This is a genomic window from Burkholderia sp. FL-7-2-10-S1-D7, assembly GCF_001524185.1.
Taxonomy (GTDB): Bacteria; Pseudomonadota; Gammaproteobacteria; order Burkholderiales; family Burkholderiaceae; genus Burkholderia; species Burkholderia diffusa.
The window spans coordinates 1-51,238 of record NZ_LOWY01000066.1 but is presented as its reverse complement, the minus strand read 5'-3'; the positions used below and the strand labels follow the sequence as shown (position 1 = coordinate 51,238).

Genomic DNA, 51,238 nt, shown 5'->3' with positions numbered 1-51,238 from the left:
GCGCCCGTCACTTGATTGACGACGCCTTGAACCGGCGCCAGCGGGTTCGCACCGCCACCCACGTTACCCAGCGCACCCGTCACCGTGCCCAGAGCACCGGTCAACGCACCTGCCGGATTGCCACCGCCGAGCGCGCCCGTCACTTGATTGACGACGCCTTGAACCGGGGCCAGCGGATTCGCACCGCCACCCACGTTACCCAGCGCACCCGTCACCGTGCCGAGCGCACCGGTCAACGCACCGGCCGGATTGCCACCGCCGAGCGCACCCGTCACTTGATTGACGACACCTTGAACCGGCGCCAGCGGGTTTGCACCGGCACCCACGTTACCCAGTGCACCCGTCACCGTGCCGAGGGCACCGGTCAACGCACCTGCCGGGTTGCCGCCGCCGAGCGCGCCCGTCACTTGATTCACGACACCTTGAACCGGCGCCAGCGGATTCGCACCGCCACCCACGTTACCCAGCGCACCCGTCACCGTGCCGAGGGCACCGGTCAACGCACCTGCCGGGTTGCCGCCGCCGAGCGCGCCCGTCACTTGATTCACGACACCTTGAACCGGCGCCAGCGGATTCGCACCGCCACCCACGTTACCCAGCGCACCCGTCACCGTGCCGAGGGCACCGGTCAACGCACCTGCCGGGTTGCCGCCGCCGAGCGCGCCCGTCACTTGATTGACGACGCCTTGAACCGGCGCCAGCGGATTTGCACCGCCACCCACGTTACCCAGCGCACCCGTGACCGTGCCGAGGGCACCGGTCAATGCACCAGCCGGATTGCCACCGCCGAGCGCGCCCGTCACTTGATTTACGACGCCTTGAACCGGCGCCAGCGGGTTTGCACCGCCGCCAACGTTACCGAGCGCACCCGTCACCGTACCAACCGCATTGCTCAACGTCCCCGTCGCCGTGCCCAGCGCACCGGTCAACGCACCTGCCGGATTGCCGCCGGTGAGCGCCCCCGTCACCTGATTCACCACGCCCTGCACCGGCGCGAGCGGCGTCACCGTGCCGCCGGCGCCGCCGAGCGCGCCTTGCAGCGCGTTCACCGCGCCCGACAATGCCTGCGCCGGATCGCCCAGCGACGTCTGAATCGCGCCCGACCCGCCCGCCGCCACGGTGACCGAACCCAGCGGCGACGTGCCGGTCGCGGCCAGCCCGATCGAGACGCTGTTCGTCGGCGGATTCACGATTACCTGCGGAAGCGGCAGCGCATCGAGCGTCCCCGCGATTGCCGAACCGGAAGCCAGTACCCCGAACACCGTCGCGACCGACAGCGCCACACCCGTCAATTCAAACTTTTGTCCCATCTTTACCCCATCTCGGTTGGCACTACGTTGATAAAGCATGGGGACGGATTGCACGAACTGTGCCACCCGGATAAGACGAATTGATTCGTTGATCTATTGCAAGTCAATAACGGTTTTATATGGATTTCCGGGCGAATAAATGTGTTGCACTGCCGCAATCATCTGACGAATCAGACGTCCGGCGCACGGATGTAACGTAACGTTTGCGAGGCCCGAAGTAACGTGTTCCGGTACATTCCGCGCCAGGTCGGGACGTCCGTTGTAAAAGCGTCGCCGGATTGCCCGAGCGGATCGCCTGCTTCGCATTTCAATTTCATGAAAATGCATTAATAAATCACGCGTTTATCGTTTTTCTTATTTCGCGATTTCTTTCCGATCAATTACGCAGATCATTTCCATTTGCGCGACTGCGGATAATACGGATAACCAAATGAAAAAATGTGACGGCCGCACTGCGGCGGCCGTCTATCGAAACGCGCTCAGCCGAAGCGCGCGGGTCGGTACGGATGGGGATCGATGTAGGTCGGCTCGCCCGTCATCATCTCGGCGAGCAGACGCCCGGTCGCGGGGCCGAGCGTCAGCCCGTGGTGGCAATGGCCGAACGCGAACCACAGATGACGATGGCCCGGCGCAGGCCCGATCACCGGCCGCATGTCGGGCGTGCACGGCCGCATCCCGAGCCACGGCGCCGGATCGAGCCGCTCGCCGATGCCGAACGCGTCGCGCGCCAGCGGCTCGGCGCGCGCGAGCTGCACGCCGGTCGGCGGCGCGCCGCGCAACGCGATCTCGACGCCGGTCGTGAGCCGCAGGCGGCCGCCCTCCATCGGTGCGACGACGAAACCCTCCTCGGTATCGCACACGGGCACGTTCAGCGGCGCGCGGGTCGGCCGGTAATGCATGTGATAGCCGCGCTTGGCGCGCAGCGGAATCCGGTAGCCGAGCGGCGCGAACACGTGATCGGACCACGGCCCGAGCGCGACCACGGCCGAGCGGGCCGCGATCGGCCCATGCTCGGTATTGACCCGCCAGCCGCCGTCCACCTGCGCGAGCGTCGCCGCGTCGCCGCGCACGAACGTGCCGCCGTCACGCTCGAACAGCCGCGCGTACGCCTTCGTCAGGCCTCCGGGGCTCGACACGGTCTTCGGGTCCTGCCAGTGGAATGCGCCGCAGAATGCGTCGCCGATGCCGGGCTCGCGCTCGCGCAACGCGCGCGCGTCGAGGACGCTCATCCGCAACCCGTGCGCGTCGGCCACCCGCTGCTGCGCACGCGTTTCCGCGTCGAACAGCGCCGGTGAACGGAACGCCTCGATCCACCCGCCGTCATGCACGAGCGGCTGCGCGTCGGTGCGCGCGAGCAGCGCGTCGTGCTCGACGACGCTCGCCGCGACGAGCGGCAGCATGTCGCGCGCGGCGGCCGCGAGCCGCTGCGGCGACGATTCGCGCCAGAAGCGCGCGAGCCAGCCCGCATACGCGGGCAATGCCTTGTAGTCCCAATAGAGATCGACCGAGCGGTTGCGTGCGTAGCGCAGCAGCGTGCCGAGACGGCGGGGGAACGCGTACGGCACGACCGACGAGCGCTCGATCAGCCCGGCATTGCCGTGGCTCGTTTCCTCGCCGGGCGCGCGCCGGTCGACGAGCGCAACGCGCAGCCCGCGATCCTGCAAATGCAGCGCCGACGACACGCCGACGATGCCGGCCCCCAGAACGATGACGTCGAAATCCATGCTTCCCCGTACTGCGTCGAGATTCGATGCGACGCGCGCCGGCACCGCGGCCGGCGCGCGGCCAGGCTTACTTCGCGACGATGTCGCGCTTGAAGTACTTCTGCGACAGCGCACTCAGCGTGCCGTCCTTCTTCAGCGCGTCGAGCGCGCCGACGATCTTCGCCTGCAGCGCCTTGTCGCCCTTGCGCATCCCGAAGCCGGTGCCTTCGCCGAGCGTCGCGGGATCCTTCAGCGCGTCGCCGACGATCTGGTAGTCGCGGCCGGCCGGCTTGTCGAGGAAACCGTCCTGCGCGGTCTGCGCTTCCTGCACGGCCGCGTCGAGACGTCCGGCGACGAGATCGGCATAGATCTGGTCCTGGTCCTGATACGACACGACGGCCACGCCCGCATTCGCCCAGTGCGCCTTCAGGAAATCCTCCTGCGACGAGCCCTGCAGCACGCCGACGTGCTTGCCGCGCAGGCTCGCGGCATCGGGCCGCAGCGGCGAGCCGCGGTGCGCGACCATCACGATCGGCACCACGTAGATCGCCGGCGTGAAGTCGATGCTCTGCTTGCGCTTCGCGGTGATGTTCATCGCCGAATTGATCGCGTCGAACTTGCGCGCCTGCAGCGCCGGGATCAGCCCGTCGAACGCATTCTCGACCCACACGCACTTCATGTTCAGCTTCGCGCACACCGCGTTGCCGATGTCGACATCGAACCCCTGCAGCTGGCCGGCCGGCGTCTTGCTCTCGAACGGCGGATACGCGGCTTCGATCCCGAAGCGCAGCGTGGTCTGTTCCGCGTGGGCCGAGACGGCCGCGCACGCAAGCGCCGCGACGGCGCAGAGGGAAAGCTTCCAGTTCATGACGGATGTCCTTCGATTCCGGATTGAGGCGATGAAGACCGATCATCGTGCGACGGCACGCCGGTCTGCACGCAAAATATAGACTCTAAGTCTACTATAGACTATAGGGGATACGATAATCGCAAGCGCGATGCAGTGATCGGATCGCCACCGCCCGCGCTACATACCATTGATTTAGCGACGTTTTTACCGTGACGCATGGCGCAACCCGGTCCGAAAAAGAAAAACTCGCCAGAATTCTTTTGTCTATATTAGACTTTTAGTCCACCACGAACACCGCCGGACACGCTATGTCGAGACTCTCCTGTCCGGCCCCGACCGGAGAAGCCCCATGACGCAAACCGCCCCGACCCTGCCGCTGGTCGTCGACGAAGCCGCGGTGCGCGCGGCGCTGCCGTCGCTCGACGTGCTCGGCACGCTGCGCCGCATGTTCGCGTCGCTCGCGTCGGCCCGCGCGGTGCAGCCGCCGCAGACCCTCACGCTGTTCCCCGAGCAGGCCGGCGATTTCATCACGTATCTCGGCGCGCTCGCCGACGAGCAGGTGTTCGGCGCGAAGCTGTCTCCGTACGTCGTGACGGGCGGCACACCCGACGGGAAACCGATCGTCACCGCATGGACCGCGCTGATGTCGATGCGCACCGGCCAGCCGCTGATGTGGTGCGACGCGGGGCTGCTGACGGTCGAGCGCACGGCCGGCACGACGGCGCTCGCGGTCGACTGCCTCGCACCGCGCGACGCGCGCCGGCTCGCCGTGATCGGCACGGGCGCGGTCGGCCTCGCGCATCTGCGCCACACCGCGGCGTTGCGCGACTGGGCATCGATCAGCGTCCATTCGCCCGCGCTCGCCGGCGACCCGGCGCTACAGGCGACGCTTGCGCGGATCGATCCGCGGGCCCGTGCGGCCGCCAGCGTCGAGGCGTGCGTGCGCGACGCGGACGTCGTGATGCTGTGCACGTCGTCGGGCACGCCGGTGCTCGCGGACGGCATGCTCACGCGCCCCGCGCTCGTCACGTCGATCAGCACCAACGTCGCGCGCGCGCACGAGATCCCGCCCGCGTGGTTGCCCGACATGGACGTGTACTGCGACTACCGGCACACGACGCCCGCGAGCGCGGGCGAGATGCAGATCGCGGCGGCCGGGCACGGCTGGACGCCCGAGCGGATCGTCGGCGACCTGCCCGCGCTCGTCGCCGGCACGTGCGCGGCGCCCTCGCGCGCGCGTCATGCGTTCTTCCGCTCGATCGGCCTTGGGCTCGAGGACATCGCGATCGCACACGCGCTGTACACGCATCTGACGCGCGCATGAGCAGCACGCGCGCGTGGGGCCGATACAATGGCGCAACCGCCGCGGCGGCAGCGCGCGGGCGCACGGACCAGCCGGTCGACGGCACGCCGGCGCGCCGTACCGACGCACCGCCCGGCCCCCGCTCACCCGAGATGACGATTCCGATGCGCAAGAAGCAATCCCCCGTCAAAGACCTGCTGCTCACCCGCTATGCACCGATCGCCGACGGCATCGCGGCGCTGTTCTTCCCGTATGCGGAAGTCGTGATCCACGACCTGCACGACCAGACCGTGCTGTATCTCGCGAACAACCTGTCGAAGCGCGAGGTCGGCGACGACTCCGCGCTCGAGGAAATCGATCATTCGGCGCGCGAGCGCGTGATCGGTCCGTACGAAAAGCTGAACTGGGACGGCCGGCGGATGCGTTGCGTGAGCAACGTGCTGTTCGACGACGAAGGTCGTCCGGCCGGGATGATGTGCATCAACTTCAACATCGCGGTGTTCGACGACGTCCGCGCGACGCTCGACGTCTTCATCAAGGGCGCGGGCATCGTCGCGCAACCGGACGAGCTGTTCCGCGACGACTGGCAGGAGCGCATCAACACGTTCCTGCACGGCTGGCTGCGCGAGCGGCAGGTCGGCTTGAACGGGCTCACGCGCGAGCACCGGCGCGAGCTCGTCGAAGCGCTGTACGCGGAAGGCGCGTTCCGTGGCAAGAGCGCCGCGAACTACGTCGCGAACGTGCTCGGGATGGGGCGCGCGACCGTCTACAAGCACCTGAAGCATCTGAAGGAAACGCAGGGCGACGCGTAAGCGGCGCGGGCGGCGGGCGGCGGCGCCGGGCATGCCGCCATCGACGATCGCTGCCGCTATACACCATGTGTGTCCATGCTCGGTGAAGCGTCCGGGCCGGCCCGTTTCGCCCGGGCGAGACCCCGACGAAGCCCCGAAGCATAAAGTGATATAGTCGCGGTTACATTTATTTGCCGCCCCGAACCACCCATGACGACCACCCCTGCCCCGACTGCCCGCCCGACCCTGACCGTCGAAATCTGGTCCGACCTGATCTGCCCATGGTGCTGGATCGGCAAGCGCCGCTTCGACGAGGCGCTCGCCGCGTTTGCGCACGCCGAGCACGTCGACGTCGCGCTGCGCGCGTACCGGCTGATGCCGGGCCAGCCGGTCGAACCGGTCGAGGCGATGCTCGCCGGCAAGTACCGGATGTCGCCCGCGCAGGTCGACCAGATGCTGCGCCAGGTGACCGATGCGGCCGCGAGCGTCGGGCTCCGCTACGACCTGCCCGGCACGTTAGCCGGCGACACGCTCGACGGTCACCGGCTCGTGAAGCTCGCGGAAGCGACCGGCCATGCGCATGCGCTGACCGAGCGGCTGTACCGCGCGTATTTCTGCGAGCACGGCTCGCTGTTCGACCACGCGGCGCTGATCGACTTCGCGGTCGAAGCGGGGCTCGAGCGCTCGGCCGTCGAAGCCGTGCTGCGCAGCGACGCATACCGTGACGAAGTCGAGGCCGACATCGCGCGCGCGGCGCAGATCGGCGGACGCGGCGTGCCGCTGTTCGTGTTCGGCGGCCGTTACGCGGTATCGGGCGCGCAGCCGACCGACGTGTTCGCGCAGGCACTCGAGCAGGCGTGGCGCGATAGCGCCATCGTCGAATTCGCCGGCGACGCCGCCGCGTGCGGCCCCGACGGCTGCGAACTGCCGCCGCGCGGATAACCGCCCGGCGCCGCGCGACGCGCGCCGCCGCTACGCGTCGCTCCTGCCATAAACCGGCAGGAAGCGCGCGCGAATGACGTCTACAATGCAGCCTTTCAAATAACTATCTGAGAGAAGGCGGCCAGCCCATGACCCACGGGATCCACGGCGAGAAGCGCTGGTACGCGCTGATCGTCCTCTGCCTCGGCGTGCTGATGATCGTGCTCGACAGCACGATCGTCAACGTTGCGCTGCCGTCGATCAGCACCGACCTCCATTTCACCGAGACGGCCCTCGTGTGGGTCGTCAACGCATACCTGTTGACGTTCGGCGGCTGCCTGCTGCTCGGCGGCCGGCTCGGCGACCTGTACGGCCAGCGGCGCATGTTCCTCGCCGGCCTCGTCGTGTTCACGCTCGCATCGCTCGCCTGCGGCCTCGCGCAGTCGCAGACGATGCTGATCGCCGCGCGTGCGGTGCAGGGCTTCGGCGGCGCGATCGTGTCGGCCGTGTCGCTGTCGCTGATCATGAACCTCTTCACCGAACCAGGCGAACGGGCGCGCGCGATGGGCGTCTACGGCTTCGTCTGCGCGGGCGGCGGCAGCATCGGCGTGCTGCTCGGCGGGCTCTTGACGAGCACGCTGTCGTGGCACTGGATCTTCCTCGTCAACCTGCCGATCGGCATCGCGGTCTATGCGATGTGCGTCGCGCTGCTGCCGCGCATGCGCGCGCCGTCCGGCGCCGCGCGGCTCGACGTCGCGGGCGCGATCACCGTGACCGCGTCGCTGATGCTCGCAGTCTACGGAATCGTCGGCGGCAACGAGGCCGGCTGGCTGTCGACGCAGACCGTCGTGCTGATCGGCGCGGCCGTCGTGCTGCTCGCGCTGTTCATCGCGATCGAGGCGCGCGTCGCGCATCCGCTGATGCCGCTCACGCTGTTCGCCGCGCGCAACGTCGCGCTCGCGAACGTGATCGGCGTGCTGTGGGCGGCGGCCATGTTCGCGTGGTTTTTCCTGTCCGCGCTCTACATGCAGCGCGTGCTCGGCTACGGGCCGCTGCAGGTCGGGCTCGCGTTCCTGCCGGCAAACCTGATCATGGCCGCGTTCTCGCTCGGGCTGTCGGCGCGGATCGTGATGCGCTTCGGAATCCGCGGCCCGATCGCGGCCGGCCTGCTCATCGCGGCGTGCGGCCTCGCGCTGTTCTCGCGCGCGCCGGCGGACGGCAGCTTCGTCTGGCACGTGCTGCCGGGCATGACGCTGCTCGGCATCGGCGCCGGCGTCGCGTTCAATCCGGTGCTGCTCGCCGCGATGAGCGACGTCGACCCGGCCGATTCGGGGCTCGCGTCAGGCATCGTCAACACCGCGTTCATGATGGGCGGCGCACTCGGCCTCGCCGTGCTCGCGAGCCTTGCGGCCGCCCGCACCGATGCGCTCGCGGCCGCGCACGCCGCGCCGCTCGACGCGCTGAACGGCGGCTACCACGCAGCCTTCGCGTTCGGCGCGGTGTTCGCCGCCGCGGCCGCGCTGATCGGCCTTGCGCTGCGCATCCGGCCGCAGAACGGCGTCGAAGGCGTCGGCCCCGCGATGCACTGACCGTCGGCGGGCGGCACCGGTCGCCGGCATCGTAACGGGGCGCGCACTGTCGCGCCCTTTTTTGCGCGCGCCGGGGCACGGCACGCATGCCCGATTCGTCATACCCTTCGGGCCGATCGCGTAATCGGCCTCGCCGTCGATCGAACGCCCGTTTCACGCCCCGCCAGCCGCCCGCCGCACGGGCCTTCGCGGCCGATTTTTAACGCAGTCGTACATCGAACCGCCACATTTGCGACAATGGCGGACTTTGACGCGCGCGCAGCGGCCGCGCGCCGCCGCCGAACGCCGCATAACCGCCTGCTTCCGATGTCGCTTCCCCATATCGATCTGCTGTACTCCCTGTCCGGCCTGTTCGTCGGCATCCTCGTCGGCCTGACGGGCGTCGGCGGCGGTTCGCTGATGACGCCGATCCTCGTGCTGCTGTTCGGGGTCCACCCCGCGACGGCGGTCGGCACCGACCTGCTGTACGCGGCCGCGACCAAGGCGACCGGCACGCTCGTCCATGGCCTGAAGGGGTCGATCGACTGGCGTATCACGGGCCGGCTCGCGGCCGGCAGCGTCCCGGCCGCGGCGCTCACGCTGTGGTGGCTGCACACGCACGGGATGAACACGCCGGGCACCGCGCGCATGATCCAGCTCGTGCTCGGCATCGCGCTGCTGCTCACGTCGCTTGCGCTGATCTTCCGTCCGCAATTGACCGCGCTCGCCGCGCGCAACCCGCTCGCGCCGAGCCCCGCGCGCACGCTGTGGTCGACCGTGCTGACGGGCGCCGTGCTCGGCGTGCTCGTGTCGATGACGTCGGTCGGCGCCGGCGCGATCGGCGTCACCGTGCTGCTACTGCTGTACCCGATGCTCGCGACCACGCGCATCGTCGGCTCCGACATCGCGCACGCGGTGCCGCTCACGCTCATCGCGGGCATGGGCCACTGGCTGCTCGGCTCGGTCGACTGGTCGATGCTGCTGTCGCTGCTGCTCGGCTCGCTGCCCGGCATCGTTCTCGGCAGCCTGCTGTCGGCGCGCGCGCCCGAACGGCTGCTGCGCAACCTGCTCGCCGCGACGCTCGTCGCGGTCGGCGTGCGGCTCGTGCTCGCGTAGGCGCCGCCACCGGGCGCCTGCTTCAGCCGCCGGCATCGCCATGCTCTGAAAAAACAGCCCGACCGGCCTGCGCCGATCGGGCTGTCGTCCATCCGGGGCCTCGCGAACCCGCACCGCCCGGCGCAAGGCCGAACCGCGCGGGCCGCAACGCGATGCTTACTGCCCCTGCTGCTTCAACTGTTGCTGCTTGAGCTGCTGCGTGCGCGCCTGCAGCTTCAGCACGCGCTGCAGTGCGGTGCGGTTCGCGAGGATGCCGTCGTAGAAGTTGGCGAGATCGCCCTTCAGCGCGGTCCGCGACGCGTCGTTCAGGTAGATCATGTGCCCCGACGGGTAGTTCTTGATCGTCAGGTTCTGCGCCTTGAGCGTCGGGTCGAGCGGCATCTGCGCGAGCGTCAGCTCCGTCTGGTGGAACGGCGTGACCGCGTCGAAATAGCCGTTCGCCGACAGCACCTTCAGGTCCGGGTTCACGCTCATCGTCGACGCCAGGTCGCCGGCCGTGTACAGCGTATTGCCGCCGCCCTTGTTCGCGCCGGTCGGGTCCGTGTGGCTGAAGTCCCAGTTGTTGAACACCTGGTCGTTCAGGTCCACGAACGACGACGTCGACGTGTACTTGAGGTCGGTGTTGATGTAGCTGTTCCACAGCACCGTATACGCGCCGCCGACGTTCGTGATCGACGGATCGTTGCTGCCCGAGTTCGGCAGGATGTACGGCGCGATGCCCTTGCCCGTGAAGTTCGCGCGACCGTCGTACTGGCCGATCTGCGTGCCCGGCACGAGCGTCAGGAAGAACGTGTACGGCGGGTTGTCGTCCGACGACGGCACGTTGCCGAGCGCGGCCGGGTTGCCGAACGTCTGGATCAGCGACGTCGGATCCGTGCCGATGTACGAGCCCATCTGCTGCGCGGTCTGCAGGTTCAGGTTCAGCCGCACGTTCACGAAGCCGCCGTCCTGCGGATTCGGCTTCTGCGCAAGCGGCGCGAGCGTGTTGTCCGCATAGTTGCGGGCCTGCACCATGTACGCGTCGAGATCGGTCGGCGTCGGGTTGAGCGTCGTCTTCTTCCAGTAGAACGCGTCGGCCGCGAGCGTCGGGAAGGTGCCCGGCGCGGACAGCGCGTTCGCGTAGTCGAGAATCGACGATTGCAGCGTGATCCCGTTCAGGTCGATGCCGTCCTCGTGCAGCACCCACGATACGACCGCGCTGCGCGCCGTGCCGTACGACTCGCCATACAGGAACTTCGGCGAGTTCCAGCGCGAGTACTTGGTCAGGTAGCGCTGGATGAAGCGGTCGATCGAGCGCGCGTCCTGGTCAGTGCCCCAGAAGTCCTTGTTCTTCGCCGGGGCGATCGCCGCCGAGTAGCCGGTGCCGACCGGGTTGATGAACACGAGGTCGGTGCGGTCGAGCAGGCTGTCCGGGTTGTCGAGCAGCTTGTACGGAGCCGGCGGCGTGAAGTTCGGGAACGACGACTGCAGGCGCTTCGGCCCGTACGAGCCGAGCAGCAGGTAGACCGACGACGAGCCGGGGCCGCCGTTGTAGAAGAACGTGACCGGGCGCGGCTTCGACGGGTCCGGGTTGTCCTGCGTGTACGCGACGTAGAACATCTTCGCGTTCGGCGCCGACGTGATCGGATCGATCGTGGTCAGGTGGCCCGTGGTGGCCGTGTACTGGACGGTCTTGCCGCCGATCGTGACCTGGCGGTGCACGACCGCGGCCCCTTCGGTCGAATCCGTGACCGCGTCGTTCGGCCCGGTGCCGTACACGTCGTTGTCGACGTAAGGCTGGTCGGCCGGGACGGCGGCCGTTGCATTGGTGGAGGCCGCCGTGCTGCCGTTCGACGTCGTCGCGGCCGCCGCGGTGGCGGCGGTCGGGCCGGACCCGTCGTCGCCGCCGCACCCCGTGACGAGCAGCGCCGCGGCAGCGGCTGCGGCGAGCGGCACGCTCAGTGTCGTTCCAAATAGCGCGAAACCGTCTTTCAAGGACTTCAGTGTCGTCATTATTGCCTCTCGAACAGAACGATAAATACCGCCGGTCGCAAAGGATCATTTGCGCCGACGCTCCGCACCGGGAGCGCATTCGTTTTGCGATGCACTCCGAGTTTTTTACCGGATCGGCGAATACCGATCGGCACGATTTACCCCACCCATATTCTTCTACACACAATGGAATCAATTCCATTGCAAACGACGATTCAATAATGCGCGGCAATGCGGATTCCGCCCTGGCATCCGCATGCGCGAGAAACGACAAGCAAAAGCATTCCCCGCGAAGCCCGCCAGAAAAGGCGCCTTCGCTTCCAACAGACGAACGATCCCCCTCGGCGAAATGCCGATCAATCGCAAAACGGCGACCAATCGCAGCTCGAGCCGATTTAATAAAATCGAAAGGATCGATTAACTATACGGAAAGGAATATTGTCTTTGCGGTAATTTATTAAATTAAGTGAAAATCTCGGCGCATAATAGATTCCGGGTTTTACGTCGTAAAGTAATAATTTGTTACAGCGCGCGCCATTCCGATAAAGGCCAGTGCGGGACCGATTCCAGGCGTCGAAAAGAAAAAAGCCGGACGACTGCCCGGCTTCGGTATCGCGGCGCGACGGGCGCCGTCAGAGCGGCACGTCGATCGCGCCAGCGCCGGTCGTGATCGTGTTCGCGCCGGGGGACGCCGAGATCGGCGGCAAGTTCGCGCTCGTCAGCGCCGGCGCGGCGCCCGGCGAGCCGCCGCGCGGCACCGTGCGGATCACCTGCGACGGCGGCAGCGCGGCGCCGCTCTTCAGGTGCCGCCACATCAGGTTCAGCGCCTGCAGGTTGTAGTAATGGACCGGCACGAAGCGCGTGTCGAAGCCCGCGACGGGCAGGAATGCATCGAAGTGCTGTCCGTTCGTCACCTCGTAGAACACGAGCTGGCTGCTGCCGCCTTCGCTGATGCCGTTCTGCGCGACGTATGCGCGCGACGCGTGATTCACGGGCACGAGCGCGTCGCTGCGGCCCTGCACGATGATCGCAGGCTTGCCCTGCAGGTTCGCGTTCACGCGCACCGCGTCGACGTTCGCCGGCATGTCGAGCATCCCGTTGGTCCACAGCTGCCGCAGGCACAGCGCGCCCGCGAAACTCGCGTCGGGCGTCGCGAGCCGGTGGTCGACACCCGCGCCGGTGTTGAACACGAGACTGACGCCGGCGGTCGGCGGTACGCCGTTGCCGAGACCGAACACGGCCGGCATCGGCGACGTAGCGGGCGGCGCGACCGCGCCCGTCGCCGCGCTGGTGGTCGCGAAGCTGAAATTGCACAGATTGTCGGTCACGCGCGAGCGCGTGTACGCGTTCGCATAGGTGACCGCGATCGCCGGAATCGCCTGCGAGTCCCACATCGGCGCCTGCAGCAGGTCGGAATCGGCGAGATAGCCTGCCGCATGCAGTTGCGCAAGCGCGTCGGCGGCCTGGCTTTGCGTATCGGCGCCCGACACGAGCCCCGCCGCGGCGAGCGTCGCGCAGCGCTGCGTGCGGATCGACTGCGTGGTGGCGGCCGGCAGCGCGCTCAGGTACGGCGCGCCCGCGAGCGACGCCGATGCGGCCGCGCACGGCTCCAGCAGGTTCGCGAGCGTCGCGTAGTCGGCCAGCGGCCGGCCGAACGACGGCACCGGCTGGCCGCCCTCGCGCACGACCGCGTTCGGCGCCATCCGCACGTTGACCTGCGGCTCGCCGACCACGACCGCGGTGATCCAGCGCCGCGTGTCCTGCTCGGCCGCCGCGAGCGCCGCGCCGCCGCCGTTGCTGATGGACGCGGCGATCGTCGTGATGTCGCCCGGGTGGTAGCGCACGCCGTGATGCGAGCTGTCGAGCAGCGGCCCGAACTGCTCGTTGAGCGCCCAGTACGCGAATTCGACCGCCTGCAGCGTCACGTGCCCCCAGTCCTGCTCGGGATTCTGCTGCGAATGCGCGTGCTTGAACGCGTAGCGGTTCGGGAAGCGGCTGTTGAAGGCGGCCAGGTCGCCGCTCGTCACGTTGGCGGTAAAGAGACTGGCGTTGCCGGCGAGCACGGCGTCGGCGAGCGTGCCGTCGATCAGCGTGATCGTGTCGGAGCCGAGTTCGTGCGCGCCGTTGCCGCCGCCCTTGTCGTTGTATGCGACCGCGCAGCCGCGCTTGAGGCCCCACTCGCCGGCCGCCGAAATCGCGCCGTACACGCCGCGCGAACCGGACGACGTCGCCGTGACGATGCACGGCTGCGCGGGATCGAAACTCGCGGGCACCTGCACGAGCAGCGTCACGTTCTTGCGGCCGCTGCCGTCGTCGACATACGCGAGATATTCGGTGCCGGGAATCTTGCCTTCGCCGAGCGTGTCGTTGCCGTCGAGATCGACGTTCGGCCCCCAGAAACGGCCATAGCCGCCATTGGCGCTCATGTCGACGAGCGCGCGGTAGTTCGACCAGATCGCGACCCGGCGCAGCTCGGCGCTCGTCGGCCGGGACGGATTCGCGAACGCGGGCGCGGTGGCGGCGGCGAGCCCGGTCTTGCCGAGGCCGGCCGTCAGCAGATCGTCGCTCGTGCCGTCATAGGCGGTCGTGCGCACGCTGCCGGACACGAAACCCGGCAACCGGTTGCGCTCGCCCGAATCGTCACCGTTGCAGGCACCGAGCATCGCGACCGCGACCAGCGCCGCGCCCAAGAGAATCCGACTGCCCCAACCGTGCGTCGTCATTGCCGCCCTCTCGATATCGTTATTGGTCCGCCGCTGCGTCGTGCGCGGCTCACGGCCTCTGAAGAAAGCCGGGCCGTCCAGGCTTTCCGTCCAGAAGGAGGTCCCTTGGGAACACCCGTTCGGGGAGCCTGGCGCAAAGCGGCAGGCCCGAGGCATTCTAAAGCGCGAACGGGCCCCGGTACGCCGGGGCCCGTCGCAAGCGGGCGCGCGGCGCTGGCGCGCCGCCGCCCGGCATCATTGCTGCTGGACCGTCAGCTTGTTCGTGACCGACGTCACGCCCTTCACGCTCTTCGCTGCCTCTTCCGCCTTGTCGATCTGTGCCTGGTCGGGCACCGTGCCCTCCAGCGAGATCGCGCCGCCCTTCGAGCGCACGACGATGTTCGCGACGTCGATGCCGCCTGCCTTCGTAATTGCCTTGCGCACCGCGTAGCCGAGCTTGCGGTTCGCCTTCTTCACGGCCTTGGCCGCGGCCTTCGGCGAGCTCGCTGCCGCAGCCGGCGCCTCGGTTGCCGCCGTATCGCTCGACTGCGCATAGACGCTGCCCGACAGACAGGCAGCCACGGCCGCAACACCCAACGCTCTCAACACGATCGACTTCATGCTATCTCCTTGTGACTTCGGAACGGCCGCGCACAGTACGGCCGGATACCCCCAAAGGCAGCCGGCCCGCGCGCGAACGGGCGGGACGGCCGATGATTTCCACGGCGATGCGAGAGAGGCGACACGGGCCGGCGACCGGCGCACGCGAATGCGGGCCGGCCGGGCCGGACAGCCGCCGGCCGGACGCGCCCGGTCTCATTGCGTGCCGGGTCGCGCGCGAATCGGTCGCGGCTGCGACGCACAATGTAATCCAGCGCCCGCCGAAGCGCAAAGCTTTTGACGCGCGACCGCCCGGCGGCCGCGGGCTCGCGCGCGGGTGTCCGCCGCCGCGCCACGGCGCCGGACTCGCGCATGCCGGGCGAAACCGGGTACCATCGCCGCCAGAACCTGCATCGCGTACATCGTCCGTGACGCACGTCATCGATGCGTCACGCCCGTGTCATCCGTCAACTCCATGAAGCCAGCCCGCCCTCGCCCGCCCCGCCGCATCCTCGCCCGCTTCGTCGCGGTGTCGTGGCGCGACCTCGCGCTGTCGATCGGCCCCACCGTCCTGCTCGCGGTCGCGGCGGTCTGGCTTGCGGTCAAGCTGATCCAGCCGGCGCCGCCATCCACGCTCGTGATTTCGTCCGGCCCGCCCGGCAGCACCTACTGGAACGCCGCGCAGAAATACAAGGCGATTCTCGCGAAGAACGGCGTCACGCTCGACGTCCAGTCATCCGAAGGATCCGCGCAGAACCTCGCCCGGCTGTCGAACCCGAACGCGCCGGTCGACGTCGGCTTCGTGCAGAGCGGCATCGGCCCGAAGGAGCGCGACGAGCACCTGGTATCGCTCGGCAGCATCGGCTACGTGCCGCTCGCGATCATGTACCGCGGCCCGGTGGTCGCGCGCCTGTCCGACTTCAAGGGCAAGCGGCTTGCGCTCGGCGCCGAAGGCAGCGGCGCGCGCGAGTTGAGCCTCGCGCTGCTGAAGATGAACGGCATCGTGCCGGGCGGCTCGACCGAGCTGCTGCCGACGGCCGGCGAGGACGCGGCGACCGCGCTGCTCGACGGCAGGATCGACGCCGCATTCCTGTCCGGCGACTCGACGCAGATCCCGGTGATGGCGAAGCTATTCCGCGCGCCCGGCGTGCACGTGTACTCGTTCACGCAGGCCGAGGCGTACGCGCGGCGCTTTCCGTACCTGACCGCGATCACGCTGCCGATGGGCGTCTACGATCTCGGCCAGAACCTGCCGCCCGCCGACATCCATACGGTCGCGCCGACGATCGAGCTGGTCGCGCGCGACTCGCTGCACCCCGCGTTGTCCGACCTGCTGATCGAGGCCGCGCGCGAGGTGCACGGCCACGCGACAATCCTGCAGCACGCGGGCGAATTCCCGTCGGCCGTCACGCGCGGCTTCCCGCTGTCCGACGACGCGGCGCGCTATTACAAGTCGGGCAAGACCTTCCTGTACCGGCGGCTGCCGTTCTGGGTCGCGAGTCTCGTCGACCGGCTGCTGGTCGTGGTGGTGCCGCTGATCGTCGTGCTGATCCCCGGGCTGCGGCTGGTGCCGTCGCTGTACGGCTGGCGCGTGCGTTCGCGCATCTACCGCTGGTACGGCGCGCTGATCGCGCTCGAGCGCCGCGCGCTCGGCGAGCATACGGCCGAGGAGCGCGTCCATCTGCTCGACGAACTCGACGACATCGAGGAAGCCGTGAACCGGATGAAGATGCCGCTCGCGTATGCGGGGCAGTTCTACGTGCTGCGCGAGCACATCGGCTTCGTGCGCGAGCGGCTCACCGCGCAAGACCACGACGCCGCGTCGGGCACATCCGGCGCCGGCGGCTTCGCGGCGACACACGGCGGCGCGGCCGCGGCGCCGGCCGGCGAGCCCCCTCGGGCGACTCCCGGTTCCGCATGAGCGGCCGATCCGCGATCATTGCTGCATCCGCGCGGCTGCATGCGCGCGTCGCCGCATAACATGAAGGTCGCCGCGAGGCGCACACGCCCCATTCTCTGGAGATCGCCATGACAACCGGCCTCGACACTGCCCAGCCCGCCTGGTTCTTCGACTTCGTGTCGCCGTTCTCCTACCTGCTGCTCGAACAGCACGACAAATGGCCGGACGTGCCGTTCGATCCCGTCGCCGTGTCGCTGCCCGACCTGCAGCGCCACTGGGGACAGCGCCCGACCGCCGACGTGCCGGCCAAGCGCATGTTCACGTACCGCCATGCGCTGTTTCGGGCCGAACAGCTCGGCATCCGCTTCAAGATGCCGCCCGCGCATCCGTTCGACACCGACAAGGTGCTGCGCCTCGCGATCGCGCTGCGCGCCGACATCGCGACCGTGCTGGAAATGTTCCGCTTCATCTGGCACGACGGCAACGATCCGTCGACGCCGAACGGGTTCGCCGCGCTGTGCGAGCGCGTCGGCGTCGGGCACGGCGACGAGCTGATCGAATTCGAGGAAACGAGCGCGCAGTTGCGCCGCAACACCGACGACGCGATCGCGCTCGGCGTGTTCGGCGTGCCGACGTTCTGGATGAACCAGCAGCTGTTCTGGGGCGAGGACGCGCTGCCAATGGTGCTGTACTGCGCGCGCACGCCGAACTGGCTCGAGTCGCGCGAGGTCAAGCGGATCAGCACGCTGCCGAAGGGGCGCGCGTGATGGCCGGTATCACGCACCGCGACGCGTAGCTGCGGTAAGGTTACGCTTCTCCCGAATCACCGCGCACCGATGGAAGACGACGACCGTACCGCCTCGCTCGATATCTGGCTCGTGCGCGTATTGCGCACGCTGCTGCTCGAGCGCAGCGTCACACAGGCCGCACTGCGGCTGAACCAGACCCAGCCCGCGATCAGCACCGCGCTGCGCAAGCTGCGCGAGACGCTGAACGATCCGATTCTCGTGCGCGGCAAGTCCGGGATGGTGCCGACCGAGTACGGCGCGTCGCTGCTCGGCGCGGCGTCGCGCGCGCTGCGCGAAGTCGACTTCATCGCGACGCCGCACGGCGACTTCGACCCGTCGTCGGCACGGCGCACGTTCCGCGTCGCCGCGCCCGACTACCTGAACGATTTCTTCATGCCGACGCTGATCGAACGCTTTCGCGACGCGGCGCCGCATGCGCATCTGGAAATCGACTCGCTGAATCCCGCGCTCGATCACGCGGAGGCGCTCGAGTCGGGCGCGCTCGATCTCGTGATCGGCAACTGGCCGAAGCCCGACCCGCGGTTCGCGCGCCAGGATCTGTTCTCCGACACGATCGTGTGCCTGATGCGCGACGCGCATCCGCTCGCCCATGCACCGCTGACGCGCGAAGCGTACGCGTCGGCCGCGCACGTCGCGCCGACGCCGTACACCGGCGACAAGCGCAACGCGATCGAGATCGGCCTCGCACGCGCGCGCCTCACGCGGCGGATCGTGACGACGCTGCCGTACTTCGGAATCGTGCCGCAGGTGCTGCTGCAGTCGGACCTGATCTTCACGACGACGCGCCGCTTCGCGACGCACTATGCGCAGTTGCTACCGCTCGTCGTCGTCACGCCGCCCGTGCCGTTCCCGCGCATCAAGAGCTACCTGCTCACGCAACCGCACCCCGATCGCCCGACCGACATCGCGTGGCTGTGCGCGCTTATGCAGAGCGTGTCCGACGAGCTGACGGCCGCACGCGGCCGCAAGCGGTGACGCCGCGCGGCACGGCCTGCGCGCGATGACGCAGCGCCGCCGCTCAGGCCGTGCAGAAGGTTTCCTGCAGATGCGTCCAGCGCACGATGCCGGCCGCGTCGCGTGCGAACACGGCGGTCGCGCGACGCGCGGGCAGTTCGCCCGATGCCGCATGCTGCGCTTCGAGATAGGTGAGCACCGCATGCGTTGCGTCGGCCGCGAGCACGCGGATGTCCGACAGCGCGATGCGCAGCCCCGGCTTCGCGCCGCCGAGCTTCGCGAACAGCGCGCGTGTGGCGTCGCGGTCGAGCGCGCGGCCGTCGGTCATGATCATCGTGAAATCGGCGGAAAAAGGCGCGATCAGCGCCTCGAGCGCCGCGGGTGAAGTATCGGTGCCGGACAGCCAGCGCTCGATGTCGACGACGCTTGCATCGAGTGCGTCGAGATAGACCTGGGGATCGGACATGGTGCCTGCACGAAAAGACGCGCGGCCCGATGCCGCGCGATCCGTGAAGTGTAGGCAAAAACCGGCGGACGTGCGTCGGGCGTGCCGGCCCGCGTCGTTACCGCGCGCAGCTCACGTCGTCGCGCACGCGCCCCGCCGCGGCCGCCTTCGCATCGGCCACCGGCATGCCCGAGCGGGCCTGCAGCAGTTCCGCGCAGACGGCCACCGCGATCGCGCCGGGCGCCTTGTCGACGATGCCCGCGATGCCGATCGGGCACACCATCTCCGTGAGCCGCGCCGGATCGACGCCGCGCGCCGCGAGCCGGCGCTCGAACTTCACGCGCTTGGTGCGCGAACCGATCATCCCGAAGTACGCGAAGTCGCGCCGCCGCATGATCTGCGCGGCGAGCGAGAAATCGAGCGCGTGATTGTGCGTCATCACGAGAAAGTACGCGCCGGGCGGCGCGGCGTCGACAACGGCCTCCGGCGTGTCGGTCGACTCCGGCTGCACGTTCGGCGGACATTCGTCCGGGAACAGCTCGTCGCGCGTGTCGACCCACTGCACGACGCACGGCAGTGCGCCGAGCAGCGTGACGAGCGCATGACCGACGTGCCCCGCGCCGAACAGCACGATGTGCATCGGCGGCTGCGCCGCGCTCGCGCGGTTGCGCCGGCCGGTGCCCGGCGCGAACGTCCCGATCGAAGGCGCGTTGCCGCACGCGCCGTCGCAACCGGCGGCGGGCGCATGCGACGCGGCATGCAGCGAGCGCAGTGAGCCTGGGGGCCGGTTCATGTCAGCCTGCCCGCGCGGCGCCCGCCGCGCGCACTGCATTCACCGCACGCAGGATCGACTCGCCGGTGGCCGGCGCGTCGAGCGGCGGATTCACCCGGTAGTCGCCGACCGCGGCAATCGCGTCGCGCACGGCGAAGAACACCGAGAACGGCAGCAGCAGCGGCGGCTCGCCGACGGCCTTCGACCGGTGGATGCTGTCCTCGACGTTGCGGTTCTGGAACAGCCGCACGTTGAACTCGGGCGGCGTGTCGTTGACGGTCGGAATCTTGTACGTGGACGGCGCGTGCGTCATCAGCTTGCCGCCCGCGTTCCACCACAGCTCCTCGGTCGTGAGCCAGCCCATCCCCTGGATGAACGCGCCTTCGACCTGGCCGATGTCGAGCGCCGGGTTCAGCGACGCGCCCACGTCGTGCAGCGCATCGACGCGCAGCGTGCGCATCTCGCCCGTCAGCGTGTCGATCACGACTTCCGACACGGCCGCGCCGTACGAGTAGTAGTAAAACGGCCGGCCCTGCAGCTTCGACTGATCCCAGTACAGCTTCGGCGTCGCGTAGAAGCCGTCGGACCACAACTGCACACGTGCAAGGTAGGCCTTCGCGATCACTTCGCCGAACGGCACACCGTGGCCGCCGACCCACACGACATCGTTGCCGAACTTCACGTCGGCCGCATCGATCTTGCCGTCGCCGAACTGCTTCGCCGCGAACGCCGCGAGGCGCTCGCGCAGTTGACGCGCCGCATCCTGCGCGGCCTTGCCGTTCAGGTCGGAGCCCGTCGACGCGGCCGTCGCGGACGTGTTCGCGACCTTGCTCGTGTCGGTCGCCGTCACGCGGATCCGGCCGAAGCGGATGCCGAGCTCGTGCGCGACCACTTGCGCGACCTTCGTGTTGAGCCCCTGCCCCATCTCCGTGCCGCCGTGGTTCACGAGCACCGAGCCGTCGGTGTAGATGTGCACCAGCGCGCCGGCCTGGTTGAAGTGCGTGACGTTGAACGCGATGCCGAACTTCACCGGCGTGAGCGCGATGCCCTTCTTCAGCACCGTGTTGCGTGCGTTGAATTCGCGCACGCCCGCGCGCCGTGCGCGGTAGTCGCTCGTCGTCTCGAGTTCGCCGAGCAGTTCGTGCAGCACGTTGTCCTCGACCGTCTGCCCGTAAGGCGTCACGTTGCGTTCGGTCTTGCCGTACAGGTTCGCGTAGCGCACGTCGAGCGGATCGCGGCCGAGCGAGCGCGCGATGTCGTCGAGGATGTATTCGATCGCGAACGCGCCCTGCGGGCCGCCGAAACCGCGGAACGCGGTGTTCGACTGCGTGTTGGTCTTGCCGCAGTAGCCGGCGATGTCGACGTCGCCGAGCCAGTATGCGTTGTCGAAGTGGCACACCGCGCGCGTCATCACCGGGCCCGACAGGTCCGCCGAGAAGCCGCAGCGCGACGTCATGTCGAGGGCGACGCCGTCGAGGCGGCCGTCGTCGTCGTAGCCGACGTCGAAGCGGTAGTGGAAATCGTGCCGCTTGCCGGTGATCATCATGTCGTCGTCGCGGTCCGGACGCAGCTTCACCGGGCACAACAGCTTCCAGGCGGCGAGCGCCGCGCAGCACGCGAACAGGCCCGACTGCGATTCCTTGCCGCCGAACCCGCCGCCCATCCGGCGGCATTCGACCAGCACGTTGTGCGACGCGACGCCGAGCACGTGCGCGACGAGATGCTGCATCTCGCTCGGGTGCTGCGTCGAGCAGTACACGTGCATCCCGTCGTCGTCCTTCGGCACCGCGTAGGCGATCTGACCTTCCAGGTAGAACTGCTCCTGGCCGCCGAGCAGCATCTCGCCCGACGCGCGATGCGACGCGGCGGCCAGTCGCGCGGCCGCGTCGCCGCGCGCGAGCTTCAGCGGCGGGATCACGTAGGTTTCGGCCTTGCGCGCATCCTGCGCGGTCAGGATCGCGGGCAGCTCCTCGTAGTCGACCTGCGCGCGGCGCGCGGCGAGCCGCGCGATTTCGTGCGACGTCGCGACGACGATGAACATCGGCTGGCCGACGAACTGCACGATGCCCTTGGCGAGCACCGGGTCGTCGTGGATGATCGGGCCGCAGTCGTTCACGCCCGGGATGTCGTCGGCCGTGAACACGGCGACCACGCCGGGCGTCGCGCGCACCGCGTCGAAGTTCATCGACACGATCTTCGCGTGCGGCTTCGCGGACAACCCGAGCGCCGCGTGCAGCGTGCCCGCGACGAGCGGGATGTCGTCGGTGTAGGTCGCGCGCCCGCTCACGTGCAGGTGGGCCGATTCGTGCGCGCGCGAGACGTGCACCTGCGCGGCGTCGGCCTGCGGGTCGAGGGTGTTCAGGAACGGTTCTGCTTGCTGGTTCATCTTCGGTATTCTCCGTCTTCAGACGCGCGCCGCGTCGATGCCGACTTCCGCGGCCACTTCACGCACATTCAGGGCTTGCGGCGGCAGCGGGTCGTGCGGACGCGTCTCCAGCCAGAATCGGTACATCAGGTTCTTCGCGGTATCGAGGCGATACGCGCTCGTCGCACGCATGTCGGTGAGCGGCTGGTAGTCGCGCTCGAGCGCCTGCATCGCGGCCTGCGCGGTGGCTTCGTGCCATTGCGCGCCGTCGAGCAGGCTTTCCGTGTGCGTCGCGCGCTTCGGCGTCGCGGCCATCCCGCCGAACGCGATGCGCGGCTCGCGGATCAGATCGCCGTCCGCGATGAACGCGAAGGCCGCGCACACCGCCGAAATGTCGGAGTCGAACCGCTTCGACAGCTTGTACGTCCGGAACTGCAGCTTCGCGCGCGCGCCGGTGCGGGTCGGCACCTTCAGGCCGACGACGAATTCGTGCGGCGCCATGTCCTTTTGCTGATAGCCCGTGTAGAGCGCCTCGAGCGGCAGCTCGCGCACCGTGTCGCCGCCGCGCAGCACGACCCGCGCGCCGAGCGCGATCAGGCCCGGCATCGAGTCGCCGATCGGCGAACCGTTCGCGACGTTGCCGCCGATCGTCCCTGCGTTGCGGATCGGCAGCGACGCGAAGCGCTTCCACATTTCCGTCAGTTCCGGATACGTGACGGCGAGCGCCGCATACCCGTTCTCGACCGTCACGCCCGCGCCGATCTCGATCCAGTCGTCGCCGTGTACGACGTTCTGCAGTTCGGCGATCTGGCCGACGTAGATCAGGTCGTCCAGACGGCGCATCTGCTTGGTGACCCACAGGCCGATGTCGGTGCTGCCGGCGAGGATCCGCGCAGCGGGACGCTCGGCCTTCAGCGCGGCCAGCGCGTCGAGCGTGCGCGGCGCCGCGAAGCGCGCGCCGTCGGGCGTCGTGTAGTCGAACGTGTCGTCGCGCTTGAGCGATGCGAGCGTGCGGGCGAGCGTGGCCGTGTCGACCGGCGCGGTAGACGCCGGCGCACCGTCGCCGGTCGCGTCGAACATCCGCACGGTCGCGTCGACGATCGGGCGATAGCCGGTGCAGCGGCACAGGTTGCCGGTCAGCGCATCGGCGATCTCGGTGCGCGTCGGCACGTCCTTCGCCTTTGCACACGCACTGCCGCAGCCTTCGTGGCCATGCTTCTCGTAAAGCGCCCACATCGACATCACGAAACCGGGAGTGCAGAACCCGCATTGCGACCCGTGGCAATCGACCATCGCCTGCTGCACCGGGTGCAGCGAACCGTCCGGCTGACGCAGGTCTTCCACCGTGAGCAGCGCCTTGCCATCGAGCGTCGGCAGGAACTGGATGCAGGCGTTGACGGCCTTGAACGCGACGGTGCCCGCGTCGGTCAGCTCGCCGACGACGACTGTGCACGCGCCGCAGTCGCCTTCCGCGCAGCCTTCCTTGGTGCCGGTGCAGTGCGCGTCCTCGCGCAGGTATTGCAGCACGGTGCGGGTGACGTCCGCGCCGCTGACTTCGCGGACCGCGTGACGATGGTAGAAGCGGATCAGCTCACTCATGTCTCTATCGTTCTTCAAGTGGGGGCAAGGCGGCCTGCGCGGGGCGCTCGACCGACGTTTCTCTGACAGTTTGCACGCTATCACCATCAAATTCCGCAACCCATAGCCCATCACGCATGGGGCCCATATAACTGCCGCGATATGGGCGCCGAGGCCGCACGACGGGCGTCGCGCACCTTGCCCCATCTGGGTTCCAGGCTTGCCGGCACTGTTCCGTCAGCGATTCTTCGGCAACGGAAACGGGTCCCGATTAACTAAATGGTACCTGCGAGAAAACCGGTTCCATGGGAAAATCCCGATTCCCTTTTTCGCCGTCTTCCGCCCGTTTCGTCCATTCGTTCCGACCCCATGTCAACCGATTCCGCCACACCGTCGCGCAGCGGGTTCGCGGTCACGCTGCAAATCGTGTCCGTCGTCTGCTTCACGTTCATCTGCTACCTGACCATCGGCCTGCCGCTCGCGGTGCTGCCGGGCTTCGTCCACGACGACCTCGGCTTTTCCGCGATCGTCGCGGGCGGCGCGATCAGCGTCCAGTATTTCGCGACACTCGCGTCGCGCCCGCTCGCCGGGCGCTTCGCCGACACGCTCGGGCCGAAGCAGACGGTGCTGCGCGGGCTGATCGGCTGCGGCGTGTCGGGCGTGCTGCTGCTCGTCGCGCTGCTGCTGGCCCACTGGCCGGTCGCGAGCCTCGTGCTGCTGGTCGCGAGCCGGCTCGTGCTCGGCGTCGGCGAGAGCCTGTGCGGCACCGGCGCGATCCTGTGGGGCATCGGGCGGGTCGGCGTCGCGCACAACGCGAAAGTGATTTCGTGGAACGGCATCGCGACCTACGGCGCGCTCGCGCTCGGCGCGCCCGTCGGGGTCGCGATCGCGCATACGTTGAATCCGGCGCTGATCGGCGTGATCGTGATCGCGCTCGCCGCGACCGGCTTTTACCTTGCACGCCTGATCGATGCCGTGCCGCTCGTGCACGGCGAACGGATGTCGTATGCGAGCGTGTTCACGCGCGTGCTGCCGCACGGCCTCGGTCTCGCGCTCGGCTCCGCCGGCTTCGGCTCGATCGCGACCTTCGTCACGCTGTACTACGCGGCACGCCACTGGCCGAACGCTGCGCTGTCGCTGACCGTGTTCGGCACGCTGTTCATCGGCGCGCGCCTGCTGTTCGCGAACACGATCAAGACTTACGGCGGCTTCCGCGTCGCGATCGTGTCGTTCGCGTTCGAATGCTCGGGCCTCGTGCTGCTGTGGCTCGCGCCCGTGCCGCACGTCGCGCTCGTCGGCGCCGCGCTGACCGGCTTCGGCTTCGCGCTGATCTTCCCGGCGCTCGGCGTCGAGGCCGTCGGGCTCGTGCCGCCGGCAAGCCGCGGCGCGGCGCTGTCCGCGTATTCGGTGTTCCTCGACCTATCGCTCGGCATCACGGGCCCGCTCGCGGGCTATGTGGCCGGTGAGTTCGGCTATCCGCAGGTGTTCCTCTTCGCGGCGGTGGCCGCGGCGGCAGGCGTCGCGCTGTCGATGGTGCTGTATCAGCGGCAGGCGCGGGTCGCGGGGAGCGGCGCGGCGGCTTGAGCGAGCCGCTCGCCGGACGGCCAGGCGGCCGCTGCCCTGGTGCCCAAACGAAAACGCCCGCATCGCGCGGGCGTTTTTTTGTTTCCGGCGGCCATCGCGACGGCCGCCCCGGTCAGGCCGCGCGCAGGAACAACCGTCGCGTCAGATCGAACGCGACGAGATTTCCGGCCACCACGAGCAACAGCCCGACCACCGCGAGCGGCGACCACTGGTAGCCCTCGAAGACCGTCGACACGGCAAGCGCCACGATCGGGAACAGCACCGTGCAGTATGCGGCGCGCTCGGGCCCGATCCGGCCGACGAGGGTCAGGTAAGCCGTGAACCCGATCACCGAGCCGGGCACGGCCAGATAGAGGAGCGCGCCGAGATAGCGCGGGCTCGGGTCGATCATGAACGGCAGCCCGGCCATCGCGCTGCCGACCGTCAGGATCGCCGCGCCGATCAGCATCGCCCAGCCGTTGGTCACGAGCGGGTGCAGGCCCATCGACTGCATCCGGCTCGACAGCAGGTTGCCGGCCGAGAAGCACATCGTGCCCGCGAACGCGATCGCGAGGCCCGTCCAGGTCGCGTGATCGTCGAGATGGCCGGCCATCTGCTGCCAGAACAGGCATGCGATGCCGGTCAGCCCGAGCAGCGCGCCGGCGATCGCGGACGGCCGCAGCGGGCGGCCCATGAACAGCCGGCCGTTGATCGAGTTCAGCAGCGGAGCGGTCGAGAAGATCACGGCGACGAGGCCGCTCGGCACGACCTGCTCCGAATAGTAGAAGCACAGGAAATTCAGGCAGAACAGCGCGAAGCCCTGCGCGACGAGATAGCGCCACGCCTCGCGCGGCGGGCGCACCGGCCGGCGCATCACGCGCAGCAGCGCGAACAGCACGGCGGCCGCGAGCCAGAAGCGCCACGCGATCGACACGGGCGGCGGCACGGCGCCGAGCTGCCATTTGATCGCGATCCAGGTGGTGCCCCAGATCAGCACGGTGACGAAATAAAGCGACAGGTTCATGGCGGCAACGAAGCGGAACGAGTGAAGCGGACTTCGACTGTGCCGCCACGCTGCCCGCGCGGATTGTCCGGAATTGCGGTCTTTTTCGGGCGACCGCACGGCGCGCTTCGCGCACGCTTATACTCGCCCCATCATGAGTTCGCCCCTGTACGCCCCGCCCGTCGACCACGCGGCTGCCCTTGCGGGCGGTGCGATGCCGTTCGGCCTGCAGTCGGTGTGCCGCACGCTCGCCGAGGCGAACGCGACGCTCGAGCGCTTCACGTGGCTCGGCGACCATCTCGCGATCGCCGAGTGGACGCGCATCACCGACGAAAGCGAAACGATCTATGAACAGCCCGGCCACCACACGCTGTCGTGCTATCTGGACGGCGGCTACCGGACGGAGCGCGAACGCGTGCCGCGCTACGGCGCGCCGAGCCTGCTGTGCGCGCTGCCGGGCGACCATGAGTCGCGCTGGTGGGTGCGCGGCGAGATGCACTTCATCCACCTGTACTTCCTGCCCGAGCACTTCACGCAGCGCGCGATCCGCGAGCTCGATCGCGAGCCGCGCGAGCTGAAGCTCGCCGACCGCACCTATTTCGAGGATGCACGCGTCGCGGCACAGTTCCGTTCGCTTGCGCTCGAACGCTGGGACGATGCCGACGGACGGCTGCGCGTCAACGAAGCCGCGCACGACGTGCTGAGCCTGCTGCTGCGCGGCCAGAGCACGACGCGCACCGATGTGCCGTTCCGCGGCGGGCTCGCGCCGGCCGTGCGCCGCCGCGTGCGCGACTACATCGACACCTACTTGTCGCAGCCGCTGACGCTCGGCGAGCTGGCGAACGTCGCCGCGCTGTCCGAATACCATTTCTCGCGGATGTTCAGGCTGTCGTTCGGCCGCGCGCCGCACGCGTGGGTGGCCGAGCAGCGGCTCGCCCGGGCGCGCCTGCTGCTGCGCACGACGGCGCTACCGCTCGCGCAGGTCGCGGCCGAATGCGGCTACGCGAACGCCGGCCACTTCAGCCACCGCTTTCGCGACGCGCACGGCACGACGCCGAACGCGTACCGGCGCGCGATGCAGGGCGGCTGAACGCCGCACGCCGGCTGTCGACGAGGCGGTTTCGTGCAGCGCACCCGCCTCGCGTCTGTCCGCTTAGGTACCGCGCCGCGACAGTTCCTGCTCGAGCGCGGCCACGCCGGCCGGCAGGTCGACCGGCACCTTCAGATCGACCATCGTGCGGCCGAACGCATGCAGCGTGCGGAACAGGTTGTGTTCGCGGCACTGTTCGCCCATCTGCCCGATCCGCACGATCGGCAGCCCGAACGAGCCCGAAATCTCGACCTGGTACTGCTTCGAGATATGGCCGCACACCATCCCGGGCGTGAGCCCTTCGGGCGTCTCGATCCCGACCACCGAGTTGAGCCGGCAATCCTTCGGCGCATAGAGCGCGAGCCCCATCGCCTCGACGCCCGCCTGCAGCGCGAGCGAGCAGCGCAGGTGGCGCGCGAAGCGACTTTCGAGCGTCTCCGCGCAGACGAGCCGCAGCGCCTCGTGCAGCGCGAGCACGCCCGACACCGGCGCCGTGTAGTGATAGCCCGCGTTGTGCCAGAAGTTCTCCGCGAGCGCCATGTCGAGGCACCAGTGCGCGTTCGGTTCCGGACGATGCTTCATGCGCTCCCACGCGGCGTCGGAGAATGCGATCAGCGACACACCGGGGATCGACGACAGCCCCTTCTGGCCACCCGTGATCACCGCGTCGATGCCCCACGCGTCCATCTCGAGCGGCATCGTCGACAGCGTGCACACCGCGTCGACCACGACCAGCGCGCCGGCTGCCTTCGCGAGCGCCGCGATGTCGCGCAGATCGCGGTTCCACACGGTGTTCGACGTCTCGCCCTGCACGATCGTGACGATCTCGGGCCGCTCCCGCGCGATCGCGTCCGCGATTTCGTCGAGGCTCGCGACCGAGCGGTCGGCCACCTCGAGCGTGGCGACGTCGGCGCCGACGCGCGTGGCCATCTCGGCCATCCGCGCGCTGAAGAAGCCGTTGCGGATCGACAGCACGCGCGTACCGCGCCACGCGAGGTTCGAAATCGCCATCTCCATCGCGGCGGAGCCGGGGCCGGCAACGCCGAGCACCCACTTCGTGCGGGTCTGGAACACGTAGCGCGCCATCTCCTTCACCTGCTCGATGATCTTCGCCATCGTCGCGCCGAGGTGGTTGATCACGATCGTGTTCGCCTTCGCGACGGCGGCCGGGATCGGGACCGGGCCGGCCCCCATCATCAGCAGCGGTTCTTCGGGCAGGATCGCGTCGAGCGGCACGACGACGGGACAGGGAATCGGCGAGTAATCGATGGACATGGCAGGTCAGGGAGGAAGGAAGAAAACGCTCGGACGTCGTTCGCCGCACGGCACGGCGAACTGGTCGATGATTCCGCGTTCCGCGCTCGCGCGCAAGAGGCACGCGCGGCCGGACAGCCTGACGCTGGCCCGGTCGACGGACCGGGCCAGCCGGCCGGGCCTACGTTGCATGCCGGCGTTGCGCAATGCCGCGGCATTGCCGCGCGCATGCGAAACGGTTCCATCCGCGGTTCGATGTCCGCGATTTTCTCGCGCAGTATTGCGACGCGCTCCGGATGCCCGCGCTCTGCACGATACATGTATCAACCGGAATACCGGCCATCACGATAAAAATCGTGCAGAGTGGAATCGGTCCACGAAAACCAGACCTGGGCGGAAACATCCATTATCGCGGCATCAATTGGCGAGCGTTTCGCCCATTACCGCACCCCGCCACACGCGATTACGCGCAATACGTTGATTTATATTCGAAATATTCAAACCACCGGCAGTTTCACTCAATACACTTCCGGCTATCCCCCGCACACACACACGACACTTCCCCGCTAAATCGATACCCGTGATTTCGATTTTACGCAACCCGCCCATTTTCTCAGGTTGACGGATATCGGTTCTGTAATGAACAATCGTCTGCAGAATCGAAATCCGATTTTTCGATATGTGCCAGAACCTGGTGTCACGCGACGTTTTTCCTGGTCGCGCAACGAAAAATCACAACCAAAATCAATCAACCGGGCCAGAAATTCGCGAGCCATGAACCAGATTCAGACCATGCGTGTGTTCGTCTGCGTCGCCGAACAGCAGAGCTTCCGGCGCGCGGCGCACCATCTAGGCGTATCCAATGCGCTCGTCACGCGCTCGATCGCGATGCTCGAGTCTCACCTGAACACGCGGTTGATCCACCGCACCACGCGCAACCTGTCGCTGACCGAGGCCGGCCTGCGCTACCTCGACGGCTGCCGTGCGCTGCTCGAGGAATTCGATCATCTCGAGGCGTCCGTCGCGCACGCCGTGCGCGAGCCGGCCGGCACGCTGCGCGTGGTCGCGTCGGGCCTGCTGTCGCCGCTTGCGCTCACCCCGCTCGTCAGCAGTTTCCGGCACCGCTACCCGGAACTGCGCGTGCAGCTCACCGTCGCCGAAGGGCCGCTCGACGTGCTCGATTCCGGCTACGACGTCGGCATCGCGACGGGCAACCTGCTCGACGGCAACCCGACCCTGATCGGCCATGCACTCGCACCGAACCCGTTCGTCGCTTGCGCGGCGCCCGCGTATCTCGAACGGCGCGGCGAGCCGCGCGCGCCCGACGACCTGCCGGGCCACGACTGGGTCGCGCTCGCACCGCACCAGCATGCGCCCGCGTGGCGGCTGGTCGGCCACGACGGCGTCACGCATTCGATCACGGTGCGCCCGACCTGCACGGTCAACCAGCTGGCGCTCGTGCAGGCGGCGGCCGTCGCCGGGTCCGGCATCGCGGTGCTGCCCGAGGCGAGCATCGTCGACGCGCTCGCCACCGGCACGCTCGTGCGGCTGCTGCCCGCCTACCGGATCGACGACACGGACACGCAACTATCGCTCGTCTACCCGAACCGCCAGTACGTGCCGGCCCGCACGCGCAGCTTCGTCGAGCACGCGCTCGAGCATTTCGGCGCACAGGCGGCCCGCGAGCGGCCCAGCTACGGCTTCCTGCGCACGCCCGATCGCACCGACATCGCCACCGGCCGGCAGACGGGCCTGCAGTAAACTGCACGCGACAGCCATCGGAGGTGCAGCGTGCGTGTGATCCTGTTCAGCAGCCGGAAGTACGACGACGAATCGTTTACCGCCGCCAACCGGCAATTCGGCTATCGGCTGCACTTCCAGCCGTCGCACCTCGACGCGGAAACCGCGATCCTCGCGCACGGTTTCGAGGTCGTCTGTCCGTTCGTCAACGACACCGTCGACGCGGCCGTGCTCCAACGGCTCGCTGACGGCGGCACGCGCCTGATCGCGCTGCGCTCGGCGGGTTTCAACCACGTCGACCTGGCGGCCGCGGAGCGGCTCGGCATCGCCGTCGTGCGCGTGCCGGCGTATTCGCCGCATGCGGTTGCCGAACACGCGGTCGCACTGATCCTGGCACTCAACCGCCGGCTGCCGCGCGCGGTCGCACGCACGCGCGAAGGCGACTTCTCGCTGAACGGCCTGCTGGGCTTCGACCTGCACGGCAAGACCGTCGGCGTGATTGGCACCGGCCTGATCGGCAGTGTGTTCGCGAAGATCATGATGGGCTTCGGGATGCACGTGCTCGCGCACTCGCTGCCGCCGTACGACGACGAATTGATCGCGTTCGGCGCGCGCTACGTCGAACTCGACGAGCTGCTGCACCATTCGGACATCGTCAGCCTGCACTGCCCCCTGCTGCCGTCGACGCACCACCTGATCAACGCGCAGACGCTCGCGCGGATGAAGCACGGCGCGATGCTGATCAATACCGGCCGCGGCGGCCTCGTCGACGCGCAGGCGCTGGTCGACGCGCTCAAGAGCGGCCAGCTCGGCCATCTCGGGCTCGACGTGTACGAGGAGGAAAGCGGTCTGTTCTTCGAGGATCACTCCGACCTGCCGCTGCAGGACGACGTACTCGCGCGCCTGCTGACGTTCCCGAACGTGATCGTCACGTCGCACCAGGCGTTCTTCACGCGCGAGGCGCTCGCCGAGATCGCGCACACGACGCTGCTGAACATCGAGGCGTGGCACGCCGGCACGCCGACCAACGTCGTCACGACGGGGCGCTGATCCGCGGCGCTCGGCGCACGTGATCCGTCAACGATTCATCATTTTGTTTTGACTGATGTAACGCCGCCCGTCCGGTGTCTGCTATCGTTGCGCCGACTTCCCCCTTGCTTCTGCCGCTCATGCGTTTCGACGACTCCGCCATTGCCGCGGTCTACCGCGCGATCTTCGAACGGCGCGACATGCGCCATTTCACGCCGGCGCCCGTCGATCCGGCCACGCTCGCGCGGCTGCTGCGCGCCGCGCACCACGCGCCGAGCGTCGGCTTCATGCAGCCATGGCGCTTCATCCGCATCACCGATCCCGCGCTGCGCACCGCGATCCACGCGCTGGTCGAGGCCGAGCGCCGCGCGACCGCCGACGCACTCGGCGAGCGGCAGGACGAATTCATGCGGCTGAAGGTCGAAGGGGTGCGCGAATGCGGCGAGTTGCTGGTCGTCGCGCTGACCGACGATCGCGAGCGCCACGTGTTCGGCCGCCGCACGCTGCCGGAGATGGACCTCGCGTCCGCCGCCTGCGCGATTCAGAACATGTGGCTCGCCGCGCGCGCCGAAGGGCTCGGGATGGGCTGGGTGTCGCTGTTCGACGTCGACGCGCTGCGCACGCTGCTCGGCATGCCGGCCGGCGCGAAGCCGATCGCCGTGCTGTGCGTCGGGCATGTCGATGCGTTCTATGCGAAGCCGATGCTCGAGGAGGAGCGCTGGGCCGCGCGGATGCCGATCGAGGCATGCCTGTTCGAAAACGGTTGGGACGCACCGGCGATGCAGGCGGCCGATTGCGCGGCAAACGCCGACGCGACGGCCGGATCGTCGCCATCGCCGTCGCCCGCCGTTGCCGGACCGGACGACCGCTCAGACTCGCCGCCAGCCGGCGCCCTGCCCGAACGCTGACCGAACCCACGGCGCGCGCAAGGCGCCGCTCCATCGGCGTTGCTCCGGCCCGAATTTCGCCGCGCCGCCGCTGGACCCGCCCAATCCCACACTGTGACGCACCCCGGCCGTTACCGCGTCGCGCGCCGGCAACATCCGTTTTGGCCCCGAGCATTGGGGTTTTCACTGAAGTAGAATCGCGGCTGATGCCTCCCGCCCCGCCCGCCCCGCGCATCCCGCGCCGACCTCGGGCCGCGGCCTTTCCGTAGCCCACCGCGATGCCGTTACCTCTCTTCGCCCTTGCCGTTGCCGCCTTTGGAATCGGTACCACCGAGTTCGTGATCATGGGGCTGCTGCCCAACGTCGCGCGCGACCTCGGCGTGTCGATCCCGGCCGCCGGCATGCTCGTGTCGGGCTACGCGCTCGGCGTGACGATCGGCGCGCCGATCCTCGCGATCGTCACCGCGAAGATGCCGCGCAAGCGCGCGTTGATGGGCCTGATCGGGCTGTTCATCGCGGGCAACCTGTTCTGCGCGATCGCGCCCGGCTACGCGGTGCTGATGGCCGCGCGCGTCGTCACCGCGTTCTGCCATGGCGCGTTCTTCGGGATCGGTTCGGTGGTCGCGAGCAACCTGGTCGCGCCGAACCGGCGCGCGCAGGCGATCGCGCTGATGTTCACCGGCCTCACGCTCGCGAACGTGCTCGGCGTGCCGCTCGGCACCGCGCTCGGCCAGGCGTTCGGCTGGCGCGCGACGTTCTGGGCCGTCACCGGGATCGGCATCGCCGCGGCCGCCGCGCTCGCGGTCTGCCTGCCGAAGAACCTCGCGATGCCCGACACCAGCATCACGCGGGAATTCAGCGTGCTGAAGCACCCGCAGGTGCTGATGGTGCTCGGCATCAGCGTGCTTGCGTCCGCGAGCCTGTTCAGCGTGTTCACGTACATCACGCCGATCCTCGAGGACGTGACGGGCTTCTCGCCGCGTCAGGTGACTTACGTGCTGCTGCTGTTCGGCCTCGGCCTGACGGTCGGCGGCACGCTCGGCGGCAAGCTCGCCGACTGGCGCCGGATGCCGTCGCTGATCGCGACGCTCGCGCTGATCGGCATCGTCCTCGCGCTGTTCGCGGGCACGATGCATTTGCCGTTCGCGGCGCTCGCGACGATCTTCGTGTGGGGCATCCTCGCATTCGCGATCGTGCCGCCGCTGCAGATCCTGATCGTCGATCGCGCGAGCGACGCGCCGAACCTCGCGTCGACGCTGAACCAGGGCGCGTTCAACCTCGGCAACGCGACGGGCGCCTGGCTCGGCGGCATGGCGATCGGCTCCGGCGTGTCGCTCGTGAAACTGCCGTGGGTCGGCGTCGCGATGGCCGTCGCGGCACTGGCGCTCACGCTGTGGTCGGCGTCGCTCGAACGCCGCCCGGTGGCCGTGCCGACCGAGTACGTGTAACGCAACCCTGCTGCAATCGTTGCGCGCACAACTCCACGCGGACCTGATGGCCTTCATGGACCTTTCAAGGTCCGCGGTGTAGCATCCCCGCCGATGAAAGCCATTCTCAATCGTGATTTCCTTGCGCTGATCCTGAGCGTCGCGGTCGTCGGTCTCGGCACCGGCGCCACACTGCCGCTCACTGCGCTCGCGCTGACCGAGGCCGGACACGGCACCAACGTCGTCGGCATGTTGACGGCCGCGCAGGCCCTCGGCGGTCTCGCGATCGTCCCGTTCGTCACCGCGCTCGCGCGACACATCGGCGCGCGCCGCGCGATCGTCGTGTCGGTCGTACTGCTTGCTGCAGCCACCGCGCTGATGCAGTTCACGTCGAACCTGATCCTGTGGGGCGCGCTGCGCGTGCTGTGCGGCGCCGCGCTGATGCTGCTGTTCACGATTGGCGAGGCGTGGGTCAACCAGCTCGCCGACGATTCGACGCGCGGCCGCGTGGTCGCGATCTACGCGACCAATTTCACGCTGTTCCAGATGGCGGGCCCCGTGCTCGTCAGCCAGATTGCCGGCGCGACGAGCATCCGCTTCGCGCTGTGCGGCGCGCTGTTCCTGCTCGCGCTGCCGACGCTCGCGACGATCCGGCGCGCGCCGCTCGCCGGCGACGACGCGCATCACGCAGCGCACGACAGCTGGCTCGCCGTGCTGCCGCGCATGCCCGCGCTGATCATCGGCACCGGCTTCTTCGCGCTGTTCGACACGCTCGCGCTGTCGCTGCTGCCGCTCTACGCGATGGATCACGGCGTCGCGAGCGCGACCGCCGTGCTGCTCGCGTCGATCATGCTGTTCGGCGATACCGCGATGCAGTTCCCGATCGGCTGGCTCGCGGACAAGCTCGGCCGCGAACGCGTGCACCTCGGTGCGGGCTGGATCGTGCTCGCGGGCCTGCCGCTGCTGCCGCTCGTGATCGCCAATCCGTGGCTGTGCTGGCCGTTGCTGTTCGTGCTCGGCGCGGCGGCGGGCAGCATCTACACGCTGTCGCTGGTCGCATGCGGCGAGCGCTTCCGCGGCGCGGCGCTCGTCACCGCGAGTTCGCTCGTGTCGGCATCGTGGAGCGCCGCGAGCTTCGGCGGCCCGCTGGTCGCGGGCGCGTTGATGGAGCAACTGGGCAGCAACGCGCTGATCGGCGTGCTGGTCGCCTGCGTCGCTGCGTTCGTCGCGGCCGCGCTGTGGGAACGACGCGCCGCGTTGCAGCGCGCGGTTTGACGCTGACGTAGACACCGGCGATGACGCTCGCTCGTGCGCAGCCTCACGCACCGGCGCATGCGCATCGCCATCCGTCGGCACAACGAAAACGGCCCGCGCAACGCGGGCCGTCCTCTCCTTCCGGACTACGTGTGCGTGTCGAGCCGCGGTCCGTCACGCGCTCCGTGCCGGCAGGATCTTGCCGACACACGTGCCGAAGCCGACGCGATAGCCGTCGCCCTGGCACCATCCGGCGAGCGTGAGCTCGTCGCCGTCCTCGATGAACGCGCGGCTGCCGCCGCCATTCAGCGCGAGCGGCTCCTTGCCGTTCCACGTCAGTTCGAGCAGGCTGCCGAACGAGTCCTTCGTCGGCCCACTGATCGTGCCCGACCCCATCAGGTCGCCGACGCGCGTGTTGCAGCCCGCGACCGTGTGATGCGCGAGCTGCTGCGCCATCGTCCAGTACATGTGCTTGAAGTTGGTGCGGCAGATCGACGTCGCTTCGGCGGCGCCCTCCGCGCGCAGCGTCACTTCGAGCGCGATGTCGAACGCATGCTTGCCCGCGTGCCGCAGATACGCGAGCGGCTGCGGCGTCTGTTCGGGCTGCTCGACGCGAAACGGTTCGAGCGCGTCGAGCGTGACGATCCACGGCGAGATCGTCGTCGCGAAGGTCTTCGCGTTGAACGGGCCGAGCGGCACGTATTCCCACTGCTGGATATCGCGCGCGCTCCAGTCGTTCAACAGCACCATCCCGAAGATATGCGCTTCGGCATCTTCACACGCGATCGGCTCGCCGAGCGCGTTGCCGCGGCCGACGATGAAGCCCGTTTCCAGTTCGATGTCGAGCTTGCGGCATGCGCCGAACACCGGACGCTCCTGGTCGGGCAGCTTCAATTGGCCGTTCGGGCGCCGCACCGGCGTACCGCTCACGACCACCGACGACGCGCGGCCGTTGTAGCCGATCGGCATCTCCGACCAGTTCGGCAGCAACGCATTCTTCGGATCACGGAACATCGAGCCGACGTTGGTCGCGTGCTCCTTCGACGAATAGAAATCGGTGTAGCCGGGAATGTCGACCGGCAGGTGCAGCGTCGCGTCGCGCTGCGCGACGAGCACCTGCGCGCGCAGCGCCGCATCGTCACGCAGCCGCGCGTTGTCGCGCGAGAACAGGTCCGACAGTTGCACGCGTACGCTGCGCCATGCGTCGCGGCCGAGCGCGATGAATGCGTTGAGCGTCGGCGCGGCGAACGCATCGGCGCCGGCCGGCAGCGTCACGAGGCCCGCACGCGTGAGCGCGGCGAGGTCGACGATCTGGTCGCCGAGCGCGACGCCCGCGCGGCGCGCCGGTTGCTTCGCATCGCTGAAGATCCCGAACGGCAGGTTCTGGATCGGGAAATCGCAGGCGGGATCGTTCGCCGTCTCGACCCAGCTCTTGCGGGCCGGGTCGAGCGTCGCGCGCCAGTCTTGGGTATCGCTCATCGTTGCTCCGGATTGAAATGTTTCTTGATGCCTTGCCAGCATTCGAAGTAGTCGGCCTGCAGCTGCGCGGTGTCGAGCGCGTAGCGCGTCGGCCGGATCAGCGTGCGGGTTTCGAACATGAACGCCATCGTCGCGTCGACCTTGTGCGGCTTCGTCGTGTCGCTCGCCGATGCCTTCTCGAACGTGTCCGCATCCGGCCCGTGGCCCGACATGCAGTTGTGCAGGCTCGCGCCGCCCGGCACGAAACCTTCGGCCTTCGCGTCGTACGCGCCGTGCACGAGCCCCATGAACTCGCTCGCGACGTTGCGGTGGAACCAGGGCGGGCGGAACGTATCCTCGGCCGCGAGCCAGCGCGGCGGGAAGATCACGAAGTCGATCGAGTCGACGCCGGGCGTGTCGCTCGGCGACTGCAGCACGAGGAAGATCGACGGATCGGGATGGTCGAAGCTGATCGAGCCGATCGTGTTGAACAGGCGCAGGTCGTATTTGTACGGCGCGTAGTTGCCGTGCCACGCGACGACGTCGAACGGCGAATGTCCGATATCCGCGCGCCACAGGCGCCCGTTCAGCTTCGCGACCAGCTCGAATGCGCCCTCGCGATCCTCGTACGCGGCCTGCGGCGTGAGGAAATCGCGCGGGTTCGCGAGCCCGTTCGAGCCGATGGGGCCGAGGTCCGGCAGGCGCAGCAGCGCGCCGAAGTTCTCGCAGATGTAACCGCGCGCATCGCCGTCCGGCAGCGCGACGGAAAAACGCACGCCGCGCGGGATCACCGCGATCTCGAACGGCTCGACGTCGAGCTGGCCGAACTCGGTCGCGATGAAGAGCCGCCCCTGCTGCGGCACGATCAGCAGTTCGCCGTCGGCGCTGTAGAAGAAGCGGTCCTGCATCGAGCGGTTCGCGGCGTACAGGTGGATCGCGCAGCCGTTCATCGCGGCGGCCGAGCCGTTGCCGGCCATCGTCACGAGCCCTTCGACGAAATCGGTCGATTCGACCGGCATCGGCAGCGGATCCCAGCGCAGCTGGTTCGGCGGCGTCGGCGGCACGTCGGCCGAGTCGCCGAATTCCGACACGAGCCGCTGCGTGCCCGTGAACGGCTCGAACGGCCGGTGCACGGCCGCCGGCCGGATCCGGTACAGCCACGAGCGGCGGTTGTGGCTGCGCGGCGCGGTAAACGCGGTGCCCGACAGTTGCTCCGCATACAGCCCGTACGGCGCGCGCTGCGGCGAGTTGCGCCCATGCGGCAGCGCGCCGGGCAGTGCCTCGGTCGCGAATTCGTTCGCGAAACCGCTCAGGTAGCCGGCGTTCGCCGGTTTCGACAGGTCAAGCGTCATCGTTTCCTTTCTCCATCAATTCAAGGCGGCGTTCGGCGCCTGCGCACCGCTGCGCCGCGTTACGCCGGCCAGTCCCAGCACGAACAGCGCCGAGCACAGCACGGGCGCCGCGGCTGCGTGGAACAGCGCGCCGTTGGTCCAGTTGAGCGCAATCAGTTGTCCGCCGACGAGCGGCCCGAGCACCGAGCCGATCCGGCCGATGCCGAGGCTCCAGCCGATGCCGGTCGAGCGCAGCGACGTCGGGTAATACTGGCCCGCGAGCGCATTCACGGCTGGCTGCCCGCCGACCACGCAGAAGCCGCCCGCGAACACGACGATCAGCAGCCACGGCAGCGCATGCGCGACCGAGCCGATCAGTCCGACCGAGACAGCCGCGCACGCGAAGCACGCGAACAGCACGCGCACGAAGCCGTAGCGTTCGATGAACCAGCCGAGCGACAGCGTGCCGATCACGCCGCCCGTCTGCAGCACCGTGCCGACGATCACCGCCGTGCCCGGCGAGTAGCCCGCGTCGCGCATCACGGTCGGCAGCCAGTTCGACAGGAAGTACAGGTCGATCAGGTTCATGAAGCTGATGGCCCACAGCAGCAGCGTGACCGGCAGGCGGCCATGGCGGAACAGCTCGGCGACCGGCGCGCCGCTCGCCGCGCGCTCGCGCACGACGAGGCGCGTGCTCGCGTCGATGCCGGCCTGCGGCGCGAAACGCGCGAGCCAGGCGCGGGCCTGTGCGTCGCGCCCTTTCAGCACCAGGAACTGCAGCGACTCGGGCAGCCGCGCGAGCATCGCGAGCGTCAGCACGAGCGGCACCGCGCCGCCGACGAAGAACACCGAGCGCCAGCCGAGCGCCGGAATCAGCGCGGCGCTGATGAAGCCGCCGATCGCGGCGCCGAGCGTGAAGCCGCACGACACGATCATCATCCGCTTCACACGATGCGCGGCCGGGCTGAATTCGCCGACCAGCGCCATCGCGTTCGGCATGATGCAGCCGAGGCCGAGGCCCGTGACGAAGCGCAGCGCCATCAGCACGGGAATCGAGCTTGCGAACGGCGTCGCGAGCATCGTCACCGCGAAGAACAGCGTCGAGCCGATCAGCACCGGGCGCCGCCCGATCCGGTCGGCCAGCACCGACAGCCCGAGCGCGCCGAGCAGCATCCCGAACAGGCTCGCGCTGAACACCGGGCCGAGCGCCTGCTTCGGCACGCCCCATTCGGCGATCACGCTCGGCGCGACATACCCCATCGCCTGCGCATCGAAGCCGTCGATCACGAGACACAGCCCGCACAACGCGAGCAGCATCCAGTGAAAACCAGGGCGATGGGTCTCGTCGATCACGCTCTCGACTTCGAGCACGCGCGCGTCGGCCGGCGCCGCGCTCATTGCGCCACCTCGGCGGCCGGATGCACGGGCGGCGTCACGCCCTGACGCGCGAGCGCCATCGCTTCGCGCAGCACGTCGGCATCGCCGATCTGGTTCGCGAGCAGCAGGATCAGCTTCGCGTTGACGAGCTGGCTGTCGGCGTCGGACAGGTCGCGATGCATGTCGATCAGCGCTTCGTAGAACGCGTCCGGATCGGCCAGACGCGGGCGGGTGTCGAGTCGGGGCATGACGGGTATCTCCAGTATCGTTGTCGTGTTCAATGCGGTGTTGCGCGCGCGCAGGTCGCGCGCGCCAGCGCGTCGGCGATCGCCTGGCGCTCGAGCGAGCGCATCCGCGCGCAGACGTGCTGGTCGGGGCGCAGCAGGTAGAACGTGCCGGGCTGCGCGTCGTAGCGTTGCGCGGCCAAACCGTCGACGTCCTCCACGACGTCGACGCCAGCCACCGGTTGCGCGTGCCCGGCCGGCACGACCAGCACCGGCCGCACCGGCAGCGCCAGGCCGTCGAGTGCCTGCGCGAGCGCGGCGGCGTCGCCCGGCAGGCCGAACAGCATGCCCGCGAAGCCGTCGCCCAGATGCCGCAGCAGCCAGCCCGACGCGCCGTGCGCGCGCACCGGCGCATCGGCCGCCGCCGCGCCCGGCCGCATCGCGCACGCGAACGCGTCGCCGTTGCGGTCCGGCGTATTCAGCGGCGAATCGGCCAGCACGGCCGGCACTGACAGGCGGCCGCTGTTCACGAGCTTGCGCGCGAACTCGCAGTCACGTGCGAGCTTCAGCGTCGCGTCGCGGAACACGCGCGACACCGCGCTCTTCGGCGTGATGAAGTCGGTCGAGCGCGTCGAGTTGCGGATGTTCTCGTCAGCCGCGAACTCGCGCTCGCTCGCATAGGTGTCGAGCAGGCGGTCATCCGCGCGGCCGTCGAGCACGAGCTTCAGTTTCCACGCGAGGTTGTCCGCGTCCTGCACGCCGCTGTTCGCGCCGCGCGCGCCGAACGGCGACACGCCGTGCGCGGAATCGCCCGCGAACAACACGCGGCCGTGCCGGAACGTATCCATCCGCTGGCAGCGGAACGTATAGACGCTCACCCATTCCAGCTCGAACTCGACGTCCGGCCCGAGCAGCGCGCGCACGCGCGGGATCACGCGCTCCGGCTGCTTCTCGGCGACCGGATCGGCATCCCAGCCGAGCTGGAAGTCGATGCGCCAGACGTTGTCGGGCTGGCGGTGCAGCAGCACCGACTGGTTGCGGTGGAACGGCGGATCGAACCAGAACCAGCGCTCGGTCGGGAATTCCGCCTTCATCTTCACGTCGGCGATCAGGAAGCGGTCCTTGAATGTGCGGCCGCGGCTCTCGAGGCCCATTGCCGCGCGCATCGGGCTGCGCGAGCCGTCGGCCGCGATCACGTACTGCGCGCGCAGCGTCTCGATGCCTTCCGGCGTCTCGACGGTGAGCGTCGCGTATTCCGCCGATTGCGCGACACCCGTCACCTTGTGCTTCCAGCGGATGTCGATGTTCGGCAGCGCGAACGCGCGCTCGGCCAGATAGCCTTCGACGTAGTACTGCTGCAGGTTGATGAATGCGGGACGCGCATGGCCTTCCTCCGGCAGCAGGTCGAACGCATACAGCTGTTCGTCCTGCAGGAATACCTTGCCGACGTGCCAGCTCACGCCCTTGTCGACAAAACGCTCGCCGCAGCCGAGCCGATCGAAGATCTCGAGCGTGCGCTTCGCGAAGCAGATCGCGCGCGAGCCCGTCGACAGCGTGTCGTCGTCGTCGAGCAGCACGACCGGCACGCCCTGCTGCGCGAGGTCGATCGCGGCCGACAGGCCCACCGGGCCCGCACCGACCACCACCACCGGGTGGATGGCGGCGTCATCGCCGGCGCCGCGCGTCGCGCGCGGCCGGTAGTCGAACTTCAGCGTCTGGTAATCGATGCTCATGGTCGCCATCCGCTCCTCAGCCCTGCCGTCCGCGCGCCGACGCGCGCCGCGTCGTCCCGCTCATGCCCGTTGCCCGCCGCTGCCGCGGCCCGCCCTGCCTCGCCCACTTGCTGTCAACCGCCACGTCTCGCTCCTTGCTTCCTGTTGATTCGATTCGGGAAACGGCGCCGCTCCGGGCGCCCGAACGCCGCTTTTCTTGATCGGCGACAAATCATTGGATTTACGAATAGTAAAACCAATTACGAATAGTGAAATCAACGTAAACCCTAGCCATCGGTTCGAGGACGGGATAACCATATGAGCGAAACGCCAAGCCGAGCCGGGCGCGCGCTGCTAATATCAAGGCACGAGGCGGCCCTTTCGGCCGCCATTTTTCCTTCCTACGCCGATGATTCCGCCCAACATTCCCGAGCTGGTCGTCCGTGCCGGGCAATTGCCGTATCTGCGGGAACACCTTGCGCTCGCCGAGGGCGGTACCGCGTGCGCCACCCTGCCGGAGCGCACGCTCGCGAGCGCCTATGAACCGATCTACGACGTGACGATGCCCGGCGCGCCGCAGTCGACATCGTTTGCTGACGCGATCGAGCGCTACGGCGACGAGCTTGGCTTCCAGGCCGTCACGCTGGTCACGGGCACGCCGCACGACCCGGTCGACTCGGCCGTCGACGACCAGACGCTCGTCGCGATCGACCGGCTGTCGCGCGCGCTGCACGCGATCAACTTCTTCGGCGCGCAACGACACGGGCTGCTGTTCCTGCGCGTGCACGAACGGCTGCTCAAGAGCGTGAAGTACGACCACGGCAAGCATTTCTCGTCGGTGCTGCAGCGCTTCGGGCTGCCGACCGAGCGGATCGTGATCGAGCTGCCGGCGGTCGCGGTCGCGCACAAGACCTTCCTCGGCTACCTGACGCGCAGCTACCAGCATCACGGCTTCAAGGTCGCGGACAAGCTGCCCGACCCGGGCCGGATCCTCGCGGTCGAATCGGAGATGGCACGGCCCGACTACATCAAGATGGATGCGGGCATCGCGCTGCGCGACGGGATGGTGAAGGCGCTGGTCGCGTATGCGCAGCGCGTGCGGATTCCGCTGATTTTCGACGGCGTCGCCGACGAGACGCAGTGCGAGCTGCTGCGCCAGCACGACGTGCGGTTCATGCAGGGGCCGGTGTTCGCGAAGGTCGTCCCGGCCTGAGCGGGCGGATGACCGGCCCGCGCCGGGTACGGCACGCCGGATGGCGGAACCCGGTATCCGGATTGCTTCGGGAATCGGGGGCCGCGTGCATCGTCGCCCGAAACCGGCCGGTTTCCCTTCCGTTCATGCGTGAAAGGTCGGACGCGCTTGCGCGCGGATTCGACGTCGGCACGTCGACGGCCGCAGCCTATGCCGTTCCGCCATCCTCGAATTTCGGCAGATCGTCGTCGATCTCGATACCCGGGAAGCGATCCCCGTACCAGACGTGCCACGCGGGACGCAGCCGCGCGGGCTCGTCGAGCGTTGCGTAATTGATTTCCACGGTCGTCGGCGCATCGGACAGGCGGTACTCCAACTGCGCGCCGCAGCGACCGCAAAAGCGCCGCTCGCCCCACGCGCTCGACGCATAGACCGTCGGCTCACCTCGCAGATATTCGAATGCGTCGAGCGGCACCGATGCCGACGCGACGACCGCCGCCCCCGTCGTGCGCTGACAGAGCCGGCAATGGCAAAAACCTGCGTCGGCCGGAATGCCGGCGATCCGGTAGCGGATCGCCCCGCACGCGCACCCGCCTTCCATGGTTTCCGGGTGGGACATCGCGCACCTCGTCATCGTCGGGGAACCGGTGGATGATGATGAGCGCGGTTCGTGCGCGGTGCAACCGGCGGCGGCGCCCACTCCGGTGCCCGGTCGGCCCGGCGACGCGCCGCTCGCGGCGACCGTTTCAGACCGTCTGCCCGAGCCGCTGCGCGAGCGCCTTCAGCTTCGGCCCGACCTGCGTGCGGAACACGTCCTCGTCCATCGATGATGCAGGCCCGCTGCAGCTCAGGATCAGCCAGCGCCCCTCGCGCGGTTCGCGAAACGGCACGGCCGCCGCGTTCACGTCCATGTGCCACGCACGGAACGAATAGCAGCATCCGCCCGCGGAGAACTCGGCCACCGCGTCCTGCGCGGCCGCGACGAGCGCATCCGCGTCGGCCGCGCCGCCGGCGGCCCGGTGCAGATCCGCATAGAGCGCGCGGCGCACGTCCTCCGGCTGCACGGCCAGGTACGCGCGCCCCATCGAGCTCGTCAGCATCGACAGCCGCGAGCCGGGCGCAAGCCCGAGCGTCAGCGCGGTTTCGCTGCGGATCGTCTCCAGATAGATCATGTCGAGCCCGTCGCGGCAGCCGAGCGACACGGCCGCGCCGATCTCGCGCGCGAGCGCCTGCATGTGCGGCCGGGCGAGATCGAGCGTCCCCGAGCCGGACAGCAGCGCGTAGCCGAGCGACAGCACGCCGGCGTCGAGCGCATACTTTCCGAGCGTCTCGTCATAGCGCAGGTAGCCGAGCACGGTCAGCGTGTAGGCGAGCCGGTTCACCGTCGCCTTGGGCAGCCCGGTGCGCTCCGCGAAGTCGCGATTGCCGAGCACCGTCTCGCCGGGCCGGAATGCGCGCAGCAGGTCGAGCCCGCGCGCGAGCGCAACGACGAACTTGCGTTCGTCGATCGTGGTTTCGTCGATGGTTGAAAGCGTCATGTGATGCTACACTGAGTTCGTTTTGCAAAACATTGTTCCGCACAGCGGAACTATAGTCAAGCGAACGTTAGATATCGGGGCAGGCCGCGACGCGCCAGCCCGGGACCGACCGCAAAGCATGGGATCAGGGCAAGCGCTGAAGCGCCCACCTTGGCCAACAGGAGATGACACGATGAGCGCTGCAACTTTTCATTGGGACGATCCGCTGTTGCTCGACCAGCAACTGACCGAAGAAGAGCGGATGGTGCGCGATGCCGCGCACGCGTATGCGCGGGACAAGCTCGCGCCGCGCGTCACCGAGGCGTTCCGCCATGAACGCACCGACGCCGAAATCTTCCGCGAGATGGGTGAGATCGGCCTGCTCGGCCCGACGATTCCGGAAGAGTACGGCGGCCCCGGCCTCAATTACGTGAGTTACGGGCTGATCGCGCGCGAAGTCGAGCGCGTCGACTCCGGCTACCGCTCGATGATGTCCGTTCAGTCGTCGCTCGTGATGGTGCCGATTCACGAATTCGGCTCGGACGCGCAGAAGCAGAAATACTTGCCGAAGCTCGCGAGCGGCGAATGGATCGGCTGCTTCGGCCTGACCGAGCCGAACCATGGCTCCGACCCGGGCAGCATGGTCACGCGCGCGACGAAGGTGCCTGGCGGTTATTCGCTGTCCGGCTCGAAGATGTGGATCACCAACTCGCCGATCGCCGACGTGTTCGTCGTGTGGGCGAAACTGGAAGAAAACGGCAAGGACGCGATCCGCGGCTTCATCCTCGAAAAGGGCTGGAAGGGCCTGTCGGCGCCGGCGATCCACGGTAAGGTCGGGCTGCGTGCATCGATCACCGGCGAGATCGTCCTCGACGAAGTGTTCGTGCCCGAAGAGAACCTGATGCCGAACGTGAGCGGCCTGCGCGGCCCGTTCACGTGCCTGAACTCGGCGCGCTACGGGATTGCCTGGGGCGCGCTCGGCGCGGCCGAGTCGTGCTGGCACACCGCGCGTCAGTATGTGCTCGACCGCAAGCAGTTCGGCCGGCCGCTCGCCGCGAACCAGCTGATCCAGAAGAAGCTCGCCGACATGCAGACCGAAATCACGCTCGGCCTGCAGGGCGTGCTGCGTCTCGGCCGGATGAAGGACGAAGGTACGGCGGCCGTCGAGATCACGTCGATCATGAAGCGCAACTCGTGCGGCAAGGCGCTCGACATCGCGAGGCTCGCGCGCGACATGCTCGGCGGCAACGGCATCTCGGACGAATTCGGCGTCGCGCGCCACCTCGTGAACCTCGAAGTGGTCAACACGTACGAAGGCACGCACGACATCCACGCGCTGATCCTCGGCCGCGCGCAGACGGGCATCCAGGCATTCTTCTGATCGTCCGGATGCGGCGCCGTACGCGGCAGTGCCGCGGCGACGCGCAAAAAGATACGGCCCGCTCGGCATGACTGCCGGGCGGGCCGTTTTTCATCGGATCCGCGCGCCGGGCCCCCGGCCCGGTACCGCGTTCACGCGCCGATGCTTACTTGTTCGGCTGCGGCGTGAGGCGCAGGTACGGACGCACCGCGTTGAAGCCCTTCGGGAAACGCTTCTTCAGCTCTTCCGGATCCTGCAGCGACGGCACGATCACGACGTCGTCGCCGTCCTTCCAGTTGCCGGGCGTCGCGACCTTGTAGTTGTCGGTCAGCTGCAGCGAGTCGATCACGCGCAGCACTTCGTCGAAGTTGCGGCCGGTGCTGGCCGGATAGGTGATGGTGAGCCGCACCTTCTTGTTCGGGTCGATCACGAACAGCGAGCGCACCGTCAGCGTTTCGTTCGCGTTCGGGTGGATCATGTCGTACAGCTGCGACACCTTGCGGTCCGCGTCGGCGATGATCGGGAAACCGACGACGGTCGACTGCGTTTCGTTGATGTCGTTGATCCAGCCCTTGTGCGATTCGACGCCGTCGACCGACAGCGCGATCACCTTCACGTTGCGTTTCTCGAATTCGCCCTTCAGCTTCGAGGTCAGCCCGAGTTCAGTCGTGCACACCGGCGTGTAGTCGGCCGGGTGCGAGAACAGGACGCCCCAGCTGTCGCCCAGCCACTCGTGAAACTTGATGGGGCCCAGGCTCGATTCCTGCTCGAAATCCGGTGCGATGTCACCAAGACGCAGACTCATGATGTTCCCTCCTCGAACGATGCTGGTTGAAACCGCGCGCTGGACGGCGCGGGACAGTCCATCAGCTTACGGGAAGCAATGGGCGGCGCGAACGATTATTCTGTTTGATATTCATACTTTTTTGTCATTTTTACCCGGTATCGGGACACGACGGACGGCCGCAACGGAAACTTTTCGCAGCATTTGCCGCTCTGTCAATGCTAACGAGTCATTTACCATGTGGTCTTGCACCGCCGCCGCGTGTCTTCCCGGCTCGCCAGCAGGCAAGGGTTTCGCTACGATGTGAACCTGCAGCATGACAGCATGAAGGGAGTTGCAATGTCGGAAATCAACAAGGAGAAACTGATGTCGGATATCAAAACCGTTCTCGCGGACGCCGAGGATCTGCTCAAGCAGGCAGCGAGCAGCACGGGCGACCGTGCGGCCGAGCTGCGCGAGAAAGCCATGTCGCGACTGAAGCAGGCCAAGGAAAAGGCAACCGACGTCCAGGTCGTGGTGGTCGAGAAAGGCAAGAAGGCCGCACGCGCGACCGACGATTACGTGCACGAGCATCCGTGGACGTCGATCGGCGTCGCTGCCGGCGTCGGCGTGCTGATCGGCCTGCTGATCAACCGCAAGTAACGCGCTCAGCGCCGTTCCGCCCCATGTGCCGCCCGGTGCGGCGCATGGGTGCCGAAGCCAGCCGGCGGTCCGCCACCGGCCCGCTTTGCCCTAGCCGCTCAATGCGCGCACAAGCGCCTCATCCATGACGACAGACACCCACCCGCAGCCGTCCGGCCAGGGACCGCTGCGCCGCCTCGTCGGCTCCGCAATCGGCCTCCTGCAAACGCGGCTCGAACTGGTCGGCATCGAACTCGCCGAGGAGAAGGAACGCCTGATGGGCGTGCTGTTCCTCGGGCTCGCGGCCATGATGCTCGCGACGATGGCGCTCATCAGCCTGACCGTGCTCGTCACGATCGCGTTCTGGGACACCTATCGCTGGCAGTCGCTCGCGGCCATCACCGCGCTGTACGCAATCGCGGGCATCGGATGTGCATTGAAAGCGCGTTCGGGCCTGCGCGCCGCGCCGACCGTGTTCGAGGCGACGCTCGCCGAGCTCGAGAAGGATCGCGAAATTTTTCGCGGCAAGCCGTGAACGCAATCGCGTTCCCCTCCCTCACCTACTTCGCCGACGCGCCATGAGCCAGAACGTCACGGGCCATTCAACCCGCCCCCATTCGTCGCGATCGAACTGGAGCGCGTCGCAGCATCGCGCACTCCGCAAGGAATTGCTGATCCTGCGATCCGAGGTCGAACGGCTCGAGCTTGCCGAAGCCGCCGCCGAAATGCGCCACGCCGTCACGCGCTTCAGTTGGCTCAAGGTATTCGTCCCCGGCCTGTCTGGCACCAAGTTCAGCCAGTCCGCCAAGAACCTGAACGCGAGCCTCGGCCAACTCGTCAACCAGTACCCGATGCTGAGTTCGCTCGCGTCGCTCGTGCTGGCGAAACCCGTACGCTCGCTGCTGCGCGCGAGCGCTGGCCCCGCGCTGAAGTGGGGCTCCGTCGGCTTCGCTGCTTGGGAGGTCTACCGGATCTGGAAACAATCGCGCGACGAGCGCAAACCTGCCACGAACGACGACTGACGCGCAACGACAGGCGCGCATGGCCCCGGCGCCGTTGCGCGTTGTCCGTGCGTGATCGCGTGATCAACGCACGCCCCAGCATGCCCGCTCCCGTGCGTCCGCGTCCGCGTCGTTCGATCCCGCATTGCCCTTCGTCCCGTCCGCGCGCAGCGTGAAAGCACCGCATGCGTCGTCGCGCATCGGGCCTGCATCGAGCGGGCGTGCAACGAGTTCGTAGGCGACCGGTGCATCGTCGCCGCCTGCTCGCCGCAGCGCGATGTCGTAGACCGCCTGCCCGTCCGGGGGCGCCTGCGAATATGCGTCTGGCAGCGTCCGTGGCGGCGCGCCGTCGAGCGTTTCGAGATACTGAGCCGCGCGGTAGAGCGCAGCGACCGCGGATGCGCGATGCACGCGCGCGACGTGCTCGCGATATGACGGAATACCCCACCCGGCCAGCGCGGCGACGATCGCGAGCACGATCATCAGCTCGAGCAACGTGAACGCCACCGATCGGCGCAGCAATGGAGGCTGTTTCATCGATGAACCGCCGCGACGCGACGCCAGCGCTGTGCAACGATGCGTCCGTGTCGCACCGCGACCTGGCTCTGCAGCCAGACCACGCTTGACGCATGGCCACCGACACCACGCGCGGTGACAAGGTAAGCACGACTCCCTTGAGGGCCGACGCCTCGCCAGGCTTCGATCAGGCAACGCGGCGGCTGGGCCGCCATCGGCCAGGATGCGAACGGCGCGAATGCTTCGGCGACACCGAGCGCGGTCGCACGCCGCCATGCGTCCGGCTCGGCGGACGACGCGAGTTCGCCGATGTACGGCACCCCGCCTCGGAGCAATCGCGCCGTGCAGGCTGCGACCGCCGCATCGGCTGCGTGAAATGCAATCAGCCGGTCCGACAATGCACGCGTGCGGCGCGATTCCGTCAATGCGGATTCGAACCATGTGCCGGTCAGCGCGGCGACCGCCGCGCCAACGGCGATCACGGCAGGCAGTGCAAGGCCTGCGTCGCGACGCCAGCGGCGGCCGGTGGACGGAAAGCGTGTGCGTGATGGTTTTCCGCTCAGCATGGGGCCCTCACCGCGTGCCGCATGTCGCGGAACGCCACGGCGCGCTGCCTTGCGAGACCTGCCTCGATTCGCATGGCGAGCTGGTCGACGAATCGGTTCGCGTCGATCATCGCAACACCTCATGATCCTGCGCCGCATCACCTACGGGATCGGTGGATGCGACCGCGGCATTGCGCAACGCGACGATTCGATGCAGCGCCAGATGCGCGCGACCGTCCGGCGAAACGGCCGTGCGGCCGTCGCAATCGACATGACGCGCGGGCCCGTGCATCGGTTCGCCACGCGCGCGCACGCATACATGCACGGCAACGACATCGCGCCAGTCGCCGCTGCCCATCGCCCCGGCGTCGACGAACTGCGCGCCTTCGCGACGCAGGTAACGCACGCGCAGTTGGTCGATGCCGGCCACGACGGGTTGCGGCGTACCCGGGCGCCCGCTTCCCTCGCAGTACAACTCGGGCTCACCCGTCGACGGACTGACATGCGCGTCGAAGCGATTTTCCACGAGCGGCCGCTCACCAGGCGCGCCAACACCCTGCCCGAGACAATCCGACACCTGTGCCCCAATCGTCGGCCACGTCGACACGGCATCGCCGACATACCGAACCAGCAATGCGTCCGACGCCGCACGCGTGGCTTCGCAGCGCACCTGCGCTCCATTGCCTCGCACGCGCCCCGCGGAACAGCCGAACACGGGCGGTAACGATGGCGGCCCTTCGACATCGAGCGGGCGAAACCCGGCCATCTGGATCTGCTCGCCGATCAGCATCAGCGCGGTCGCGGCCGCATCGCGCATCCTGAACCCGTCTTCCGCTCGCCGCTGCGCGACGCGCTGGGCGTGATACAGCGCACCGGCAGCGGCAAGCACCAGCAGACCGACCGTCATCGCGATCATCACTTCGAGCAGCGTATGCGCGCGGCTGCGGCGTTCACCGTTCATCGGCATTGACTTCGGCCTCCCGAAACGGAATCCGCACGCACGACGGTGGCCCGACCGTTGCCCGCGCACGTTCGCAGCGCGCCGATGTCAGCGCGTGGGCGTGAGCGTCACGCCAGCCGACCGTCACGTAGCGGACATCCGCCGGCCCATCGTCGAGCGCCGTCGTGCCGCCGGGCAACGATGCGGACACGAGCGCCGCGATGCCGTCGTCCGCGCCTGCCACTGCGTGCCGGCGCTCAATGCGAGCATCGGCCAGCCACAGCGCGCGTTCACGCCAGATCGTCGCCCGCTGCGCGCGCGTCATCGCAAGCTGGCTGCCGGCCACGGCCAGCATCACGGTTGCAAGAAGCGCGACGGCCAGCACCGCTTCGAGCAGCGACGTGCCGTGCATCGATTTGCGCGCGCGCTTCATGCCGCTTCGCAACGACCGGTGACGACGCGCGCCCGGCCGCCTGCCGCGATCCGGACGCAACGCGACACGCGTGTGTCGTCACCGGACAGCGTGCGCTGCGGACGCAACTCGAAACGTCTGATCCCGCCAAGCACCTGACCCGCCGGCGGAGCAAATGCCAGATCGTGCGCCGCCCCCGCGACAGCGATGTCGGCATCGCGCGGATAGCGCCGCAGCACGCGCGACCGTCCGTCGAACTGCCCGCTGACGATCCATCCGCACGACCATCCCGCCAGGTCACACCGCTCGCCTGAACGCACGCACTCGCCGTCGCGCCCGGCCCTGCACAGCGTGACGCGCACGCCGAGACGAGTGGCTTCGGTGCGCGCGAACGACAGCGCGCCGAGCAACGCACGCGTGCGGGCATCCACACGTTCGCGCATGTGCCACTGATCGAATGCAGGTGCTGCGTATAGCCCGATCGCGGCTGCGAGCGCGATCGCGACCATCAGCTCGACGAGCGTAAAGCCGCCGCAGCATCGCACGCGTTGTTCAACGCCCTGTCGGTGCAGTCCCATCGCCATCGCCCTCCGTCAACGTGATGCGACGACTGTAACGACGCAAGCAGACACGCGCCATTAGCCGAACGGCCGACTGGCGACATGCGATCGCGGCCGACACAATCGGCGCGAACTGAACCCACGGAGAAGACGATGAACGGACGCAGCGCGTCAGCGCTTACGCGGAGGTTTGGAGGGGGACGCGCGACGGAACTCTTCGATCACGTCGGCAAATTCGGAAACATCCTCGAACCGGCGGTAAACCGATGCGAAACGGACATAGGCGATCGTATCGAGGCCGCGCAACTCGTTCATCACGAGTTCGCCAAGCTTCTCGCTACGCACTTCACGCTCGCCGGTCGCGAGCAGTTGATATTCGATGCGGGCAACCGCCGCGTCGATCGCGTCAGCCGCAACCGGCCGCTTGCGCAGCGCGAGTTGCATGCTAGCGACGATCTTGCGACGGTCGAATTCCGTGCGGCTGCCGTCCTTCTTCACGACGGCCGGCAGGTTCAGCTCGACCCGCTCGTACGTCGTGAAGCGCTTGTCGCAAGCCGAGCAACGACGGCGCCGACGAATCGCGGCGCCATCTTCGGATACACGCGAGTCGACGACCTGCGTGTCCTCGTGCCGGCAGAACGGGCAGCGCATGCCGGATCAGCGATAAACCGGGAAACGCTTGGTCAGCTCGGCTACTTGCGCGCGCACGCGCTCGATCGTCGCTGCGTCTTCCGGGTTCTCGAGCACGTCGGCGATCAGGTTGCCGACCTGCTCCGCTTCCGC

Annotated in this window: 46 protein-coding genes; 20 read left to right on the top strand and 26 right to left on the bottom strand. The window is 68.3% G+C overall.

The window, feature by feature from the left end:
• From WS75_RS20310 to WS75_RS20300, 3 genes are all read right to left on the bottom strand, one after another.
• The coding region (locus WS75_RS20310) for a beta strand repeat-containing protein (RefSeq protein ID WP_373558510.1) at positions 1 to 1,310 on the bottom strand (1,310 nt) is incomplete at its 3' end.
• Positions 1,311 to 1,789: 479 nt separating this feature from the next.
• Positions 1,790 to 3,034 carry an NAD(P)/FAD-dependent oxidoreductase gene (locus WS75_RS20305; RefSeq protein ID WP_059682524.1) on the bottom strand — a complete coding sequence of 415 codons (1,245 nt, stop codon included), beginning with the start codon at positions 3,032 to 3,034 and terminating at the stop codon, positions 1,790 to 1,792.
• Positions 3,035 to 3,101: 67 nt separating this feature from the next.
• Positions 3,102 to 3,881 carry an ABC transporter substrate-binding protein gene (locus tag WS75_RS20300; RefSeq protein WP_059604546.1) on the bottom strand — a complete coding sequence of 260 codons (780 nt, stop codon included), beginning with the start codon at positions 3,879 to 3,881 and terminating at the stop codon, positions 3,102 to 3,104.
• Positions 3,882 to 4,212: 331 nt separating this feature from the next.
• Between WS75_RS20300 and WS75_RS20295 the strand changes: the two genes are divergently transcribed.
• From WS75_RS20295 to WS75_RS20275, 5 genes are all read left to right on the top strand, one after another.
• Positions 4,213 to 5,187 (top strand): ornithine cyclodeaminase family protein, encoded by a 975-nt coding sequence (locus WS75_RS20295; protein ID WP_059682521.1) that lies wholly within the window; start codon positions 4,213 to 4,215, stop codon positions 5,185 to 5,187.
• A complete protein-coding gene (locus tag WS75_RS20290) occupies positions 5,184 to 5,978 on the top strand; it encodes a helix-turn-helix transcriptional regulator (RefSeq protein WP_059682518.1) in 795 nt (264 codons plus the stop codon). Before WS75_RS20295 ends, WS75_RS20290 begins: the two co-directional genes overlap by 4 nt.
• Before the next feature lie 189 nt (positions 5,979 to 6,167).
• A complete protein-coding gene (locus tag WS75_RS20285) occupies positions 6,168 to 6,899 on the top strand; it encodes a DsbA family oxidoreductase (protein WP_059682515.1) in 732 nt (243 codons plus the stop codon).
• A gap of 128 nt (positions 6,900 to 7,027) precedes the next feature.
• Positions 7,028 to 8,467 (top strand): DHA2 family efflux MFS transporter permease subunit, encoded by a 1,440-nt coding sequence (locus WS75_RS20280; RefSeq protein WP_059682514.1) that lies wholly within the window; start codon positions 7,028 to 7,030, stop codon positions 8,465 to 8,467.
• A 306-nt stretch (positions 8,468 to 8,773) separates the two neighbouring features.
• Entirely contained in the window at positions 8,774 to 9,562 is a 789-nt protein-coding gene (locus WS75_RS20275; protein ID WP_059682537.1) for a sulfite exporter TauE/SafE family protein, read from the top strand.
• Between the two features lie 156 nt (positions 9,563 to 9,718).
• Here the strand turns inward: WS75_RS20275 and WS75_RS20270 are convergent, their stop codons facing one another.
• The 3 genes from WS75_RS20270 to WS75_RS20260 all read right to left on the bottom strand — a co-directional run bounded on the left by WS75_RS20270 (position 9,719) and on the right by WS75_RS20260 (position 14,856).
• The gene (locus WS75_RS20270) at positions 9,719 to 11,554 is read right to left on the bottom strand and encodes a S10 family peptidase (RefSeq protein WP_059682512.1); all 1,836 of its coding nucleotides are present in this window, start codon (positions 11,552 to 11,554) and stop codon (positions 9,719 to 9,721) included.
• A 611-nt stretch (positions 11,555 to 12,165) separates the two neighbouring features.
• Positions 12,166 to 14,256 (bottom strand): D-(-)-3-hydroxybutyrate oligomer hydrolase, encoded by a 2,091-nt coding sequence (locus WS75_RS20265; RefSeq protein ID WP_059682510.1) that lies wholly within the window; start codon positions 14,254 to 14,256, stop codon positions 12,166 to 12,168.
• Between the two features lie 234 nt (positions 14,257 to 14,490).
• Positions 14,491 to 14,856 (bottom strand): BON domain-containing protein, encoded by a 366-nt coding sequence (locus WS75_RS20260; protein ID WP_059682508.1) that lies wholly within the window; start codon positions 14,854 to 14,856, stop codon positions 14,491 to 14,493.
• A gap of 454 nt (positions 14,857 to 15,310) precedes the next feature.
• Between WS75_RS20260 and WS75_RS20255 the strand changes: the two genes are divergently transcribed.
• The 3 genes from WS75_RS20255 to WS75_RS20245 all read left to right on the top strand — a co-directional run bounded on the left by WS75_RS20255 (position 15,311) and on the right by WS75_RS20245 (position 18,519).
• Positions 15,311 to 16,756 (top strand): TAXI family TRAP transporter solute-binding subunit, encoded by a 1,446-nt coding sequence (locus WS75_RS20255; RefSeq protein ID WP_059682505.1) that lies wholly within the window; start codon positions 15,311 to 15,313, stop codon positions 16,754 to 16,756.
• 107 nt (positions 16,757 to 16,863) lie between these two features.
• A complete protein-coding gene (locus tag WS75_RS20250; RefSeq protein WP_059682502.1) occupies positions 16,864 to 17,502 on the top strand; it encodes a 2-hydroxychromene-2-carboxylate isomerase in 639 nt (212 codons plus the stop codon).
• A 69-nt stretch (positions 17,503 to 17,571) separates the two neighbouring features.
• Positions 17,572 to 18,519, top strand: coding sequence for a LysR family transcriptional regulator (locus WS75_RS20245; protein ID WP_059682500.1), 948 nt, complete (start codon positions 17,572 to 17,574; stop codon positions 18,517 to 18,519).
• Between the two features lie 43 nt (positions 18,520 to 18,562).
• On the opposite strand, the gene WS75_RS20240 is transcribed toward WS75_RS20245, so the two are convergent.
• The 4 genes from WS75_RS20240 to xdhA all read right to left on the bottom strand — a co-directional run bounded on the left by WS75_RS20240 (position 18,563) and on the right by xdhA (position 23,679).
• On the bottom strand, positions 18,563 to 18,964 hold the full coding sequence (locus WS75_RS20240) for a nuclear transport factor 2 family protein (RefSeq protein ID WP_059682498.1): 402 nt from the start codon (positions 18,962 to 18,964) through the stop codon (positions 18,563 to 18,565).
• Between the two features lie 97 nt (positions 18,965 to 19,061).
• Positions 19,062 to 19,736: a xanthine dehydrogenase accessory protein XdhC gene (gene xdhC, locus WS75_RS20235; protein ID WP_059682535.1), complete on the bottom strand. Its 675-nt coding sequence runs from the start codon at positions 19,734 to 19,736 to the stop codon at positions 19,062 to 19,064.
• Between the two features lies 1 nt (position 19,737).
• Positions 19,738 to 22,101 carry a xanthine dehydrogenase molybdopterin binding subunit gene (gene xdhB, locus WS75_RS20230; RefSeq protein WP_059682496.1) on the bottom strand — a complete coding sequence of 788 codons (2,364 nt, stop codon included), beginning with the start codon at positions 22,099 to 22,101 and terminating at the stop codon, positions 19,738 to 19,740.
• Positions 22,102 to 22,119: 18 nt separating this feature from the next.
• Positions 22,120 to 23,679 (bottom strand): xanthine dehydrogenase small subunit, encoded by a 1,560-nt coding sequence (gene xdhA / locus WS75_RS20225; protein WP_059682494.1) that lies wholly within the window; start codon positions 23,677 to 23,679, stop codon positions 22,120 to 22,122.
• Positions 23,680 to 24,027: 348 nt separating this feature from the next.
• On the opposite strand from xdhA, the gene WS75_RS20220 reads away from it, so the two are divergent.
• On the top strand, positions 24,028 to 25,242 hold the full coding sequence (locus WS75_RS20220) for an MFS transporter (RefSeq protein ID WP_059682490.1): 1,215 nt from the start codon (positions 24,028 to 24,030) through the stop codon (positions 25,240 to 25,242).
• A 112-nt stretch (positions 25,243 to 25,354) separates the two neighbouring features.
• On the opposite strand, the gene WS75_RS20215 is transcribed toward WS75_RS20220, so the two are convergent.
• A complete protein-coding gene (locus WS75_RS20215) occupies positions 25,355 to 26,245 on the bottom strand; it encodes a DMT family transporter (protein WP_059682487.1) in 891 nt (296 codons plus the stop codon).
• 133 nt (positions 26,246 to 26,378) lie between these two features.
• Between WS75_RS20215 and WS75_RS20210 the strand changes: the two genes are divergently transcribed.
• Positions 26,379 to 27,314: an AraC family transcriptional regulator gene (locus WS75_RS20210; RefSeq protein ID WP_059682485.1), complete on the top strand. Its 936-nt coding sequence runs from the start codon at positions 26,379 to 26,381 to the stop codon at positions 27,312 to 27,314.
• A 63-nt stretch (positions 27,315 to 27,377) separates the two neighbouring features.
• On the opposite strand, the gene WS75_RS20205 is transcribed toward WS75_RS20210, so the two are convergent.
• Positions 27,378 to 28,589 carry a pyridoxal-phosphate-dependent aminotransferase family protein gene (locus WS75_RS20205; RefSeq protein ID WP_059604498.1) on the bottom strand — a complete coding sequence of 404 codons (1,212 nt, stop codon included), beginning with the start codon at positions 28,587 to 28,589 and terminating at the stop codon, positions 27,378 to 27,380.
• Positions 28,590 to 29,342: 753 nt separating this feature from the next.
• Between WS75_RS20205 and WS75_RS20200 the strand changes: the two genes are divergently transcribed.
• The 5 genes from WS75_RS20200 to WS75_RS20180 all read left to right on the top strand — a co-directional run bounded on the left by WS75_RS20200 (position 29,343) and on the right by WS75_RS20180 (position 34,926).
• Complete coding sequence (locus WS75_RS20200) at positions 29,343 to 30,329, top strand: LysR family transcriptional regulator (protein WP_059682483.1); 987 nt, start codon at positions 29,343 to 29,345, stop codon at positions 30,327 to 30,329.
• Positions 30,330 to 30,359: 30 nt separating this feature from the next.
• Complete coding sequence (locus WS75_RS20195; protein ID WP_059682481.1) at positions 30,360 to 31,358, top strand: 2-hydroxyacid dehydrogenase; 999 nt, start codon at positions 30,360 to 30,362, stop codon at positions 31,356 to 31,358.
• A 119-nt stretch (positions 31,359 to 31,477) separates the two neighbouring features.
• Positions 31,478 to 32,245, top strand: coding sequence for a 5,6-dimethylbenzimidazole synthase (bluB, locus tag WS75_RS20190; protein WP_059682533.1), 768 nt, complete (start codon positions 31,478 to 31,480; stop codon positions 32,243 to 32,245).
• Positions 32,246 to 32,502: 257 nt separating this feature from the next.
• The gene (locus WS75_RS20185) at positions 32,503 to 33,672 is read left to right on the top strand and encodes an MFS transporter (protein ID WP_059682479.1); all 1,170 of its coding nucleotides are present in this window, start codon (positions 32,503 to 32,505) and stop codon (positions 33,670 to 33,672) included.
• A 93-nt stretch (positions 33,673 to 33,765) separates the two neighbouring features.
• Positions 33,766 to 34,926 carry an MFS transporter gene (locus tag WS75_RS20180; protein ID WP_059682477.1) on the top strand — a complete coding sequence of 387 codons (1,161 nt, stop codon included), beginning with the start codon at positions 33,766 to 33,768 and terminating at the stop codon, positions 34,924 to 34,926.
• Positions 34,927 to 35,079: 153 nt separating this feature from the next.
• Here WS75_RS20180 and fahA read toward each other — a convergent pair whose 3' ends face one another.
• The 5 genes from fahA to WS75_RS20155 are packed head-to-tail and all read right to left on the bottom strand — an operon-like array spanning position 35,080 to position 41,037.
• Positions 35,080 to 36,384 carry a fumarylacetoacetase gene (fahA, locus tag WS75_RS20175; protein WP_059682474.1) on the bottom strand — a complete coding sequence of 435 codons (1,305 nt, stop codon included), beginning with the start codon at positions 36,382 to 36,384 and terminating at the stop codon, positions 35,080 to 35,082.
• A complete protein-coding gene (gene hmgA, locus WS75_RS20170) occupies positions 36,381 to 37,715 on the bottom strand; it encodes a homogentisate 1,2-dioxygenase (RefSeq protein WP_059682472.1) in 1,335 nt (444 codons plus the stop codon). The genes fahA and hmgA overlap by 4 nt, the downstream gene beginning before the upstream one ends.
• Before the next feature lie 15 nt (positions 37,716 to 37,730).
• Positions 37,731 to 39,092: an MFS transporter gene (locus tag WS75_RS20165; protein ID WP_059682471.1), complete on the bottom strand. Its 1,362-nt coding sequence runs from the start codon at positions 39,090 to 39,092 to the stop codon at positions 37,731 to 37,733.
• Positions 39,089 to 39,319, bottom strand: a complete 231-nt coding sequence (locus WS75_RS20160) for a DUF2783 domain-containing protein (RefSeq protein WP_014897947.1) — start codon at positions 39,317 to 39,319, stop codon at positions 39,089 to 39,091. Before WS75_RS20160 ends, WS75_RS20165 begins: the two co-directional genes overlap by 4 nt.
• A 29-nt stretch (positions 39,320 to 39,348) precedes the next feature.
• A complete protein-coding gene (locus WS75_RS20155; protein WP_059682469.1) occupies positions 39,349 to 41,037 on the bottom strand; it encodes an FAD-dependent oxidoreductase in 1,689 nt (562 codons plus the stop codon).
• Positions 41,038 to 41,416: 379 nt separating this feature from the next.
• Here WS75_RS20155 and WS75_RS20150 point away from each other — a divergent pair, with 379 nt between their 5' ends.
• On the top strand, positions 41,417 to 42,220 hold the full coding sequence (locus WS75_RS20150; RefSeq protein ID WP_059682466.1) for an EAL domain-containing protein: 804 nt from the start codon (positions 41,417 to 41,419) through the stop codon (positions 42,218 to 42,220).
• Positions 42,221 to 42,407: 187 nt separating this feature from the next.
• Here WS75_RS20150 and WS75_RS20145 read toward each other — a convergent pair whose 3' ends face one another.
• Positions 42,408 to 42,818, bottom strand: coding sequence for a GFA family protein (locus WS75_RS20145; RefSeq protein ID WP_059682464.1), 411 nt, complete (start codon positions 42,816 to 42,818; stop codon positions 42,408 to 42,410).
• 127 nt (positions 42,819 to 42,945) lie between these two features.
• Entirely contained in the window at positions 42,946 to 43,737 is a 792-nt protein-coding gene (locus WS75_RS20140; RefSeq protein WP_059682462.1) for an IclR family transcriptional regulator, read from the bottom strand.
• Positions 43,738 to 43,909: 172 nt separating this feature from the next.
• On the opposite strand from WS75_RS20140, the gene WS75_RS20135 reads away from it, so the two are divergent.
• Entirely contained in the window at positions 43,910 to 45,097 is a 1,188-nt protein-coding gene (locus tag WS75_RS20135) for an acyl-CoA dehydrogenase (RefSeq protein WP_059682460.1), read from the top strand.
• Positions 45,098 to 45,242: 145 nt separating this feature from the next.
• Here the strand turns inward: WS75_RS20135 and WS75_RS20130 are convergent, their stop codons facing one another.
• Positions 45,243 to 45,881 carry a peroxiredoxin gene (locus WS75_RS20130; RefSeq protein ID WP_034182833.1) on the bottom strand — a complete coding sequence of 213 codons (639 nt, stop codon included), beginning with the start codon at positions 45,879 to 45,881 and terminating at the stop codon, positions 45,243 to 45,245.
• A 318-nt stretch (positions 45,882 to 46,199) separates the two neighbouring features.
• Here WS75_RS20130 and WS75_RS20125 point away from each other — a divergent pair, with 318 nt between their 5' ends.
• The 3 genes from WS75_RS20125 (at position 46,200) to WS75_RS20115 (ending at position 47,503) form a co-directional block, all read left to right on the top strand.
• On the top strand, positions 46,200 to 46,502 hold the full coding sequence (locus WS75_RS20125) for a DUF883 family protein (RefSeq protein ID WP_006754606.1): 303 nt from the start codon (positions 46,200 to 46,202) through the stop codon (positions 46,500 to 46,502).
• Positions 46,503 to 46,626: 124 nt separating this feature from the next.
• Complete coding sequence (locus tag WS75_RS20120) at positions 46,627 to 47,016, top strand: phage holin family protein (RefSeq protein WP_059682458.1); 390 nt, start codon at positions 46,627 to 46,629, stop codon at positions 47,014 to 47,016.
• Positions 47,017 to 47,059: 43 nt separating this feature from the next.
• Positions 47,060 to 47,503, top strand: a complete 444-nt coding sequence (locus WS75_RS20115; protein WP_059682455.1) for a DUF3318 domain-containing protein — start codon at positions 47,060 to 47,062, stop codon at positions 47,501 to 47,503.
• 63 nt (positions 47,504 to 47,566) lie between these two features.
• On the opposite strand, the gene WS75_RS20110 is transcribed toward WS75_RS20115, so the two are convergent.
• From WS75_RS20110 to nrdR, 6 genes are all read right to left on the bottom strand, one after another.
• Positions 47,567 to 48,019, bottom strand: coding sequence for a type IV pilin protein (locus WS75_RS20110; RefSeq protein WP_059682453.1), 453 nt, complete (start codon positions 48,017 to 48,019; stop codon positions 47,567 to 47,569).
• Positions 48,016 to 48,564 carry a pilus assembly PilX family protein gene (locus WS75_RS20105; protein ID WP_082729675.1) on the bottom strand — a complete coding sequence of 183 codons (549 nt, stop codon included), beginning with the start codon at positions 48,562 to 48,564 and terminating at the stop codon, positions 48,016 to 48,018. The genes WS75_RS20110 and WS75_RS20105 overlap by 4 nt, the downstream gene beginning before the upstream one ends.
• A gap of 106 nt (positions 48,565 to 48,670) precedes the next feature.
• Positions 48,671 to 49,510: a PilW family protein gene (locus tag WS75_RS20100; RefSeq protein WP_082729674.1), complete on the bottom strand. Its 840-nt coding sequence runs from the start codon at positions 49,508 to 49,510 to the stop codon at positions 48,671 to 48,673.
• Entirely contained in the window at positions 49,494 to 49,916 is a 423-nt protein-coding gene (locus WS75_RS20095; RefSeq protein WP_059682451.1) for a type IV pilus modification PilV family protein, read from the bottom strand. The genes WS75_RS20100 and WS75_RS20095 overlap by 17 nt, the downstream gene beginning before the upstream one ends.
• A complete protein-coding gene (locus tag WS75_RS20090; RefSeq protein ID WP_059682529.1) occupies positions 49,913 to 50,473 on the bottom strand; it encodes a GspH/FimT family pseudopilin in 561 nt (186 codons plus the stop codon). Before WS75_RS20090 ends, WS75_RS20095 begins: the two co-directional genes overlap by 4 nt.
• A gap of 153 nt (positions 50,474 to 50,626) precedes the next feature.
• Positions 50,627 to 51,106, bottom strand: a complete 480-nt coding sequence (nrdR, locus tag WS75_RS20085) for a transcriptional regulator NrdR (RefSeq protein ID WP_006760615.1) — start codon at positions 51,104 to 51,106, stop codon at positions 50,627 to 50,629.
• Positions 51,107 to 51,238: the final 132 nt, after the last annotated feature.

Excerpts from the sequence above, each read along its gene's own strand:
- WS75_RS20270 (WP_059682512.1), bottom strand. The coding sequence starts at position 11,554 with ATGACGACACTGAAGTCCTTGAAAGACGGTTTCGCGCTATTTGGAACG.
- WS75_RS20240 (WP_059682498.1), bottom strand. The coding sequence starts at position 18,964 with ATGTCCGATCCCCAGGTCTATCTCGACGCACTCGATGCAAGCGTCGTC.
- WS75_RS20160 (WP_014897947.1), bottom strand. The coding sequence starts at position 39,319 with ATGCCCCGACTCGACACCCGCCCGCGTCTGGCCGATCCGGACGCGTTC.
- WS75_RS20200 (WP_059682483.1), top strand. The coding sequence starts at position 29,343 with ATGAACCAGATTCAGACCATGCGTGTGTTCGTCTGCGTCGCCGAACAG.
- WS75_RS20305 (WP_059682524.1), bottom strand. The coding sequence starts at position 3,034 with ATGGATTTCGACGTCATCGTTCTGGGGGCCGGCATCGTCGGCGTGTCG.
- xdhB (WP_059682496.1), bottom strand. The coding sequence starts at position 22,101 with ATGAACCAGCAAGCAGAACCGTTCCTGAACACCCTCGACCCGCAGGCC.
- WS75_RS20210 (WP_059682485.1), top strand. The coding sequence starts at position 26,379 with ATGAGTTCGCCCCTGTACGCCCCGCCCGTCGACCACGCGGCTGCCCTT.
- WS75_RS20295 (WP_059682521.1), top strand. The coding sequence starts at position 4,213 with ATGACGCAAACCGCCCCGACCCTGCCGCTGGTCGTCGACGAAGCCGCG.
- fahA (WP_059682474.1), bottom strand. The coding sequence starts at position 36,384 with ATGAGCGATACCCAAGACTGGCGCGCGACGCTCGACCCGGCCCGCAAG.
- WS75_RS20165 (WP_059682471.1), bottom strand. The coding sequence starts at position 39,092 with ATGAGCGCGGCGCCGGCCGACGCGCGCGTGCTCGAAGTCGAGAGCGTG.
- WS75_RS20115 (WP_059682455.1), top strand. The coding sequence starts at position 47,060 with ATGAGCCAGAACGTCACGGGCCATTCAACCCGCCCCCATTCGTCGCGA.
- WS75_RS20280 (WP_059682514.1), top strand. The coding sequence starts at position 7,028 with ATGACCCACGGGATCCACGGCGAGAAGCGCTGGTACGCGCTGATCGTC.
- WS75_RS20110 (WP_059682453.1), bottom strand. The coding sequence starts at position 48,019 with ATGAAACAGCCTCCATTGCTGCGCCGATCGGTGGCGTTCACGTTGCTC.
- WS75_RS20155 (WP_059682469.1), bottom strand. The coding sequence starts at position 41,037 with ATGGCGACCATGAGCATCGATTACCAGACGCTGAAGTTCGACTACCGG.
- WS75_RS20185 (WP_059682479.1), top strand. The coding sequence starts at position 32,503 with ATGCCGTTACCTCTCTTCGCCCTTGCCGTTGCCGCCTTTGGAATCGGT.
- xdhC (WP_059682535.1), bottom strand. The coding sequence starts at position 19,736 with ATGAACCGGCCCCCAGGCTCACTGCGCTCGCTGCATGCCGCGTCGCAT.
- bluB (WP_059682533.1), top strand. The coding sequence starts at position 31,478 with ATGCGTTTCGACGACTCCGCCATTGCCGCGGTCTACCGCGCGATCTTC.
- WS75_RS20300 (WP_059604546.1), bottom strand. The coding sequence starts at position 3,881 with ATGAACTGGAAGCTTTCCCTCTGCGCCGTCGCGGCGCTTGCGTGCGCG.
- WS75_RS20135 (WP_059682460.1), top strand. The coding sequence starts at position 43,910 with ATGAGCGCTGCAACTTTTCATTGGGACGATCCGCTGTTGCTCGACCAG.
- WS75_RS20180 (WP_059682477.1), top strand. The coding sequence starts at position 33,766 with ATGAAAGCCATTCTCAATCGTGATTTCCTTGCGCTGATCCTGAGCGTC.
- WS75_RS20095 (WP_059682451.1), bottom strand. The coding sequence starts at position 49,916 with ATGAAGCGCGCGCGCAAATCGATGCACGGCACGTCGCTGCTCGAAGCG.
- WS75_RS20140 (WP_059682462.1), bottom strand. The coding sequence starts at position 43,737 with ATGACGCTTTCAACCATCGACGAAACCACGATCGACGAACGCAAGTTC.
- WS75_RS20125 (WP_006754606.1), top strand. The coding sequence starts at position 46,200 with ATGTCGGAAATCAACAAGGAGAAACTGATGTCGGATATCAAAACCGTT.
- WS75_RS20245 (WP_059682500.1), top strand. The coding sequence starts at position 17,572 with ATGGAAGACGACGACCGTACCGCCTCGCTCGATATCTGGCTCGTGCGC.
- WS75_RS20275 (WP_059682537.1), top strand. The coding sequence starts at position 8,774 with ATGTCGCTTCCCCATATCGATCTGCTGTACTCCCTGTCCGGCCTGTTC.
- WS75_RS20260 (WP_059682508.1), bottom strand. The coding sequence starts at position 14,856 with ATGAAGTCGATCGTGTTGAGAGCGTTGGGTGTTGCGGCCGTGGCTGCC.
- nrdR (WP_006760615.1), bottom strand. The coding sequence starts at position 51,106 with ATGCGCTGCCCGTTCTGCCGGCACGAGGACACGCAGGTCGTCGACTCG.
- hmgA (WP_059682472.1), bottom strand. The coding sequence starts at position 37,715 with ATGACGCTTGACCTGTCGAAACCGGCGAACGCCGGCTACCTGAGCGGT.
- WS75_RS20105 (WP_082729675.1), bottom strand. The coding sequence starts at position 48,564 with ATGCTGAGCGGAAAACCATCACGCACACGCTTTCCGTCCACCGGCCGC.
- WS75_RS20250 (WP_059682502.1), top strand. The coding sequence starts at position 16,864 with ATGACAACCGGCCTCGACACTGCCCAGCCCGCCTGGTTCTTCGACTTC.
- WS75_RS20265 (WP_059682510.1), bottom strand. The coding sequence starts at position 14,256 with ATGACGACGCACGGTTGGGGCAGTCGGATTCTCTTGGGCGCGGCGCTG.
- WS75_RS20145 (WP_059682464.1), bottom strand. The coding sequence starts at position 42,818 with ATGTCCCACCCGGAAACCATGGAAGGCGGGTGCGCGTGCGGGGCGATC.
- WS75_RS20255 (WP_059682505.1), top strand. The coding sequence starts at position 15,311 with ATGAAGCCAGCCCGCCCTCGCCCGCCCCGCCGCATCCTCGCCCGCTTC.
- xdhA (WP_059682494.1), bottom strand. The coding sequence starts at position 23,679 with ATGAGTGAGCTGATCCGCTTCTACCATCGTCACGCGGTCCGCGAAGTC.
- WS75_RS20215 (WP_059682487.1), bottom strand. The coding sequence starts at position 26,245 with ATGAACCTGTCGCTTTATTTCGTCACCGTGCTGATCTGGGGCACCACC.
- WS75_RS20150 (WP_059682466.1), top strand. The coding sequence starts at position 41,417 with ATGATTCCGCCCAACATTCCCGAGCTGGTCGTCCGTGCCGGGCAATTG.
- WS75_RS20090 (WP_059682529.1), bottom strand. The coding sequence starts at position 50,473 with ATGGGACTGCACCGACAGGGCGTTGAACAACGCGTGCGATGCTGCGGC.
- WS75_RS20220 (WP_059682490.1), top strand. The coding sequence starts at position 24,028 with ATGTCAACCGATTCCGCCACACCGTCGCGCAGCGGGTTCGCGGTCACG.
- WS75_RS20130 (WP_034182833.1), bottom strand. The coding sequence starts at position 45,881 with ATGAGTCTGCGTCTTGGTGACATCGCACCGGATTTCGAGCAGGAATCG.
- WS75_RS20100 (WP_082729674.1), bottom strand. The coding sequence starts at position 49,510 with ATGCCGATGAACGGTGAACGCCGCAGCCGCGCGCATACGCTGCTCGAA.
- WS75_RS20205 (WP_059604498.1), bottom strand. The coding sequence starts at position 28,589 with ATGTCCATCGATTACTCGCCGATTCCCTGTCCCGTCGTCGTGCCGCTC.
- WS75_RS20290 (WP_059682518.1), top strand. The coding sequence starts at position 5,184 with ATGAGCAGCACGCGCGCGTGGGGCCGATACAATGGCGCAACCGCCGCG.
- WS75_RS20285 (WP_059682515.1), top strand. The coding sequence starts at position 6,168 with ATGACGACCACCCCTGCCCCGACTGCCCGCCCGACCCTGACCGTCGAA.
- WS75_RS20120 (WP_059682458.1), top strand. The coding sequence starts at position 46,627 with ATGACGACAGACACCCACCCGCAGCCGTCCGGCCAGGGACCGCTGCGC.